Genomic DNA, 57,671 nt, shown 5'->3' with positions numbered 1-57,671 from the left:
CTATTTTAGGCGATAGGATGATAAATGAATGAAGTAGATTATTTAAAAAGTTTTTCTGTTAAAGAAATAGCTTTAAAAACTCACTTAGATGAAGCTAGAATTAAAGCAATAATTAATAAAGATTATGAGAATTTAAGTAGTGTTAATATTGCAATGAATATAAAGATTTTAGAGCGTGAATATAATATTGATTTTAGCGAATGGTTAAATGAATATAATGAATATAAAAACAATCATTTTAAGGACAAAAAAAATTCTTTAAAAGTAAAACCTAAAGTAATGGGTTATAACTCTGATAAGGAATCAAATAGTAATTTAGCTTATTTTATATATCTTAGTTTAGCTACTATTATTGTAATAGCTGGGGTTTTTTATTATTTTAATTATTATGATGAAAATTCTCAAGAAGTAGTAGAAAATACCACAACTCAAGAAAAACCAATAGAAGAATTGCAAGTAAATCAGCAAGAAAATTCTACACAAACCAAAACTCAAATAGAACCTATTAAAGAAGTAAAAGAAGAAATAAAACCAGCTACTCCTTTAGTAGAGAAAAAGCTTGAAGAAGTAAAAGAAGATAAAAAGCCTGAAAATTTAGAAGAGAGTAAAATCAATACAAAAGAAGAAACAATTCAAATTCCAGCACAAGTAGAGCTTATTCCTGAAATAAAACCACAAGAGATTAAAACTCAAGAAGTTAAAGTTCAAGAAGTAAAATCTAATGAAATTAAAGAAGAAAAAGCAGAGATTATAGAGCCTAAAGTAGAGATTAAAAAAGATAATAAATTATTATTAAGTCCAAATTCTAAGGTTTGGGTTAGTGTTAAGAATTTAAAAACAAAAGAAACTAAAAATTATATGATAGTAAAAAGTGCTAGTTTTACTCAAGACTCTTTAATTTTTGTTGGTAATAACTTATTCACCCTTGAATTAGATGGTTCTAAGATAGAATTACCTACCACAAATGATGCTAGATATATTTTATTTAAAGATGGAAAAGTTACTTTTTTAAGTCAAAAAGAATATACAAAATTAGATAAGGCAAAATAATGAAAAAATTAATATGTTTATTTGTATTAGCTAGTTTTTCTTATGCTAATTCATCTTATGAAATAGCTTCAAAATTAGTAAATGACGATAGCAAAGATGCAAAGCTTAGATTATTATTTCCTAGCGGGTCTTATATGCAAGGAAATATGCCAAATATTAAAGCAATTACTCAAGTTTTAAAAATGAATTCTTTATTAACTTATGCTTATTCAAACGCTACAAATATGCAAATTAAATTTAGCGCAAAGGCAAAAGCAGGGATATTTTTAAAGGCTATTACAAAAGCTTATGAGCAAATAGGAATTAATTATTATTTAGTTAGTGAATATGTAAAAAATAATGATGAAATTAGTGTTGCTTTTACGATTAATTCAAAATTTAGTATAGACCCAGGTGCTTTATACGAAGCTTTAAAAAAGACAGGGGTATATATAATAGATGCTAGAAGAAATCAGAATGAATTTAGTTATGAACTTGATTTTAGCAGAGCAAATATACAAGCTGATTTTGAATTAAATAAAGGCGATTTATTAGAGCTTACTAAACCACTTGATGCGTATTTTATAAAAGTGAATAATATTTCTAAGCTCGTAATTGATAGAAATTTAAATAATATTTGGTATCCAAAGATTGAATTTTTGGATAAGAATTTAAATCTTATTTCAACTTATAAAAGTGAAAATAATTTTAAAGAATTAAATGTAGCAGTTCCTAAAATGTGTGCTTATATGATAGTAGGAGATGCTTTTACGCTAGAAAATATTAGATTAGGATTAAATATAAAGGGAATGTAATGAAAATAGCTTTATTAGGGTATGGAACGGTTGCTAGTGGTGTAGCAAAATTAATCAAAACAAATTCTGAATTAATTCAAAAAAGACTAGGCAAAAAATTAGAAATTTCTTTAGTTTATACAAGAGAGCATAAGGCAAATTGTCCTTATACTCAAACAAGTAATTTTGAAGATATTTTAAATAGCGATTGTGATGTAGTGTGCGAATTAATGGGCGGGACTACATTTGCTTATGAGTGCATTAAAAAAGCTCTTGAAAAAGGAAAACATGTAATAACAGCTAATAAAGCTTTACTTGCTTATTATCGTTACGATATTGAAAATATGCTAAAGCCTAATCAATATTTTGGCTATGAAGCAAGTGTTGCTGGTGGTGTGCCTATTATTAAAATTATCAAAGAAGGTTTAAGTGCGAATAAATTTAATTGTATTAAAGGTATATTAAATGGCACTTCAAATTACATTCTTACAAAAATGCAAAATGAAGGCTTAAGTTATGAAATAGCTTTAAAACAAGCTCAAGAATTAGGCTATGCAGAAGCTGATCCTACATTAGATATTAACGGAATGGACGCAGCACATAAACTAACCATTTTAGCAAGTCTTGCTTATGGAGTTAATATAAAACCTGAAGATATTTTGGTTCAAGGAATTGATAAGATTAGCAATGATGATTTTTATTTTGCTAAAGAATTTGAATTTGGAATTAAGCTTTTAGCAATTGCAAAACAAAATAATGATAAGGTAGAAATTAGAGTTCATCCAACATTAATAGATAAAAATCATATCTTAGCTAGTGTAAATAATTCTATGAATGCTATTTTACTTAATGATAATGCTTTAGGAGAGAGTTTGTATTATGGAGCAGGTGCAGGAAGTCTTGAGACTGCTAGTGCTGTTTTAAGCGATTTAATGCAAATAGCTGATAATAAAACTCGTAAAATGCTAGGATATAATGAATTACCAGTGGTATCTTTAGTATCAACTTGCGATATAACTTCTAAATATTATTTAAGATTAAGTGTAGATGATAAGATAGGTGTTTTAAACAAAATTACAAGTTTAATGAGTAATAATGAAATTAGCATAGATAGTCTAATGCAACGCCCATCAAAAAATCAATCAAGAACGATTTTTATTACAACTCATCTTGCAAATGAAGCAAAAATCAATAAATTATTGCAAGAATTACAAGTTCAAGAATTTGTAAAAGATGAAATTAATTTAATAAGAATAGAAGAATAGTAATTCATTTAATAATTTGGAATATTATTTATAAAAGATAATTTTTATCCCATTTTAAAAAATGGATAAAAAAGCTTTAGGAAAAGGAAAGGTTATGAAAGAAATTTATTTAGACAATAACGCTACTACTATGATAGACCCAAGCGTTTTTGAATTAATGAAGCCGTATTTAGAAAATATATATGGCAATCCAAATTCACTTCATCGCTATGGTCAAGCTACTCATAAAGCATTAAATGATGCTTTAAATAAATTATATAGCGGATTAGGAGCGAGTGATTTAGATGATGTGATTATTACATCTTGTGCTACTGAAAGCATAAACTGGGTTTTAAAAGGAATTTATTTTGATGAGATTTTAAATAAAGATAAAAACGAAATCATTATAAGTGGAGTTGAACACCCAGCAGTTGGTGCAGCCTGTGCTTTTTTGGAAGCTAGATTAGGTGTTAAGGTTAAAACTTTACCTGTAAATAGCGAAGGCACTTGCAATGTTGATGATTTAAAAGCAATGATAAGCGATAAAACAGCACTTGTGAATGTTATGTGGGCAAATAATGAAACAGGAATGATTTTCCCTATTAAGGAATTAGCTCAAGTTGCACACGAGCACGGAGCTTTATTTCACACTGACGCAACCCAAGCAGTTGGTAAAATAAAAGTTGATTTTAGAAGTGCAGGAGTTGATTTTGCGTCATTTTCAGCACACAAATTCCACGGGCCAAAAGGCGTTGGTGGTCTTTATATAAAACAAGGTTTAAAACTTACTTCATTACTTCACGGCGGAGAGCATATGGGTGGTCGTAGAAGTGGGACATTAAATGTAGCTGGAATAGTTGGAATGGCAGAAGCGTTAAGACTTGCTAATTTAATGCTTGATTACGAAAACTCTCATATAAGAAGATTAAGAGATAAATTAGAAGATGAGATTTTAACAATTCCTGATGTTAGTGTAGTAGGAAGTAGGGCAAATAGAGTTCCTAATACTATTTTAGCAAGTATTAAGGGTGTTGAAGGTGAAGCGATGCTATGGGATTTAAATAAGGCTGGAATTGCAGCAAGTACAGGAAGTGCTTGTGCTTCTGAAACTCTTGAGAGTAATCCTATTATGGAAGCAATAGGAGCTGAAGCTGATTTAGCTCATACGGCTTTAAGATTAAGTCTTAGTCGTTTTAATACAGAAAGTGAAATTGATTACGCAGCAGAACAAATTAAAGCAGCAGCTAAGCGTTTAAGAGCAATTTCTAGCACTTACGCTTATTCTCCAAGCTGGCTTAAAAAGGATAAATAATGGCAAAAAATAATTTAATAAGTGGTTCAATTTGGGATGAATATTCACAAAAAGTTCAAGATTTAATGAATAATCCAATTCATATGGGTGAGCTTACAGAAGAAGACGCAAAAGCTACTAATACAAGATTAATAGTTGCTGATTTTGGAGCTGAAAGTTGTGGCGATGCTGTTAGGCTTTATTGGTTAGTAGATGAAGCTACTAATATTATTAAGGACGCAAAATTTAAAAGCTTTGGCTGTGGGACTGCAATTGCTAGTAGTGATACAATGGCAGGACTTTGTATAGGTAAAAGTGTTGATGAAGCTGTAAAAATTACAAATATAGATGTGGAATTTGCAATGCGTGATAATCCTGATACTCCTGCAGTTCCACCTCAAAAAATGCATTGCAGTGTAATGGCTTATGATGTTATAAAAGCTGCAGCAGCTCAATATAAAGGTATTAACCCTGAAGATTTTGAAGATGAGATTATAGTTTGTGAATGTGCTAGAGTAAGCCTAAAAACTATTAAAGAAGTAATAAAATTAAATGATTTAAAATCAGTTGAGCAAATTACTCAATATACTAAAGCAGGTGGCTTTTGCAAATCTTGTGTAAGACCTGGTGGCCATGAAAAAAGAGAGTATTATTTGGTTGATATATTGGCTGAAACTAGAGCTGAAATGGATAAAGAACGCTTGAAAAAAGCTAATTTAAGTGATAATTTTGATGATTTAACCGTTGTAAAACAAATTAAAGCAGTTGAAGAATTATTAGATACTGAAATTCGCCCAATGCTACATATGGATGGTGGAGATTTAGAAGTAATTGATATTCAAAAAAGTAGCGATGGAATGTGTGATTTATATATTAGATATCTAGGCGCATGTAGTGGCTGTTCTAGTGGAAGCACTGGGACATTATATGCTATTGAAAATATTCTTCAAGAAAATCTTAGTCCAAACATTAGAGTAATTCCAGTGTGATTACAAAATAGGAAATATTTTTATTTCCTATTTTAATTTTTCTTATTACATATCACTCATAATATTGCTAAAGAATTTAAAATCAAATATAGTGTGTGTTGCACGCAAAATATAGTGAATTTTTTAAAATTGCTTGATGATAAAAGTTACTTAAAGCTTTAGTTATAGGGTTTTAAATAACTTTTAAAAGTATAAAAACTAATATATAAATAACACATATAATTTTTATAAAACTTCATAAAACGCACGAAATTAAATTAGCATTGAAAGTAATTTAAGGTTTTAACTAAATAAACTTAAAAAAAATATTTTATAAAAACTTTTTATAACTCTAATACAACGAAGTTTTAAATTAATTTTTAAAAATAATCTTAATTAAAACCTATAGGTTAAATCTAATATCATATTTAATTATTAAACAAAAAAATATTAGATAAACCAAATTTATAAGAAAATAAATTAATTTTGTAATTTATTTTCACTTAATAATCTTGTTAATTCTCCTGCTTTTGCTGGGGTCATTTTTGCTAGTATTGATGATATTTTTTTAGCTTCAAGACTTAAAAATATTTTTATAACTTCTTTTTCATCCATTGTTTCTAAAATAGCCGCTGCTGCTGCATCTTTCATCTTAGCATAGGCATTTGATACTTTATTTATTTTATTTTCTGTAATTTCATTTTTTAATTGTCTAATTTCGGCTAAAATTTTTGCATTATTGTTTCTAATTTCATCTAATTTATCTTGTTCTTTTTTTATCTCTTCTAACATTGCTAAGTTTTTTTCTTCTTTTTCTTTTTGAATAGCTAAAAAGGCAGCTTTATAGCTTTCTAACGCTTGTTTTGCTTCGTCTAATTCTTCTATTTTTCTATCCATTTGTATTTGTTGGCTAGCAAAATAAGCGCTACAATCTTGTGCGTAAGTAAAAGAGATTAAACTCATAAGAATTAATAATTTTTTCAAGATTTTTCCTTTTTTAACATTGTTATTAAAATACCAATCATAATTAAAGCAAATCCAATTATTTGAACGATTAATAAGCTTGTCCCTAACCATAAATATCCAATAATTGCAGCAGCTAATGGTTCGTTTGATGATATTAGACTAGCTTTACTTGCTCCTATTTCTTGCAAACCAACCATAAAAAAACCAAAAGCCATAGTAGTTCCAACTACAATTACTCCTAACATAGCAAGTATTAATTCTAAATCAATTTGTACTTCAAATTCCCAAATCTTTTGATATACACAAAAAGCAATTCCTGCAATAAGCATAGCAAAACCTAAATTAGGTAAAGGAGAATAAATCATATTAATTTTTCTAGGAATAATTGCATAACAAACTGCTCCAATTGATGATAAAAAGCATACAATTAAAGCCTTAGTAGAGATTACAAATTTATTAAAATCACCATTAGTTGATAGCAAAAAAGCTCCACATAACACACAAATTAAAGCTAGAATTTCATATATGTTAGGAAATCTTTTTTGTTCAAAACATACGATTAGCACTATAAAAACAGGGGCTGTATATTGAATTACGGTAGCAATTGCAGCATTGCTTAATTCAATTCCGTAAAAGTATGTATATTGACACATAAAAATGCCAAAAAATGAAAATATTAATAATGTAAATAGGTGTTTTGTGTTTTTAAAAATTAAAAAATTAATTTTGATTTTTCTTATTAAACAAAATAAAAGCATTAATATTCCAGCAAATAATAATCTTAATGGCACTAAAAAATCAGCATTTAAGCCTTTTTTTAAGAATATAAATTCTCCACAAACACCACTAAATCCCCAGCAAATTCCACCTAAAAAAACTAAAATTACCCCATAATTTTTACTCATATTAATCCTTTAGGTAATTATAGTTTAAATGCTATTTTATTTGCTTAATTTTTTAGATTAATTAATTTATTTTACTAAACACTTAAAGTGATTATAAATTAAATAAATAGTATGGATTTTATAATAATAATTATTGGAATTTAAAATAATTTTTCAGTTTATTTTAAAATTAAATAATTAAAATAAAAATATAATTTTAATTTAAGGAGATAAAGATGAAAGTCTTAAAAAAAGTTTCAAGTTCATTGGTTTTAGCTACTATGCTAATGGGGGGGGGTAATTTATTTGCTTTAAGCGAAGGTAATGAATACATTACATTAAGCACTCCTATCCCAAATGCTCAAAATTCAGTTTATGAAGTATGGTCTTATAGATGCACGCATTGCTATTCACATCATAAAGCAAAAACTATGGAAAAAATCCAAGCTGCATTCCCTGATGTAAAAGTTGGATATTTATTAGTAAAAACTATGGGAGATTATGGCAAGCAAGCTGCTGAAGTTTTAGCTTATGCACAAAATGAAGATGAAAAAGCAGGAAGAAAAGTTGCTGACGCACATAGCTTACACCATAAAGTAAGTGATGCTTATTTTTCAGCTTATTTTAAGAAAAATCAAAGATGGGGAAATGGTGCTGAGCCAGATAAATTTTATGAAACAGGTCTAAAAGCTTTAGGAATTGATAAAGCAAAATTAGATGAGTTTTTAGCTACCCCTAAGGCTCAAGAAATCATTGCTTCTTATGAAATCGCTGACCCTATTTCAAAGAATTTCGGAACTCCAGGTTTTGTAGTTAATGGAAAATATGAAGTAAATATTTCAAAAATTGGCTCGCCTGAAGCTTTAGTTGAGGTTATTAAAGAATTACTTAGTATGTAAGGAGTTTTGCTATGAAGCTTCTTAATAAATTAACAAGCCTACAAGAAGGTAGGCTTTTATGGATATTAATGGTTGTTGTTACACTAGGTCTTACTTGTGTAGCACATTATTTCTTTCAAGATTATTTATATATGCAGCCTTGCGAACAATGCGTATATATTAGATATGCAATGATAGTAATGGCAATAGGTGGCATAATAGCAGCTATTTATCCACATCAACTAACTAGAATTATTGGATATACTTTAGGTTTTTATGGTTGTTTAATAGGTTTTGGATTTTGTATAACTTTAAATGAAATTCACGAAGCAGTGCATAATGCAAATGCTTTTGGTGGAGTGCAAGGTTGTAGAGAAATTCCAATATATCCTTTTGCATTGCCTTTACACGAATTAGCACCAGGTTGGTTTTTACCTACTGGAGAATGTGGTCTTGATAATCCTATCGTGCCTGAAGATGCTTATGCTACTTTAAGTTCTTTTCAACAATTTTTTGTAGGAACTGAAGCGGGCGATTTTGAAGATGGATTTTATTCACAAGGTTGGTATTTAATACCTAGTTTGCATTTTATGAATATGGCAATTGCATGTTTATTATGCTTTGTATGTTGTTTTGTTGCACTTTTAGCAATGTTTATAGGCTTTATATCAAAACCTTGCAAATGTGCAAAAATTGGTGCTATTATTGTAATAGCTGTTACTTTGATTTTATTTTTTAGTGGAAATGCTATTAAAGCAGCAAAAATTGCTTCAATGGCAGCTGGAATTTGAATATATTAATTTTTTAAAGGAGATTAAAATGAAAAAGGTATTGAGTTTATTTGCAGCAGCTGCAATTCTTTCAACAAGTGCTTATGCTATAGGTGGTGCTAGTGGTGCTAAGACTGATTATCACAAACAAGGCAAAATCGGTGAATTAGTAATGAACCCTTATAAAATCGCTCCCCTTACTGCAGTTATTAAAAATGGTGGTTATAAATTAAGCGATGTTAGCGTTGAAATTGTTCCTAAGGAAAACGGAGTTCCTTTAAAATATAATGTTGCTAATAAATTTTTATTAACTCACGGCGGAATTCCAGTTTTTGGACTATATCCTAATTATTACAATACGGTTAAGGTTAGCTATACAAAAGAAGCAAATGGCAAAAAAGAAAGAGTAGAAAACGAAGTTTATGAAATGTACGCTAGTGCTATTTATGTAGAAGCTAGTGGAATTAAATTCCAAAAAGCTGCATTATTTAGTGAAGCTAAAGTAAATAAAATTGACCCAGAATTTAAAGATAGACTTTATTTTGTAAATAATATTGAAGAAAAAAGTGGAGCAGGAACTAAAGTAGTATGGAATAACCCAACAGGTGGGGCATTAGAATGGAATTATTATCCGCAAAACTTTATCATTGATACAACAGGAGAAGTTAGATGGTATATGTTAGCTACTCCAATTTATGACCTTGATAGCTCAACTATGGCTGGTGTTATGATGGGCTTTAAACAAGATACTGATGGTGCTTTAGTTTGGGGATATGGTCAAAGATATGCAAAATACGACATAATGGGAAGAGAGATTTTCAATCGTCGCTTACCTGCAAACTATATTGATTATTCACACCAACTTGATGTTGCAGCTAATGGAAATTATTTTTTAAGAGTTGCTAGTGCAAATACACTTCGCCCTGATGGTAAAAATGTAAGAACGGTAAGAGATGTTATCGTAGAAATTGATAGAGATGGTAATGTGGTTGATGATTGGAGATTATACGAAATACTTGACCCATATAGAGATATAGCATTAAAAGTTCTTGACCAAGGTGCGGTATGTTTAAATATTGATGCAAATAAAGCAGGTCAAACTTTAAGTGCTGAAGAATTAGCAAAACTTGATAGTAGTGATAAGTTTGGAGATATTGTTGGGACTGGAGCAGGTCGCAACTGGGCTCATGTAAATAGCGTTAGTTATGACCCAAGTGATGATAGTATTATCATTTCATCTCGCCATCAAAATGCGGTTGTAAAAATTGGTCGTGATAAAAAAATCAAGTGGATTTTAGGTGCTCACAAAGGTTGGAAAGATGAGTTTAAAAAATACTTATTACAACCTGTAGATAATAAAGGTAAAAAAATTGAGTGTGATGATGAATATAGTAAATGCCCAGGATATGAAAATCCTGAAGGTGGATTTGACTTTACTTGGACTCAACACACAGCTTATAGAATTCATGAATTAAGTAAAAAAGGTGTTACTTATATAACCGTATTTGATAACGGAGATAGTCGTGGTATGGAACAACCTGCGTTTCCAACTGATAAATACTCTCGTGCAGTTGTTTATAAAATAGATGAGAAAAAAATGAGCGTTGAACAAGTTTGGGAATACGGCAAACAAAGAGGTCATGAATGGTATAGCCCTGTAACTTCTCTAACTCAATATAATGCAGATAAAAACTCAATTTTTGCATATTCAGCTACTGCTGGAGCTAATTTTGATTTAGCAAATGGAGCATTCACTTCAGCACCAAATCCATACATTATGGAATTTAAATATGGCTCAACCACTCCTAGCGTTGAAATCCAATTAAAAGATACAACAGGCTATCAAGCGTGGCCGTTTGATTTAGGCAAAGCACTTAGTAAATAAGTAAAAAAGAACTAGAATTATTTCTAGTTCTTTAAATTCTTAATAAAATGTATAACAATACTTAAGGCTTTTTTGCAATCTTCTTGCTCTCCTAAGCCGCAAGATTTTTTAAAATATTTAAACGCTTTAAATAAATTATTATGTTTTACATACAAAATAGCTATATTTTTACAAGAAATCGCATTATCCATATTACAAGCTTTTAAATGATTTTCAAAACCTAATTTTTCGTTTTTCATCTTATCATTATATAAATATAATTGCCCTAAATTAAAGCAAGAATTTTGGTCATTTAACTTGCAATAATGTTCAAATATTTTAGCGGTTCTATCTAAGTTAGTATTTGTATTTATATATACGAAGGCTAATTGCATACAAGCGTCTTTTATATTTGCTTTACAACCTTTAAATAAATATGGTTCTGCTTTAATATCATCTTTTAAAGTATTAGAATAAAATATACCTAAATTCCCACAAGAAATTCCATCATTGTTATTATACTCACAAGATAATTTATAATAATATTCAGCCTTTTGTAAGCTATCTGGATTGTTTTCTTCATTATAAATAGTTGCTAAATTATTACAAGCTTTATATGATTTTTCATTACAAGAGATTATGTATAGTTCTTTTGCTTTTTCTAAATCACATTCAACGCCTAAACATTTGTGATATTTTAAAGCTTCTTTATAATAATCTTGCGAAAAAGCAATCACGCTAATTAATGCGATTAATAATATTTTTTTCATTTTTTCTCCTTTTTTTCAAGTGTCTTATTTTATTATAATTAAATATCATTTAGCAATTTAGTATTATTGATAGTAATTTTTAATTTATTTAAAAATAAAAATAATAATTGTTATAAATTTCTTGCTAATATTTCAATACTTTAAAATATTATTTAAGGAGAAAAATTGAAAAAGTTAGCTTTAACAATTCTAGCAAGCAGTGTGCTTTTAGCAAATGGTGTGGTGAATGTCTATACTTCAAGGCATTATGATTCGGACAAAATAGTATTTGACGCATTTACAGCAAAAACAGGTATCAAGGTTAATTTAGTTCAGGATAAAATTGACCCACTTATTACTAAACTAGAGCAAGAAGGCAAAGATACTCAAGCTGATTTGTTTATGACAGTTGGAGCTGGGGATTTATACAAAGCAAAATCAAAAGGCTTATTACAACCTTATTCATCAAAAATAGTTGATGAAAAAGTTCCTGCAAAATTTAGTGATAAAGACAAAACTTGGGCAGGAGTAACCTATAGAGCTAGAGTATTTGTGTATGACCCAAAACAAATTAGTGAAAAAGACCTTAGCACTTATGAAGCATTAGCTGATGAGAAGTTTAAGGGCAAGGTTTTAACTCGCTCTTCAACAGCTTCGTATAATCGCCATTTAATAGCATTTATGATAGCAAAAGATGGGCTTAACCAAACTCAAGATTGGGCTAAAAAATTAGTTGCTAATTTTGCAAGAGAGCCAAAAGGCAATGATAGAGACCAAGCAAAAGCAATTGTAAGTGGCACAGGGGCAATTGCTATTATGAATAGCTATTATCTAGGTAGAATGTCAGTATCAAAAGACCCGATTGAACAAGAAGTATTCAAAAATCTTAAAATATTCTTCCCAAATCAAAACGATGGTGGAACGCATATAAATATAAGTGGAGCAGGTATTACAAAATATGCTAAAAATGTAAAAGAAGCAACCGCTTTAATGGAGTTTTTAGTAAGTAAAGAAGCTCAAGAGATTTTAGCTCAAACAAATTACGAATTTCCAGTAAATAGCGAAGCAAGTCCTGCTGATGTGGTTAAATCATGGGGTGAGTTTAAGGCAAGTGAAATTGATTTTAACGAAATAGCAAAAAATCTTGAAACCGCTCAAGTAGTAGCTGATAAGGCTTTATGGAAGTGAGAAGATTAAGCGATTTTTTAGCTTATTTGATATTATTTATAATATTAATTCCTATTTTTTATATTATATTTTTTATAACACAGCCGATTAAAGAAAATACGGCTGTGTTATTTGATAGCTACTTAGTAGAATATCTAAAAAATACAGGAATTATTGTGCTATTTACCCTTATTTTTTCTACGATTATTGGGGTATTTTTAGCTTATTTTGAGAGTTTTTATGAGTTTAGATTTAGGAAATTTTTTAAGTTTTGCTTGGTTTTACCTTTTGCAATTCCTAGCTATTTGTTTGCCTATGTTTATGCTGATTTTTTCTCTTATTTTTCTTGGTTTAATATATTTTTAAGAGATACATTTAATATTAAAATCCATTTTGATATGATGAATATTTATGGAGTTATTTTTGTATTTTCAATATCGTTTTTTCCTTATACTTACATACTTGCAAGGGGATTTTTAGCTAGATTTGCTTCTAGTTTAATTTATAGTGCAAGAAGTCTAGGTAAAAATGAATTTGAGATATTTTTTAAAGTCATTTTGCCTTTATCAAGACCTGTTATTGTAGCTGGTGCAAGTTTGTGTGCTATGGAGACACTTAATGCTTATGGAGCGCCGAATTATTATGGTCTGCATGTATTTAGTACAGGTATTTACAAAGCTTGGATTGGATATGGGGATTTAAATGCTGCTATTAAATTAGCTGTGATTTTATTATTAATAGTATTTTTTATCTTATTTATTGAGAAAATCACTCAAAGACCTTATGAATTAGGCTCAAAACAATACGCATTAACAAGGACAAAACTTAGCAAAAAAGCCGAAATAATTGTGCTTAGCTTGTTTTTTATAATTTTATTTATTAGCTTTATTTTGCCTGTTATTCACATTTTAATATGGTTTAAGAGAAGTTATTTTGATGTTGATTATGCTAATTTATTTGCTCTTAGTAAAAATAGCTTTTTTTTAAGTGTAGTTTCTAGTGTGATTATTTTGATAATTGCTTTATTTTTAGCAGCAAATCAACGCTTTAAAAACAATAAATCAAAATTAATAATAAGCTCTTTAGCAAATATGGGCTATAGTATTCCTGGTTCTGTTGTAGCTGTTTGTATGCTTGTTATGTTTATTTTTATAGATAGAAGTTTGGCTTCTTTTTATTCTTACTTAGGAATTAATAAGAGTTTATTTTTAACTTTAAGTCCTGTGATTTTGATATTTGCTTATGTTGTTAGATTTTTATCATTAGGTTTTAATTCAATTAATTCAGGGCTTAATAGACTGCCTAGCTCACTAACTAATGCAAGGCATAGCTTGGGGATAAATCCTTTTAAAGGCTTTTTTAAGGTTGAGTTTGTTTTGATAATCCCTAGTTTGCTTAGTTCATTTATATTGATTTTTATTGAAGTGATTAAAGAATTGCCTTTAGCAAGTTTGCTTGCTACGAGTGAATTTAAAACCCTTTCGTTTGAGATGGATAGATATGCAAGTGATGAGCAGCTTGCTATGGTTAGTGCTCCTGCACTTGTGGTTGTATTAACTTGCTTTATATTATTAGTTATATTTAATTTGATTAAGGAAAGAAAATGAATTATTTTGAGTTTAAAAATGTGAGTTTTGGATACGAAAAGCCACTTTTTACAAATCTTAGCTTTAGTTTAAAACAAGGAGAAAAATTAGCCATCCTAGGAGAAAGTGGCAGTGGTAAAAGCACAATTTTAAAGCTAATTGCAGGATTTAACGAGCTAAAACAAGGAGAAATCTTTTTAGATAATGAAAATATTAGCAAAATTCCAGCTTATAAAAGAAATATAGGATTTTTATTTCAAGATTATGCTTTATTTCCACATTTAAATGTATTAGAAAATGTTATGTTTGGTATAAAAGATAAAGATAAAAAACAAATTGCCTTAGATATTTTAAATTCTTTAGATATAAAAAATCTTTTTAATTCTTATCCTAAGACTTTAAGCGGTGGTCAGCAACAACGCGTCGCACTTGCAAGGTGTATTGCTCAAAAGCCTAAATTATTGCTTTTAGATGAGCCTTTTTGTGCATTAGATGCTAATTTACGCTCTAGTGTTAGGACATTTGTTTTGGATTTTTTGAACAATTTAAACTTAACTTGCATTATGGTAACTCACGATTTAGCTGATGTGAATGCTTTAAAATCTTCAGTTTTAACATTAAAATGTGTATAAACTACACACTTTTTGAATTTTTTTACAAAAAGTTATTAAAAATGTTAAAAATTATTTTAAAATGAGCTTTTTAAAATTAATCAAAGGATTATTATGAGAACGCAAAACAACTCATTTTCGCTTGTTATTTTAACAGCGTTATTTTTTATGATGGGCTTTTTAACCGTTTTAAACGATATTTTAATCCCACATCTTAAAGAACTTTTTGAATTAACTTATTTTCAATCATCTTTAGTTCAATTTTGCTTTTTTGGAGCGTATTTTATAACTTCTGCATTTTTTGGTAAGCTAATTCAAAAAATTGGCTATCAAAATGGTGTTGTAGGTGGATTTTTATTAGCCGCATTAGGTGCTATTTTATTCTATCCTGCAGCAGGAACTCATAGTTATGCTATATTTTTAGGTGCTTTATTTGTTTTAGCTAGTGGGGTAGTGTTACTTCAAGTTACAGGAAATCCTTTCGTTACTTTATTATCACCTAGTGGTAAAGAAGCAAGAAATTTAGCTTTAGTTCAAGCATTTAATTCACTTGGAACAACCGTTGGACCATTTTTTGGTAGCTTATTTATTTTAAGTTCAACTACAAATCTAAGCTTAGAAGAAAAAATAAGCTCAGTTCAATTACCTTATTTAGGAATTGCAGTTGCACTAATTGTTTTAGGAATTTTTGTGAAGTTTTTCATAAAATTACCTGATGTAAGAATTACAGCAGAAGAAATTAGCGAAAACGCACACGATACAAGAACAAGTGCTTGGCAATATAAACACTTGGTTTTAGGTGCTATTGGAATTTTTTGCTATGTTGGTGCTGAGGTTGCTATTGGCTCATTTTTAATTCTTTATTTAATGCCTATTTTAAATATCACTCAAGTAGAAGGTGCTAGTATGATAGCTTATTATTGGGGTGGAGCTATGGTAGGTCGCTTTATTGGAAGTTATATAATGAATTATATTAAACCTGCTTATTGTTTAGCATTCAATGCAGTTATTGATATGACGCTTTTATTGTGTGCTATTTTAATTGGTGGAGAATTGGGTGCTTACGCAGTTTTAGGTGTTGGATTTTTTAACTCTATTATGTTTCCAACTATTTTTTCACTTGCTACAAATGGACTTGGTCGCTGCACTTCTCAAGCTTCAGGAATTATTTGTATAGCAATCGTTGGTGGAGCTATTATCCCTCCTATTCAAGGAATACTTGCTGATATTGTTAATTTACATATATCTTTCATTATTCCTGCGATTTGCTATTTATATATTTTATTCTTTGCAGTTAAAGGCTATAAATGCAAATAAGAATTTGAATTCAGATTTTTCTGAATTCAAATCTTAAATCTTAACCATAAAAATCCAAGCACAGCAGAACAACAACTAGCACTTAAAACTGCTAATTTTGCACTATTAAAAATTGCTTCATTTCCTTCAAAAACTAATGTATTTATAAAAAAGCTCATTGTAAAGCCAATTCCTGTTAATATACTAGCTCCGTATAAAATCTTTTTGCTAGATGGTAAGGTTGCACCTAGTTTATTAGCAAGTAAGCAAAAACTAAATACTCCTAATTGCTTTCCAATAAATAAACCAAAAAATATTCCAAAAAATACACTATTTAAATTATCTAAATTAAACTCAAGCAATACCCCAGCATTAAATAAAGCAAATATAGGCAATATTGCATAATTTACATAAGGGGTTAAATCGTGCATAATTTGCTCTAAAAATTCTTTATTGTCTTTAGTATGTAAAGGGATAAAAAATGCGCAAAGCATTCCAGCTAAAGTAGTATGAACCCCACTTTCTAAAACACAAACCCAAATAAAAGCACCTACTATTAAATAAAACATTTTGTAAGTGCAATGGAAAATATTTAATATAAATAATAACCCAACACCAATAGAGCCTAAAACAAGAGAAATATATAAAAGGTCATTTGTATAAAATATCGCAATTATAATAATTGCAGCAATATCATCAAATATTGCAAGGCTTAATAAAAATACTCTTACACTATTTGGAACATAGTTTTTTAGCATTAATAAAATAGCAATAGCAAACGCTGTATCAGTTCCTGTTGGAATTGCAAATCCACTTAATCTATAAGTATCAAAAAAATTAAATATAGAATATATTAAAGCAGGAACCATAATTCCGCCTAAAGCACCAGCAAGCGGTAATAATCTTTTGCTATTTGTATTTAGTTCTCCGCATAGAATTTCTTTTTTTACTTCAAGTCCAATCCAAAAGAAAAATATAGCAACCAATCCATCATTTACCCATAAAAACAATGGTTTGCTTAAAGAATAATCTAAAAAGCTAATAGATGCTCTAGCTTCTAAACAAGCATTGTAAAATTCACTAAATGAAGAATTTTTTAAAAATATTGCTAAAAATGTCATAAATAATAATAAAAATGCAGGTAAAAGTTCGTTGTTTTTGATTTTTGATAACATTTCTCTCCTTTTAAATAAATTAAATAAAACATTCTTAGTAAAAAATGCTTGATTTAAAGAATTGTAAAGGTTTTAAAAGCGATATTTACTCTGATAATAATTAAAAAAAATAAATAAAAGTTTATAAAAAATAATAATTTTTATTATTTAATAATTTAAAAATAAAATTAAAATTCCTATTTTAAATTCTTGCATTTAAAATAGGATATTTGAATTATTTTGTTGTATCTGGAAGTTTTTCAATATAAAGGCTAGTTGAAGGGAAAGCAAAACTTAGACCATTTTTCTCAACTATTTTCATAATTTCCATTAATATTTTGCTTTTTTCGTCATAATATTGTTTAGCACTAACGCTTTTTATATAAAAGTATAGCTCTACATTGATACTACTTGCAGCAAAATCATCTAGCCAAACATAAATTGATGATTTAAAGCCTTCTAAATCATTGACAGAAATTAAATTTTGTTTGTAATAATTTTTGTTTTTGTGTTGAAATACATCATCGTTTTCGTTAGCTATTATATTATTACTTGTCAGCAATTCTTTTATATCGTTTATAAAATTTTGTATTTGCTCTGTGCTTGCGTCGTATGTCAAGCCAACGCTCATTCTTACTCTTCTACCATATTTTCTTTTTGAATAATTTTTTATATTTCCATTTAATATCGTAGAATTTGGGATAAATACTAAGCAGTTATCAAAAGTTCTTATGGTTGTTTTCCTAAGACCTGTTTCAACTATTGTTCCTTCTATTCCGTTAATTTCTACCCAATCACTTTGAGAAAATGAATTATCAAATAACATTAAAACAGAAGCAAAAAAGTTAGCGATAATATCTTTTGCAGCAAGTGCAACTGCTAAACCACCAATACCTAATGAAGCAATAATTGCTGAAATATCAAAACCTAATTTAGCAAGTATGATTAATATAGCTATGAAGACTATTATAAAATATAGTATTTTTAGCATAAGATTTATTATTTCTTTTTTACCGCTTCTTTTAGCAATTTTTGAAATAATTATTACTCCGTATCCATCTAAGATAGTTATTAATAACCAAGTAAATGCCATAGTATTAATAATGCCAAATAGCGTTAGTATAAGTGTCATAATTGGAGCAGGATAGAATGCTATTAGAAAACATAACCATAAACCATATATATAAAATAAAGCAATTAATGGTTTTGTTGATTTTTGTAATAATTGCAATGAATGATCATCATGGTTTTTCTTAAATACTCTTAAAATTATTGTAAAAATTATTTTAAGAACTAATTTTTTTAATAAAAATATAAATAGCATTATAAGAGTGCATATTATCACTTTGCCAGGGTTTATATATTTATTTACTTCTTCTGGAAAATATGAATTAAATTTGCTTAAAAATTTATTAGTATCTAGTTGCTTAAAAATATCATTAGTGGTAAATATATCTGTATTTAGTCTAAGATATGTTAAAAGTTCTGTATAAGAATTGATTTTAATTTTTACCTCTTGGTTATCACTTGTATAATTACTAATCGTTTTTATGCGTTCATCTATTAGATTTTTTAAATCTGTTTTATGCTCTTCTTTAGAATTTAGATAAGAAATAATTTCTAATAAACATTCATAAAAATTTTGTTCTACTGCTTGTAAAATTTTATCATTATTAGTTTTTTTAATATCTTTTAATATGTTTTTGTCTAAATTCTCTGGTGTAATTAGGGTTGGAAATACTGCTAGTATTTGATTTTTTTCATTTTTTAATTCTTTGATTTCAGAATTTATTTTGAGTTTATTTTGGCTGTTTTCATCTTTTTCATCAGCTAAAAATTTATTTAATTCTTCTATTTTTATGTTTTTAGTAGAAAAATTATCAATATTATTTAATAGCTCATTAGAATATAAAAAAACCCCAAATAATAGTATAAATAAAATTCTCATTTAATATCCTTTAATGGTTTAAAGTGTCCGTCATTAGGGCAGTATTCATAGATTTCTCCTGTTTCTATTAAAAAATACCAAGCTCTAATTTTTAATTTATTCTCATCAATTCTTTTTTGAACTTCAGGATAGCCTAATAAATTTTCATAGCTATTTAAAATATTTGCTTTTTCTATCATCCAAGACCTTAATGCGTATTGACCTTCGTAGTGGTTTAGTTCTAATGTAAAATCAACTTGTTGTTTAATATCATCAATTAAAGAAACCCATTTTTTTACGTTAGGTAAAAGTTCTGCTTTTTTACTAGGAATATCTTTACATCCACCGCAGTTGCTATGCCCACATATTATTACATTTTCAACATTTAACGCATATAAAGCATATTCAATAGCTGAAGTTGTTGCTAAATATTCATCTTTTACACGATATGGTGGGATAATATTTGCTATATTTCTTACAACAAATAATTCTCCTGGAACTGTTGAAGTTATTAGATTAGGAATTACTCTTGAATCAGCACAACCTATAAATAATGTATGTGGATTTTGCTCTTCTTTTAAATCTTTAAATAAGTCTTTATGTTCTAAAAACCCTTCTTGCATAAATTGCAATGCGCCTTTTATTAATTTATCCATTTTTTATCCTTGTTAAAAAGCGAAATTATATAAAAAAATTTCAATGAGATATTAACTAACTTAGTTATAATCAAGTGCATTTAATAATAACAAGGAGACAATTATGAGTTTATACGAAAGAACTCGTGCTAGTTCAGCAATTCGCTCAGATGCTGCTATTTTTGTAAGAGATACATATATGTATTTTGCACTTTCACTAGTTGCAGCTACTTTAGGAGCTTATTTAGGTGCTACTTATTTAGCTAGTTTTTTAGTTGGCAATATTTGGGCTAGTATAGGAACGCTTATAGTAGAAATTGCCTTAATTATGATATTAAATAGAAAAAGTGAGGTAACTAATGGTGCTATTGCTATGCTATTTGCATTTGCATTTATTAGTGGATTAAGCCTTACTGGAATTATTTATATTACTTTACAAAGTCAAGCAGGTGCTACAATTATTGCTCAAGCTTTATTCTTAACAACTTTAGCTTTTGCAGGTCTTAGTGTTTTTGCATTTACAACCAAAAGAGATTTTAGCGTTTTTGCTAAAGGATTTTTTATAGTTTTATTAATTATGATAGGTGCGTCTTTATTAAACTTATTTTTCCAAAGCCACCTTTTACATTTAATAGTTTCTTGCGTTGGAGCAATAGTATTTAGCTTCTTTATCATTTATGATACTCAAATGATAATTCGTGGAGCTTATCAAACACCAATTCAAGGTGCAATTGCTTTATACCTTGACTTTATTAATTTATTTATATCTTTATTAAATATCTTAAGAAGCATTAGAGACTAATTTTTAAGCCTTCAATTTTGAAGGCTTTAACTTATTTTAAATTTTATAACATATAATACAAACTTTATTTTTAAACGAAAGAAGTAATATGAACACAATTTTTATCGCAATTCAATTTATTTTAGTAGTTATTATTTGTGCTTGCGTTCTTATGCAAAAAAGCTCAAGTATAGGCTTAGGTGCTTATAGTGGTTCTAATGAGAGCTTATTTGGAGCTAAAGGTCCTGCTGGTTTTTTAGCAAAATTTACTTTTATTATAGGAGTTTTGCTAGTAGCTAATACTATTTATTTAAGCTATAGTTATAACACTAAAACTGGTGAAAGTCTAGTAAATAAACTAGAAAATGCTAGCAAACAACTTAATGACACTAATCAGCCTAAAGCATTACCAGAATCAATTAAATAAAAGGAATACTAATGTTAAATGATATTTATTCAAAACAAAAAGAACAAAACGAAAAAGCTCATAATTCTTTAAAAAAAGATTTTATGACTTTAAGAACAGGTAAAGTAAATATTTCTATATTAGATAATGTTTTTGTAGATTATTATGGAACTCCAACTCCATTAAATCAAGTTGCAACCGTGTTGGCAACTGATGCAACGACAATTACTATTAGTCCTTGGGAAAAATCTATGATTAAGGCTATAGATACTGCTATAAAAGCAGCAAATATCGGTGTAAATCCTAATGCTGATGCTGATGGAGTTAAATTATTTTTCCCACCAATGACTAAAGAACAAAGAGAAGAAAATGCTAAAGCTGCAAAAGCAATGGGAGAAAAATGCAAAGTAGCTATTAGAAATATCAGAAAAGACGCTAATGATGCTGTAAAAAAATTAGAAAAAGATAAAGCAGTAAGCGAAGATGAAGCTAAAAAAGCTTACGATGAAGTTCAAAAATTAACAGATGCGGCAATAGCTAAGACTGATGAATTAGTTAAAGAAAAAGAAATACAATTACTTAAAGTTTAAAAATGGCAAAGGCTAAGGTAAGTTTAGCTAGCCTTTATGATAAATTAAAAGCTGGCATTGTTGATATGTTTATGATAATGATGCCAATACAATACTTCACTACCTATATCTTAGTAGGTAGTGCTAGTGAGTATAGACAAAATCAATCTTTTATATTATTTGCAACCATTACTTATCTTTTAGTTTTATTTTTACTTTTATTTTTTAAAGGTCAGAGTTTAGGGTATAAATATTTAGGTTTGCATTTAAGAAATAAAAATGGTAAAAAAGCAAGTTTATTTCAAGTTTTTATTAGATTGGTATTGTTTGTGCTTACATTTTCTTTATTATTTGGTATTTTATTTCCATTTTTTAGAAAAGATAGGCAATATATACACGATTTATTTTCAAACACAATAGTCCTTAAGGAGAACAAATGATGGATAGAAAAAGAATTTATAATCCACAAAGTAATGAAGATTTAACATCAAGAAGAGTATTTGGTGGAAATCCACAAGGTATATTAAATTTTACAAAAGCAAAATATGAGTGGGCTTTAAAATTATGGGATTTAATGGAAGCTAATACTTGGTTTCCTAGAGAAGTTGATACTACAAAAGATGCACTTGATTATAAATGTAATTTAACTTCAAGTGAAAAAAGAATGTATGATTTAGTATGGAGCCAACTAATTTCTATGGATAGTTTTCAAACCAATAACCTTGCTGATAATATCAACCCTTATATAACAGCTCCAGAGATTAATGCAGTATTAGCAAGACAAGCTTACGAAGAAGCAAATCATTCAAAAAGTTATGCGGTAATGGTTGAAGCTATTTGTGATGACACTGATTTAATATATGAAATGGAAAAGCACGACGCTACTTTAAGAAAGAAAAATGATTTTATTTCAAGTTTATATGAAGAACTTGCAGGAGATGTAACTGATGAAAAGTTACTATATGCAATGGTTGCGAATCAAATTCTAGAAGGAATTTATTTTTATAGCGGCTTTACTGCAATTTATGCACTAGCTCGTGCAGGTAAAATGCTAGGTTCTGCTCAAATGGTTAGATTTATTCAAAGAGATGAAATCACTCACTTATTGTTGTTTCAAAATATGATTAATTCAGTTAGAAAAGAAAGACCTGATTTATTTAATGAAAAAACAATTGCTAAAATTTATGAAATGTTTGAAAGAGCTGCAGAACTTGAAATTGAATGGGGTAAATACATTACTCAAAATCAAATTATGGGCTTTACTGACGATATAATTACTGAATATATTCATTATTTAGTAGATTTAAGACTTAGCTCAATCGGACTTGATAAAAAATATAATGCAAAACATCCTATTAAATGGGTTGATGACTTTTCTAAATTTAACGACCAAAAGAGTAACTTTTTTGAAAGTAAAGTTACAAATTATAGTAAAGGAAGCTTGAGTTTTGATGATTTTTAAGGATATTTACGAACAGCAAAAATGTGCTAGACTTGCTGAAAATATTGCAAATGAAGTTAATATTAGCAATGAGATTAAACAAGCATTTGCTAATACACCAAGAGAAATTTTTATGCCTATGAGTAATTTTGCTTATGAGCTTCACGCAATGCCGCTTAGCTCAAATCAATGGATTAGCTCACCAATAACAGTAGCAAAGATGACAGCAGCACTAGAGCCTGTTGGTGCTGATAGTGTGCTTGAGATTGGTTGTGGTAGCGGGTATCAAGCTGCACTTTTGAGTAATCTTATTAGAAGAGTTTTTTCTCTTGAGAGAATAAAGGAATTATCAAATAAAGCAATAAAAAATCTTGATACAATCAAGGCAAATGTATATGTTCGCCACGCTGATGGAAATAATGGGCTTAAAAATTATGCACCTTATGAGAGAATTTTACTATCTGCATATACAAATAAAGTTCCTGATGTATTATTTACTCAACTTGAAGTTGGTGGAATTTTAGTAGCTCCTGTTGGAAATGAAAATAAACAATATATTACTAAATATATTAAGCATAAAGATAGAATAGAAGAAATCATTCTTGATTCTTGCACTTTTGTTCCTATGTTAAGTGGTGTTGAATAGTAATTTAACATCACTTTTTAATCTTTATTTTTACTCAAAATATTTTTAATCTACATTTATTTGTATAATTAGCTTAATAAGGTAAAAATTATCCTTTGTAAAGAAAAATTAATTTTAAAAATATATAATCGAAACTTTATTTAAAAATTAAGGACAAATTGAGTCAATGAATAAGGTTTTCTTATCATTTGTTGTTAGTGGTAGCTTACTAGCATCAAATTATAAGCTAGTTCCATTGAGTGCTGATGGAGTAGCTTTATCTAGCTCAAATTTAGCAAAGAGTTTTAGTGCCGATGCGGCTTTTATAAATCCAGCAAATATGGGATTTTTAGGACAAAATCCACAATTGCATTTTAGTTCAAATTTTTACAATGCTGCTGGCTCAAGATTTACAAATGAATTGGTAAATGGTTTAGATGGCGAACCATATTATAACGCCACTGATGCACACGGAAAAGAGTTTTCGTTCTTTATACCAACACTTGCATTTGTTTATCCTATTAACGAGCAACATTTTGTTGGATTTGCAGGTTATACTGATTTTGCTGCTGTTTATGGATGGAATAGTGATTATGCAAAAGCACTTGCTAATAATATGGATATTCGTGGTGGAACTGCAGCTATTTCCTATGCTTATAAGCCTATTGATGAATTAAGTTTGGGTGCAAGTTTAACATTAAATCATACTAGAATTAAATTTAATATTTTAAAAGATAATGCAAAAAATCCTAGATATATTCCAGCAGATATTAGTAGTGTAAATAGAGTTTGGGTTGATGAAAAAGGTAATGCACATCCTTATTCTTGGGTATATGAAGGAGATGCTAGGGTAGATAATGGTTATAAATTTGGATACAAATTATCTTTAACTTATGTTCCTAAATATTTTGATGATAAATTAAGATTTTCATTACTTTATAATTCTTCTTATAAAAATAAGTTTGAAGGTAATATTGATTTTAAAATGTCAAAGTTTGGAATGTTTGATTTTGCAAATAATTTATCTCCAAAAAATCAAGAACAATTTAATTCTATGCAAATGTCTATTCAAGAGTTAGCAGCTATGAGTATTGGATTGGCTGGTCTTATGAGTGAAGTATATAAAATAGACCCTAACACTGGTTCTATAGTTGGAACTTTACCTACTCAAGATAGTAAAGTTGGTTATAATGGTTATGTGAGTGCTAATTTCTTATATCCTGCTAATGCTAATTTTGGTATTGCCTATGAATATGGTAAACACGAGTTTATGTTTAATATGGGAAGAACATTTTGGAGTAAAGCAAAAACATTGGATTTAAAAATAAATTCACCAGAAATTCCACAATCATTAAAGCTCGCAACAATGCAATTTATGCAAAAGTGTGCAGCATCTGGTAATGATTGTAATACTATTGAAGGTTTTCAAAAAGTTGCTATGAGTATAAGTGCTACTTTAGACCCTAAAGATAAGCAAGCTATTGAAGAGTATTTTTTATCATCATTTTTACAAAGTAGTTTAGAACAAGGTTGGAGAGATACAACATTACTTAGCTTTGGTTATAGATATAACTATGATAAAGAATTATCGCTTATGCTAGGTTTTTCTACAGAAGATAGTCCAGTAAGACGCGAAAAAATAAGCTTTTTAGCAAAAGATAGTAGAATGTATATGTATTCTTTAGGACTTGAATATAGATTAAACAAAAACTTAAAAGTAACAGGAGCGGGAGCATATCAACACTATGCTGATGTTAAAGTAAATAATGTTACTGATAATATTTTGATACAGACTAAAGGTAAGTTTTCAAATCAATCAAATCAGATTGTAAATGTTGGTATCAATTATGAGTTTTAATTAAAGGATGTAAATGCAAAATTATTATGAATACTTAGAACATTATTCTAATTTAAGTAGAGTTGCTATTTTTGATGCAAATGGAAAAATAAGCTTTAAAGAGTTAAAAACTCATGTAGATAAAATGATAGCTTTTTTGCAAAATCAAGGCGTTAAAAGTGGTGATAATGTAGCTTTTATTATGAGTAATTGTAAAGAATTTATGATTTTATATTTTGCAATAGCATCTTTAAAAGCAGTCGCAGTTCCTATTAATACTATGCTAAAATGTGAAGAATATGAGTATATTATTAAAGACTGCGATGCAAAATTATTAATAGTTTCAAAAGATATTAAAGAAGCTGCTGAATTAGCTAATGAATTTAAAGATATTTTAATATACCATTCTTTTGATGATAATTTAAAAGATGGATATTTAGCGAGTTATTTAGATTATGCACCTGTTTATAATTTTAAGTGTGAAGCTAGTATTGATGATAGCGTTCATATAATATACACTTCAGGAACAACAGGTCTTCCTAAAGGAGTTTTATTAAGCTATAAAAATATTTTATCAAATATCAAATCAGCTCAACACGATTTTAAAATAAAATCATCAGATAGAGCCATAGCGTATTTGCCTATGTTTCATAGTTTTACTTTAACAGCAGTTTGTTTATTACCTTTACTTTCGGGTTGCTCGCTTGTAATTGAGCGTTCTGTTTTACCTTTTTCAAATGTTATAAAACAAATTCTATTAAAAAGAGTTACGATATTATTTTCAGTTCCTGTGATACTAAATGCTTTATTAAAGGCAAAGTTACCTTGGTATTTTATGTGGTTTCATAAAATTAGAATTATAGTATCAGGCTCTAGTGCCTTAAGTGAAGGAACTCTTAAAGCCTATAAGGAAAAATTTAAAAGAACCGCAGTTTTAGAAGGCTATGGATTAAGCGAATGTTCTCCAGTAGTTGCGGTAAATCGCCTAGATAAGCAAAAGGTTAATTCAGTAGGTTTGCCATTACACGGGTATCAAGTAAAAGTAGTAGATGATGATTTAAAAGAATTACCTATCGGAGAAGTAGGGGAGTTAATCGTAAAGGGTGATTGTGTAATGCAAGGCTATTACAATAAACCTGAATTAACCAATGAAGTAATAGAAGGCGAGTGGCTTAAAACAGGTGATATTGCAAGACTTGATGAAGATGGATTTATTTATATAGTAGATAGGAAAAAAGACATAATAATTGCAAAGGGGATTAATATATATCCAAGAGAAATTGAAGATATTATTATGCAATTAGATGAAATTGATTCTTGTGCTGTTATAGGTGTTAAGGATAGTGAGTTAGATGAAAGCGTTGTTGCTTATGTTTGTTTAAAAGAAGGTGCTAAACTAAGTGCTCAAGAAATTCAAAAGTATCTTAAAAAGTATTTAGCAAATTATAAAGTTCCTAAAACAATTGTGTTTAAATGCGAATTACCAAAAAATGCTGCTGGAAAAGTATTGAAAAAAGAATTAAAAAAAGAGTTAGAAATTGGAAAAAATTAAAGAGTTTTTAAGTAATAATTACGAAGAGAGTTTTTTATATTTAAAGTTATTAAATCAAGGTCTATCTAAAGAAGCGTGCATTATATTAAGAACAATGCTAAACAAAACTATAAAATCTCGTTTTGGGATAAAGTTTCATAGCATTGTAGAAGATGCGTTTAATGCTAATACTACCGCTCAAATGGTTTCGTATTTACCAAATTTCGTTGAGCTATATGAGAAAAAATTTATTCAAGAAGCAAGCGGAAAGCAGTTTAATTATAAAGATAATGCAGGGCTTATTTTATTTCAATCAATAGCACTTACAAGATATGCTCATGTATTTTTTAACCTTGCTAATGAATTTGATGGAGCAAGATTAATTAGTGATAATGAATTAGAAGAATATAAACATAAGCCTTATACTGATTTAAGCGTTTATTTAAATGATTGCTTTGATATGATTGATGCTAGGATTAAATTAGAGTTTTTAACTTCGGATTTAAGACTTGATTTGATTAATACAAGGCTTAAAAATAGCCCAAAATTTCATAATCCTTTTAATGAAATTATGAAAGATTATGATTTGAGTGCCGAAGAAACTCTTATATTAATGGCTTTATTAAAAGAAGAATTAACAGGCTCTAAAAAACCACTTCATTATGAAGAATTATTAAGCATAATTAATCCTTATCAATTAGAAAAGATTAGAAATTATGAATTATTAAGTGATGATTCTAAATTGCTTAGCAATGAATTAATTGAATATGTTGGTAATGATAATAGATTTATTATAAGTGATAATGCTTTAAAATATTTTTTCCCAAATAAAGGCGAAAATATTAAAGCTATTGTAGAAGAATTAAATTTCTTTGAATATTTAGAAATAAATGAAATAGATTTAATAGTTAGTAAAGATATTAGCGATTTAGCAACAAGTCTTAAAAAACGCTCAACCAAAAGTGTGGCAAAAAGATTGAAAGATTGGGGCATAGTAAAAGATGATATTTTAAGAGCTAATATAATTTTTTATGGACCTCCAGGCACGGGTAAGACTATGAGTGCTAGTTATTTAGCAAAAACTTTAAAAAGAGAAATTATCACACTAGATTGCTCTAAAGTATTAGATAAGTATGTAGGAGAGAGTGAGAAAAATGTTCGTGCTATTTTTGATAATTATAAAATAATTAGCAAAAGCGTTAAAACTCCGCCTATTTTATTATTAAACGAGGCTGATCAATTCTTAAGCACTAGAAGTGTAGCAAGTCACGGAAGTGAATTAATGCATAATCAAATGCAAAATATTTTCTTAGAACAACTAGAAAAATTTGATGGCATTGTAATAGCTACAACTAACTTTTTAGATAGTTTAGACCCAGCATTTTCAAGGAGATTTGAGTATAAAATCAAATTCTCAAATCCAACAGAAATAGAGCGTGAGAAGATTTGGAAATTACACTTACCAAAAAATGCAGAATTTGAATCAGGATTTAAAGTAGAAGATTTAAAAAGTTATGAATTAAGTGGAGCACAGATTAAAATGGTTGTTAAAAATACTGCTATAAAAGTTGCTCAAGGCGATGGAATTTTTAGATTAGATGATTTTAAAGAAAGTATTCAAAAAGAACTAAATAGCGATTTTTCTAAAGAAATTAAAATGGGCTTTAATTAATCAATAGCCCTTATAATAAAATAAACTACGAAAGGAAAATCCAGTGAATATTATTAAAAAAGCTCTAACATTTGAAGATGTATTATTGGTTCCGCAATATTCAGAAGTTTTACCAAAAGAAGTTGATATTAGCACAAAGCTTACTAAAAATATTAATTTAAATATGCCTTTAATTTCGGCTGCTATGGATACGGTTACAGAGCACAAGGCTGCAATAATGATGGCAAGGCTTGGTGGAATTGGAATAATTCATAAAAATATGGATATTGAAAGCCAAGTAAGAGAAATAATCAGGGTTAAAAAAAGTGAAAGTGGTATTATATATGACCCTGTTTATGTTAATACTAAAGCAAAGGTAAGTGATGCTTTAGCTATTATGAATGAATATAGTATTTCAGGTGTTCCTGTTGTAGATAATGATAAAAAATTATTAGGAATTTTAACTAATCGTGATTTGAGATTTGAGACTGATTTTTCAAAAATAGTTGATGAAGTAATGACAAAAATGCCTTTAATTACTGCTAAAAAAGGCTGCACCTTAGATGAAGCTGAAGTAATTTTTAGTAAAAATAAAATAGAAAAATTACCTTTAGTAGATGAGAGTAATACTCTTTGTGGTCTTATTACTATAAAGGATTTAAAAAAGCGTAAAGAATATCCAAATGCAAATAAGGATAAATTAGGAAGATTAGTAGTAGGTGCTGCTATTGGAGTAGGGCAACTTGATAGGGCTAGAGCTTTAGTAAATGCAGGTGTTGATGTCTTGGTTATGGATAGTGCTCACGGACATAGTAAAGGCATAATTGATACTTTAAAAGAAATCAAAAAAGAATTAAATATAGATGTAATAGTAGGCAATATCGCTAATCCTAAGGCGGTTAGGGATTTAGCATTAGCAGGAGCAGATGCTATAAAGGTTGGTATTGGACCAGGTAGTATTTGCACTACTCGTATAGTAAGTGGAGTTGGAGTTCCACAAATTACTGCTATTAGTGATTGTGCTGAAGTTGCTAAAGAGTTTAATGTGCCTATAATTGCTGATGGTGGTATAAAGTATTCAGGAGATATCGCAAAGGCTCTTGCAGCAGGTGCAAGTAGTGTAATGATAGGCTCGCTTTTAGCAGGGACTGATGAAAGTCCAGGAGAATTTATCACATATCAAGGAAGACAATATAAATCGTATCGCGGTATGGGTAGCTTAGGGGCTATGGCAAAGGGTAGTTCTGATAGATATTTTCAAGAAGGAACAGCAAAAGAAAAGCTAGTGCCAGAAGGAATTGAAGGAAGAGTTCCACATACTGGAAGTATTAAAAATGTAGTGTTTCAATTACTTGGTGGTCTTAGAAGCTCAATGGGTTATAACGGAGCTATAAATATAAAGGATTTTCAAGAAAAAGCCGAGTTTGTAGAAATTACTAGTGCAGGGCTTAAAGAAAGCCATGTTCATGATGTAACAATCACTGCAGAAGCACCAAATTATAAGGTAAATCAATGAAAAAAACTTACGAACAAATCTGTGAAATTTTAGATGAAAAATTAAAAATAATTGAAGATGAGCAAACGCCTTTATTTGATTTAGTAGATGCGTATAAAGATGGTATGAAACTAATAAACGAAGCTAGAGAATTATTAGATAAGGCTAGTAAAGATATTGAAGAATTTGAACAAACTAAACAAAATAATTCTTTAAGTATTGATACAGAAAGATTGCCATTTTGAAAATAGCAGCACTTCAACTAAGCACTCAAGCTTTAAGTAATGCAAGGCTTGATTATTATTTAAGAATTTGCGAGCAAAAAGATGTTAGATTAGTAGCGTTAGGCGAGTATGTTTTAAATAATTTTTTTACTGAATTAAAGCAAATGCCAGTTGATTTAGTAAAAGAGCAAAGCAAAGTAAAACTAGAAGCCTTAAAAGAATATAGTGCTAAATATAATTTATGTATAGTTGCTCCTATAATTCTTAGCACTAATAAAGGTTTTAATAAAACTTGCTTAGTAGCAAATAAAGGTAAAATCAAATATATAAATCAGCAAGTTTTTATGCCGTATTCACATTGGAATGAAAAGGATTTTTTTATAAATTCAACAAAAGCTATTAAATTGCATACTTTTAAATGTGATAATTTTAAAATAGGCGTTTTATTTGGCTATGAAATACATTTTGATGAGTTTTTTAAAAAAGCAAATGAATTAGATTTATTGATAATTCCTACGGCAAATACTTATAATTCAAATTCTAGATGGTGCGAACTTATTAAAATGAGAGCATTTTTAAATAATACTAATATTTTAAGAGTAAATCGTATCGGTGTTAGCGAAGTAGATGAATTAGAGTGGAATTTTTATGGTAATAGTTTTTTATGCAATGCTTATGGAGATATAGTTCAAGAATTAAGCGACGCTGAAGAAGTATTAATTTCTGAAATTAGCAAACCTAGTGAAGCTGCTAAATTTTGGCAATTTAAGGAAGTAAGAAATGAAATCAACAAGCGACTTTTATGAAAGACAAACTTTATTATTAAAAGATAGGCAAAAGAATTTAGAAAACAAAGAAATCATAATAATAGGTGCAGGCGGTCTTGGCTCAAGTATAGCATACGCACTTGCTAGTAGTGGTATAAAGAGTATTAGTGTAGTTGATTTTGATATAGTTAGCTTTAGCAATATTCAAAGGCAAATTATGTTTAATTTTAACGATGAAGGTAAAGCTAAGGTTGATTGTTTTAATAAATTAAAAGAGCGTTCATTTTGTGATATAAAAACTTATAAAATGAGTGCGGCAGAATTTTTTGCTACTAAACCTAGTGCTGATTTGATTATGGATGCGACTGATAATTTATCAGTTAGAGCTGAAATTGATAATTACGCTAAAGCTAATAATATTCCTTGGATTTTTGCTAGTGTTGAAGAGTTTTTCATAAGTGCTAGTATTGTAAAAAATAAAAAAATAGCATTCAAAAATGAAATAAAAAGGATAAAACCTCAAGCAACTCCATTTGTTATGTTTAGTGCTACTTTTGCAAGTATTTTGGCATTAAAATATCTAGCAGGTTATGAAGTAAAACTTGATTATTTATATTATTTTGATTTTTCAAAAGATATTTTAAATCTTAATAAGTTTAATTTATGAACCATCAAGAAAAATCATTTTTTTTATTAATATTTGCTGTAGTTATCTGGGGAGCATCGTTTTTGCCTACTAAGTGGGTATTAAACTACATAAATAGCTATGAATTATTATTTTATAGATTTTTATTAGCTTCTATTGTGTTTTTTTTCTTGGTGAAAAATGATATTTTAAAGCATTACAAAAATACTTATTTATACGGATTAATCACTGGTTTTTGTATGGCGTTTGCCTTTATTTTTCAAACCCAAGCACTAAGCTTTACTCAAAGCTCTAATGTGGCTTTTCTAACTGGTTTAGAAGGAATTATTGCTCCATTTTTATGCTTTTTTATAAGCAAAGCAAAGCTTAGTTTTAAGATATTTTTCCTAGCTTTACTTGCTTGTTTTGGTATGTTTTTATTTAGTGATGCGAATTTTGATAATTTTGGAAAAGGCGAATATTTAGCGATAATTTGTGCTGTGTTTTTTGCACTTTTAGTGGCTTTAAATGATAAATTTTTAAAATCAAATGATTTAAATACCTTTATATTTTTTCAATTTGTAGGTAGCACGATAATGTATTTATTATCGGCTTTAATTTTTGCTGATTTAAGTTTAACTCCTATTTTAAATTCTAAGGTTTTTATACTTATTTTAGTATCAGCATTGATATTTACAATATTTTGTTTTTTTGCTCAAAATTACGCTCAAAAGCACCTTCATCCAAGTAAAGTCGCATTGATTTTACTACTTGAGCCAATTTCGGCTGGAATTTTAGGAAGTTTTTATGGAGAAGTATTTACAATTTTACAATTATTAGGAGCAGGGTTAATTTTGATTGCTCTAGCATTTTCTTAAAGGATTTTTATGAAAAAAATATTTTTTATCGGTATTGGTGGCATTGGTCTTAGTGCGTTGGCTAGATTTTTAAATGAGCGTGGAATTAGTGTTTTAGGAAGCGATGTCTATGAGAGTGAATTAGTAAAAGAATTAAGAGCAGAAGGAATTGCGGTTTTTATAGGTCATAGTGCATCAAATTTAAGCAACGATATTGATTTGGTAGTGCATTCAGCAGTAATTCGTGAAAACAATCCTGAAATAAAAAAAGCAAAAGAACTAGGCATAAGAGTTCTATCAAGAAAAGAAGCCTTGCCACTTATTTTAGAAAACAAAATGCTTTTTGCAGTTGCAGGTGCACACGGCAAAAGTACTACAAGTAGTATCCTAGCAAATATTTTGCAAAGCTCTTTTATAATCGGTGCAGTGGATAAAAGAGCTGGTAAAAATATGGTGTATAAAACTAGTGAAAAATTAGTTTTTGAAGCTGATGAGAGTGATAGTTCGTTTTTAAATTTAAATCCTGCTTTAAGTATAGTAACTAATGCTGAACCTGAACATTTAGAGCATTATAATCACGATTTAAACGCTTTTTATAAAGCTTATACAGACTTTTTAAAACAAAGCAAAATTAGAGTAATTAATGCTGAAGATGAGTTTTTAGCTACAATTGATTTAGATTGTGAAAGGCTAGTGCCTAGCGAAGATATTAAAAACTTAGAATTTGAAGTTAAGGATTATTTGCCTTTTATATCTTTTGATTTAAGAGATTTTGGTCGTTTTAGCGTGCAAGGTCATAGCGAATGTATAGCTATTGATACTGCTTTAGCAATACTTGCTGCTAGGTGTGTTGGGCTAAGCCTAAGTGAGATTAAGCAAAATTTAAAAGATTTTTGTGGTATTAAAAAGCGTTTTGATGTTTTATATGCTAGTAAGGATTTTGTAATAATTGATGATTACGCTCATCATCCAACCGAAGTAAGAGAGACTAAAAAAGGCATATTTTCTTATGCAAAAGCACTAAATTTAGATGATACTATAGCGATTTGGCAACCGCATAAATACACAAGATTGCTTGATAATTTAGAAGGTTTTAAAACTTGTTTTGAAGGTTTTTCAAAGCTATTTATTTTGCCTGTTTATAGTGCTAATGAAGATGAAATTAAAATTGATTTAGCTAAGCATTTTCCTAATGCTTGTTTCATAGACGATATAAAAAGAGTTGATAATTCTTTAAAATTATTTAGTAATTTAGGAGAAATTACTTTAGATAAAGGCGTAGTGGTTGGATTTAACGCAGGTGATTTGACCTATAAATTAAGGGGCTTAAAATGATTAGATTTGCAATATTTTTAATATTGTTTTTTGCATTAATTGGTGTTTGCATTTATTATAAAAATCATTTTAATTCTAAGCTTTATGTGGCTGTTATTTCATTAATAGTTGTTACTTTTATAGTTGGTTTTATATACACTAGCCTAGATAATTCAAGTGGAGCTTTAAAGCAAGAGATTTTAAATATTTATAATTCAGGTAAGGATTTAGATTGTCAAGGTATAAAAATCAATATCAAAACTCACGGATTTAACAACGGAACTTCAGTATTTATAGATAATACTAACAATCAAAAAATAGATATGTTTATTTGTAAATAATTTTAAGAATTTAATTAAAGCCTAAATAATAAAGGCTTTAATTATTTTAACTATCTTTAAAATATATTTTAGCAGCAAAGCTTACTGCTAAAATTATCATTGAACTTATTAATAAAATTGAAACCAACATTTTTTACCCCTTTAAAAATATCTATAAAGCACAGCATTAATTCCACTTGGCATATCGCTTGTGCTTTCTAATTCTTCAATTTCTTCATATTTTTTACGAGCTTTTTGCTGCTCTTGATGATTTGAACCTTCTTTTTTATCTCCAAAATTCATAGCAAGACCCGTAAAGCCCATATTTACAAGGCTATTTTTAAATTCTTGCTGATTTGCTATGAAAAGATTTAGAGTATTTGCATTGTTTGAATTAAGATTTATATGTAAGTTATTACCCCTTGCAATCATAGTGACATTAACTTCTCCTAATTCTTTAGGATTTAAATTAATGCTAACTTTATGGCTTGGAGCTTTGAATTTTTCTATTTCTTCCTTAAAATCTCTTGTAAAATTATCAATTACTAATTTAGTTTGTTCTTTACTAAGTTCTTTATTAGGATTTAAAAAATCAACTTTAAGATTTTGTGGTAGATTTAGCTTTTCTTTATTATCTTGAGTTTGGCTTGAGTTTTCATCTAAATTATCTTGTAAATTTTCTTCTACTATATTTACTTCAGGTAGAATTTTATTTTCATTTTCTTTTGTTTCTTGGGTTTGAATTTGAGTTTTATTTGCTTGAATTTGTATATCTTTTATATCATTTTTAATTATGTTCGGAGTAATTTTTGGACTTTGTGTTTCTATATCTTTTGAAACGATTTTAAATGCTTCTTCTTTTATATCTTTAGTTTGTTTTTTATCATCATTTGTAATTTTGCTTAATAACTCATTTAAAGCCCCAGTTTTTAGAGTTTTTTCAGCGTTTATAATAGGTTCGTTTGTATTATTAGATACAATTTTTTCACTTTTTACTGATAATAAACTTTCTAAATTTGGTTTTTTAATTTCAGTATTTTTTAAATTCTCTTCAATTTTTGTATTTTTGTTTAATGCGTGTGAGAAGAAATTTTGCTCATATAATTTAGGATATGGTTTAGCAAAAATTTGCTCGTTATATTCATTATTTTTAATTTTTTCATAAGTTATATTGCTAAGCCCTAATTTATGCTCTTTTGCAAGTTCTACTAATGAATGAACGCTATTTGTATTTGCAAAACTTTCTAAACTAGCTTTATTATTAACAATATTTTTTAAGTTAAAAAAATCATTTAATTTTACATTTTTTTTATCTTGCTTTAATATGTCTAAAAAATCTAAAATCTGAACGAAATTCAAATCATCTAAAAGTTCTTTTCCATATTCAACATCTTCCATAGAAGTCTTAATATCTTGCATAATTTCAGCATCACTTATTTGCAATCTTTTAGGTAAAAATTCATTCATTTCTTTTGCATTTTGCACTATTTTTGATACTTTATCTTGTAGAGTTTTTGGATTTTGTAAAAGACTTGCTAATAAATTTGGCTCTTGTTTGCTTGTTTTTTCGTTTAATAAAGTTGAAGCTAGATTTATATTACTAAATTGTTTTACATCTTTATTTTTTATTTCATTTTTTGCTTTAAATACATTTTGCATTACCAATAAATTTTTAGTATCTTTTACATCGGTTTGATTAAATAATAAATCAGCAAAACCTTCTCCGCCAGACTTTTTAGAGCCTTTACCTTTTTTAGAATTTAGATTTTTTACATCTTGTAAAATTAATAAATCTTTCATAATAATCCTTGTTTAAAACTTGATGAGATTTAGCAAAATTCGTTCCAAGTTTTTGTGATTTCATATTTAAAAATTAACCTAAATTAATTAAACTTTTACTTTAAAATCAAGGAGAAAACATTGAGTATTAGAAATATAGCAGTAATCGCACACGTTGATCATGGTAAGACTACAATGGTTGATCAGTTATTAAAACAATCAGGAACATTTAGCGAAAGAGACCAAGTTGATGAACGCGTTATGGATAGTAATGATATTGAAAAAGAGCGTGGAATTACAATTCTTTCAAAAAACACAGCAATTAATTATAAAGGCACAAAAATTAACATAATTGATACTCCAGGCCACGCAGATTTTGGTGGAGAAGTTGAGCGTGTTTTAAAGATGATTGATGGGGTTTTATTAATCGTTGATGCTCAAGAAGGTGTTATGCCACAAACTAAATTCGTTGTTAAAAAAGCATTAGCATTAGGTCTTAGACCAATAGTTGTGGTAAATAAAATAGATAAAGCTGCAGCTGAACCTGATAGAGTAATTAATGAAGTATTTGACCTTTTTGCTGCACTTGATGCAACTGATGAGCAATTAGATTTCCCTGTAATTTATGCAATTGGAAAAGAAGGTATTGCAAAAAATGAATTAGATGATGATAGTAAGGATATGCAACCTTTATTTGACAAGATAATTGAGCATGTTCCAGCACCAAGTGGTAGTAATGAAAATCCTTTACAATTACAAGTATTTACATTAGGTTATGATAACTTCGTTGGTAAAATTGGAATTGCTAGAATTTTTAATGGAACAATTTCAAAAAATCAAAATGTAATGTTAGCTAAGGCCGATGGGACAAAACACACAGGAAGAATTTCAAAACTAATTGGATTTTTAGGTTTAGAAAAAATGGATATTGATAATGCTAGCACAGGAGATATCGTAGCAATTGCAGGTTTTGATGCTTTAGATGTTGGAGATAGCGTAGTTGATCCTAGCAATCCTATGCCACTTGACCCACTGCATATAGAAGAACCTACTTTAAGCGTTGTATTTAGCGTAAATGATGGACCTTTAGCAGGAACTGAAGGAAAGCATGTTACAAGTAATAAAATTGCTGAAAGATTAGAAAGCGAAATGAAGACAAATATCGCTATGAAATATGAAAATATTGGCGAAGGTAAGTTTAAAGTAAGTGGTCGTGGTGAATTACAAATTACGATTTTAGCTGAAAATATGAGAAGAGAAGGTTTTGAGTTTTGTCTTGGACGCCCTGAAGTTATCGTAAAAATTGAAAATGGAGTTAAAACAGAGCCTTTTGAAAATCTAGTTATTGATGTTCCTGATGAGTTTAGTGGAACGGTTATTGAAAAGCTTGGAAGAAGAAGAGCTGAGATGAAAAGTATGGTTCCAACAGGAGATGGACAAACTAGACTTGAGTTTGAAATTCCTGCTCGTGGGCTAATTGGATTTAGAAGTCAGTTTTTAACAGATACAAAAGGTGAAGGTATAATGAATCATAGTTTTATGGAATTTAGACCTTTTGTTGGTAGTGTTGAAAAACGCCAAAATGGAGCATTAGTGAGTATGGAAAATGGTGTTGCATTAGCTTATTCATTATGGAATCTTCAAGATAGGGGTGTTTTATTTATAGACCCTCAAGCAAAAACTTATGTTGGTATGATTATAGGCGAGCATAGCCGTCCGAATGACCTTGATGTAAATCCTATAAAAGGTAAAAACCTAACCAATGTTCGTGCTAGTGGTAGTGATGATGCTATTAAATTAGTTCCACCTAGAAAACCTACTTTAGAGCGTGCTATGGAGTGGATTGAAGAAGATGAATTAGTAGAAGTAACTCCAATTAATATTCGTATTAGAAAGCGTTATTTAGACCCAACTCTAAGACGCCGTATGGAAAAATCTAAATCTTAATTTTTATTCTTTCTATTCTAAATCTTTTAAAGAATTTAGAATAGAAAATTAAAATGTTTGAAAATAAAGCTTTTAAGACTTCTGTTAAGCAAAAACAATTAAAATTAAAAGATTATGAAAAAAGCAAAACCTATTAGAATGTGTATTATTTGCAAGATTAGAAAAAATCAAACTGATTTAAAGCGTTTTCAAGTGTCTTTAAATGAAGTTTTATTTCAATTTAATAGCGGTAGAAGTATGTATTTATGTGATGAATGCCTTAAAAAAGATGATAGTGATTTTTTAAAGTCTTTGCAAAAAGTTATAAAAATTAATATAGATAAAAAAGAACTTGCTAGTAAATTAAAAGAAAGGTTTTTAAATGGCGAATATAAAAATTAGTGAAATAGCAGCGGAATTAGGTTATCAAAATAAAGAAACTTTAGAAAAAATTAATGAATTAGGATTTGATTATAAATCACCTCAAAAAGCTGTAAGTGAAGATGTAGCAGCAGCAATATATGAGTATTTAAAAAATGGAACAATTCAACAAATTTTAAAAGATGAAGTTGCAAAATCAAGTAAAAGTGCCAAAAAATCTAGTACAAAATCAACTACTTCTAAAACAACAAAAAGTAAAACTGAAAAAGCTGAAAAAAGTACAAAGACTGAAAAGATTGAAAAAACAAAAAAAACTGAAAGCAAACAAAAAGAAATTCTTAAAGAAGAAACCAAAGAAGATAAACAAGAAACTAAAGAAGAAAAAATAGTAGAAGAAAAAATCACTAAGGTAGAAGTTAAAGAAGAAATGAAAAGCAAAGAAATAGCAAAAGAAGAATTAGTGCAAGAAGAACCTGTAAGTCTTGCAAGAAGTGGGCTTGAAAAACGCCGTGGCTTAGTAATTATTAAGAAGAAAAATGCAGCAAAGGAAGAAGTTAAAGAAGAGGTTAAGCCTAAAGCTCAATCAAAAGAGCCCGTATCGTTTGCTTCAATATTTAGCACAGATGAAAGCTTAAAAAAGAAAAAAGCTAAAAAAATAGTTCCAGCAGCAAGAAAAGAAAGTTCATCTAAGATGGATTTTGATACTAATTTTGCAGAGATTAATGATGATGAAGATGATGTTGTGGTTATGCCTGATTTTTCATTTAATGAAAGAAAAGAAGATATTGAAAAGCCTGCAAAGGCACAAACTTCATTAAGAAGTGCATTTAATAACCAAATCAATCAATTTACGAATACTTCAATAGCAAGGTCTCGCCGTAAAAAATCAAAAGCATATAAAAAAGAACAAAGTAGCGAAGAAATTACAAGTATTAAAATTCCTAAAGAAATAAGACTTTATGAATTAGCAGAGAAGTTAGGTAAAAAAGATAGTGAATTAATTTCAAAATTATTTATGCAAGGAATGATGACTACTAAAAATGATTTCTTAGATGAAGAAACTATTGAGATTTTAGGACTTGAGTTTGGAATTGAAATAAGCTTTTTTGATGAGACTGCACAATTTGATTATGTTGCTGATTATGAAGAAAATCAAGAAGAATTAAAAGATATTAAAGTTCCTGTTGTAACAATTATGGGTCATGTTGATCATGGTAAGACAAGTTTGCTTGATTATATTAGAAATAGTCGTGTAGCAAGTGGCGAAGCAGGTGGAATTACTCAGCACGTTGGTGCTTATATGGTTAATAAAAATGGTAAAAATATAACCTTTATTGATACTCCAGGTCACGAAGCATTTTCAGCTATGAGAGCTAGAGGTGCAAGTGTTACTGATATAGTAATTATCGTTGTAGCTGCTGATGATGGTGTAAAACCACAAACAAAAGAAGCAATTTCGCATGCAAAAGCAGCGGGTGTTCCAATCATCATCGCTGTTAATAAAATAGATAAAGAAGCAGCAAATCCTGATAGAGTTAAAACTCAATTAGCAGAGCTTGATATTATGCCAACTGAGTGGGGTGGAAGTCATGAATTCGTTCATATTAGTGCTTTAAAGGGAACTGGAATTGAAGATTTACTTGAAATTATCTTATTACAAGCTGAAATTTTAGAGCTTAAAGCAAATAAGAATACAGCTGCAAAAGCAAATATAGTTGAAAGTTCTTTACAAAAAGGTCGTGGTGTAGTAACTACTGTGATTATGGAAAATGGAACGCTAAGAGTAGGAGATACCGTTGTAGCAGGCATTGCTTATGGTAGGGTAAAAAGCATTACAGATAGCAAAGGTAACGCATTAAAAGAGATTTTACCAGGCGAGTGCGGTGTAATTATGGGTCTTAATGAAATTCCTGATGCAGGTGAGACATTAATTAGTGTTGCGACTGATAAAGAAGCAAGAGATTACGCACAAAAACGCCACGAATATTTAAGACAAAAAGAATTAAGCAAATCAACAAAAGTAAGCCTTGATGAATTAAGTGCAAAAATTAAAGAAGGGAATTTAAAATCATTACCTGTTATTTTAAAAGCCGATGTAGGTGGAACATTAGAAGCTATTAGAGGAAGTCTTGAAAAGCTTTCAAATGATGAGGTAAAAGTTGATATTGTTTTAGGTGGTGTTGGTGGAATATCTCAAGGAGATATTGCTTTAGCACAAGCTAGCGGTGGTGTTATAGTTGGCTTTAATGTTCGTCCAACAGGGGATATTAAGGAAAAAGCAAAAGAAGCTAAGGTTGAGATTAAAACATATAATGTAATTTACAATCTAATTGATGAAATTAAGGCTATTTTAGGTGGTTTAATGAGTCCTATTATTAGCGAAGAGCAACTAGGACAAGCTGAAATTAGACAAGTAATCAATGTGCCAAAAGTAGGACAAATAGCAGGATGTATGGTAACTGATGGAAGTATAGTAAGAGGGGCTAAAATCCGTGTTATTCGTGAAGGTGTTGTAGTGTTTGAAGGAGAGATTAGTTCACTTAAACGCTTTAAAGACGACGCTAGAGAAGTTAGCAAAGGTTATGAATGTGGTGTTGGTATCGTTGGATTTAACGATATGAGAGAAGGCGATTTTATAGAAAGTTATAAAGAAGTTCAAAGTAAGGCTAGTTTATAATGAATGATAAAGCACAAATAAAACGCCTAAGAACACAAAGTTTGTTAAAGGAATTAGTAGGAGAAGCTTTAGCAAACTTAGATGATCCTTTATTAAGCGGTCTATTAGTAAATGATGTAGATTGCAAAAAGGGTCGTTATGATGCTTTTATATATTTAGATAAAATGTCGCTTACAAAAGATGAACAAAATTTAGTTCTTTCTAAGCTAAAAAGAGTTAGTAAAGTATTGCAAGCTCATTGCTTAGGAGCGCTTGGTATGTATAGATGTCCAAATTTTCATTTTAGGTTTGACGATAGTTTAGATAAAATTAATAGAATAGAAGAATTATTTAAGCAAATTAATAAGGAAAAGAAATAAATGGAGCTAGAGAATTTAGCTAAACAGCTTAATTTAGTGATTTATGATACTGAATTAGCAAAAGAAGGCAATAACTTTATTTATAGAATTTTCATCTTAAAAGATGGAGAAAATAAATCAGTTAGCCTTGATGATTGCGAGCAATTTAGTAGATTGATTTCTCCTATACTTGATTTAAATCCACCTACAGATGAAAAATACTTTTTAGAAGTAAGCTCTCCTGGACTTGAAAGAAAGCTTACTAAAATAGAGCATTTCAAACTTAGTATAGGTGAGATATTAAAAATCAAAACTAAAGAAAAAGAAGAAATTATCTTAAAATTACTTAGTGCTGATGATGAAAAAATTACTTTAGAAGATGGCACAATTTTAAACTACGCAGATATTAAATCTACAAAAACTTATATCTATTGGTAAGGCAAAGCCTTACCTATATACTCTTACTCAAATTAATAATCATTAACAAAATCAAAATTAGAAATAAAAAAAACAAAGAAATTTAAAGGAATTTAATGAAAACTATTACAAAAAAAGATACAAAAACCTTAGCATTAAGTGCATTAGGTGGGACATTAGAATTTTATGATTTTATTATATTTGCATTATTTACTCCGTATTTTACACATCATTTTTTTCCAAAAGAGCTTGATGAGAGTATAAAATTATTAAATACTTATGGAGCTTTTGCTGCAGGGTATTTAGCTCGTCCATTAGGTGGAGTTATAATGGCACATTTTGGCGATAAGTTTGGTAGGAAAAATATGTTTTTATTAAGCATTATTTTAATGGTAATTCCTACATTTATTTTTGCGATTATGCCTACTTATGAGCAAATTGGCTATTTTGCTATTGCTATTTTATTAGCTATTAGATTAGTTCAAGGCGTTGCTATTGGAGGAGAGTTACCTGGTGCTTGGGCTTTTATATATGAGCATAGTCCTGATAATAAAAAGGCATTATTTTTAGGAGTTTTAACTAGTGGGGTTTGTGGTGGTATTACTTTAGGAGCTTTAAGTGCGTTATTGCTTCAACTAAATTTCACAGAAGATGAAATAAAAGATTATGCGTATAGAATTCCTTTCTTAATCGGTGGTATTTTTGGTCTAATTAGCATTTATCTTAGAAGATTTTTGCAAGAAACTCCTATTTTTAAGCAACTTCAAGCTGAAAAGCAATTAAGCGATTTTCCTATAAAATCAGTCATTAAAGATTATAAAATGGAAATAATTTTATCAATGTTTTTAACTATTGTTCTTACTGCTTGTGTTTTAGTATTTTTAATAATGATGCCTAATTTTATGAAAGGTATTTTAAATATTAATCCTGCTTTAAATACTAGCTTACAAATTATTGCTAGTGTTAGTATGATGATTGGACTTGTTGTTTGCGGGGCATTGGCTGATAGATTTAAAGCTAGTTTAGTTTGCAAAATTTTTGCTATTTTATTAGTTTTTACTAGCACTATGTATTTTTATTCTTTATATGTTTTAAAGGATTTTACTTTAACTTGTATATTTTATTTTGCTTCGGCGTTTTTTGGTGGTATTGTTAATTTTACATCATTATTTATGTGTAGGCTTTATAAGGCTAGTATTAGATATACAGGCATAGGATTTTCTTATAATTTAGCTTATGCAATAGCAGGATTTTTAACTCCAATTATCGTAGTTCAATCACACGGAAAATTTGATATTGGTAGTGGATATTACATTATTTTCATATGTTTAATTGCTTTTTTAAATTCTGTATTTTTTGACAAAATTATGAAAAATAAAAAATAAAGAATTTGATTTTAAGATAAACTCTAAAAATTTTTAGAAGTTTATCTTATTTTGGAATAAGTTTTGCTTTTATCAAAATATAAAATATTTAAGGAAAGTTATGCAAAACGGATTTTATCAAGCTACAGGAGCAATGGTTACTCAACTAAATCGCTTAAATGTTATCTCTAATAATTTAGCTAATGTAAATACAGCAGGTTATAAAAGAGATAATGTAGTAATTGCTGATTTTAAAAGGCTTTATGATGAAGAAATGCAAAATATGCCAATTGATAATCATACAAAACAAGCTGCAAAATATATAAATCAAACCATAAATAGAGTTCCTAATATTGATATAGAATACACAGATTTTAGCGTAGGTGCAATCCGTCCGACCAACAATCCTTTAGATATTGCAATCAAAAGAAGTGATTGTTTTTTTATGGTTCGCTCATCAGATGGTAGTGTGAAATTTAGCAAAAATGGAGCATTTAGCCTAGATGAAGATGGCTTTATAGTTACAAAAAATGGAGATAGATTATTAAGCTCAAATTATTTTGAAGACCCTGCAAATGATGGCATTCAAGTAGGAGATAATCAAAGATTAACTATTGATTCAGATGGAAATGTCTATTTAGATGGTGAAGTAGCAAATAGGATTTTTGTAGCTAGGATGGATGATACAAGGGATTTAGAAAAGATAGGAGATAATCTTTATAAACTAGATGATTTAACTAAAATGCAAGATTTTGAGGGTTCAAATGCACTTGCGAGTGGGTTTTTAGAAATGAGTAATGTAAATGCCGTTAATGAAATGGTAGGTCTTATAGAAACTCATCGTTTAGTTGAAATGTATCAAAAAGTAATGACTAGCCATATGGATGAGCTAAATAGCGACGCAATAAATAAATTAGCAAATGTTAAATAGGAGTAAAAATGCTTAGGTCTTTATATACAGCAGCAACAGGAATGATAGCACAGCAAACACAAATTGATACAACATCTCATAATATTGCCAATGTAAATACTATGGGATACAAAAAAAATAGAGCAGAATTTGCTGATTTAATGTATCAAGTAATGGAATACGCAGGCACTAGCACAAGCACAACAACTCAAAGTCCAACAGGTATTGAAGTAGGTCTTGGAGTTCGCCCAACAGCAATTACAAAGCAATTTACACAAGGATATTTCAAAGAAACAGGCAATCAATTAGATATGGTAATAGCCGGTAATGGTTTTTTCCAAGTTCAGCTACCTGATGGCACTACGGCATATACAAGAAATGGTGCTTTTAAGCTAGATAGCGAAGGAACTATCGTAAATAGTGATGGATATAGATTAATCCCTGAAATTACAATTCCTGAAGATGCAGTTGCTATTGGGATAGGAACTGATGGGGTTGTAAGTGTAATTCAAGCGGGTAATCCTGAAGCAGTGCAACTAGGTCAAATTGAATTAGCAAACTTCATAAATCCTAGTGGCTTACACGCATTAGGGGATAATAATTTCCTTGAAACTAGTGCTAGTGGAGCAGTTGTAGTTGGCACTGGCGGGACTAATGGTTTTGGTCAAATTAAGCAAAACTTCGTAGAGATGAGTAACGTGCAATTAGTAGAAGAAATGACTGATTTAATCACAGGTCAAAGAGCTTATGAAGCAAACTCTAAAGCAATCACTACAAGTGATGAAATGCTATCAATCGTAAATGGACTTAAAAGATAAATAATATAGATTGAAATTCTTATAATTTTATAAGAATTTCAAATACGAATTACTTAAAAGTAACCTCTAATGCTTGTTTAATATCAGCTATTAAATCATCAGCATTTTCAATACCAACAGAAAGCCTTACAAGACCTTCGCTAACTCCAGCTTTTATTAATTCAGCTTCATTTAATTGTCTATGAGTATGACTTGCAGGGTGTAAAATACAGCTTCTTGCATCAGCTACATGAGTTGCTATCATTATTAATTTTAAGCTATCTAAAAACTTAACTGCCTTAGCTTTATTTGCTTTTAATGTAAAGCTAATAACCCCACAAACCCCATTAGGCATATATTCTAAAGCTAGATTATAATAAGGACTGCTTTTTAGCATAGGGCAATTTACGCTTTCAATATATTCATTATTTTCTAAAAATTCTGCAATTTTTTTCGCATTTTCGCAGTGTTTTGCCATTCTTAAAGGTAGGCTTTCAATATGAGTTGATAGCATATATGCACTAGTTGCAGGTAAGCAAGCACCTATATCTCTCATTAATTGAACAATCATTTTTACAATATACGCTAATTTGCCAAATTTTTGCGTATAGATTAATCCGTGATATGACTCATCAGGGGTATTAAAATCTGCAAATTTTTTAGGATACTTACTCCAATCAAAATTACCACTATCAAGCACAATCCCAGCAATCACACTTGAATGCCCATCAAGATATTTAGTGGCTGAATGAATAACAATATCAGCTCCGTGTTTTATAGGCTGGCAATTAATAGGAGTTGCAAAAGTATTATCAATTACTAATGGAATTTCATTTTCGTGAGCAATATTTGCAAATCTTTTAATATCAAGCACTACTAAAGCAGGATTTGATACGCTTTCAGCGTAAATTAATTTTGTGTTTTCTTTAATAGCTGCTCTTATTTCATCATCTGTGCTATTTGCGCTAATAAAGGTGCAATCAATTCCAAATTTTTTAAGCGTTACGCCTATTAGATTTATACTTCCACCATAAATCTCATTTACGCAAACTAAATGATCTCCTGCTTTACAAATATTTGTAATTGCGAAAAATATAGCCGCTTGTCCGCTAGAAGTTAGCACTCCAGCAATTGCTCCTTCTAATTTAGCAATTTTACTAGCTACATAATCATTTGTAGGATTTGCTACTCTTGAGTAAAAATATCCACTTTCTTCTAAGTCAAATAATTTTCCCATAAATTCACAAGAATCGTATTTGTAAGTAGTTGATTGAATGATTGGCACTTGCCTACTTTCGCCATTTTTTGGTTCATAACCTGCGTGAATACATAAAGTATCTTGTTTTAACATTTTCTCTCCTTTAAAAAAATATTAGTTTAACTTTATTTTAAGTCTTTAGCAAGTAAAAAATGGCAAAATTAGTTAAAAAAGGAGAAAAAATGCCTGTTAATATAAAAACTAACCTTCCAGCAAAAGCTTTACTAGAAAATGAAAATATTTTCGTAATGGATGAAGCAAGAGCAAATTCTCAAGATATTCGTCCATTAGAGCTTGTGATTTTAAACCTTATGCCAATAAAAGAAGAAACTGAATTAGAATTACTTAGAATGCTTTCTAATACGCCTTTGCAAGTGAAAATCACGCTTTTAAGAATAGCAAGTCACGAGAGCAAAAACACTTGTCAAAGCCACTTAAACGAGCATTATTTGGTATTTGATGAGATAAAGCATAAAAAATTTGATGGAATGATAATAACAGGAGCTCCGCTAGAACAATATGAATTTAGCGAAATAACTTATTATGATGAATTAGTTAGTATTTTAGAATGGAGCAAAAGCAATGTTTTTAGCACTCTTCATATATGCTATGGTGCGATGTTTGGGCTAAATTATCATTACAATATTGCAAAAATTCCTTTAAAAAAGAAATTAAGCGGAGTGTTTTATCACGATGTAATTGATAGTAAAGATGAGATTTTAAGGGGAATTGATGATGTGTTTTTAGCTCCACATTCAAGGCATTCAGGAATTGATGAATTAGCCTTAGCAAATCATAAATCTTTAGTGATTTTAGCTAAAAGCGATTTAGCAGGAAGCTATTTGATAAGAAGTTCTGATAGAAGACAAGTGTTTGTCCTAGGTCATCCTGAATACTCTCGCACTACTTTAGATAATGAGTATAAAAGAGATATTAAAAACGGCTTAGATGTTGATATTCCTTATAATTATTATAAAGATGATAATCCAAACAATCCCCCAAAACTTACTTGGAGAGCTCACGCAAATTGTGTTTATATCAACTGGCTAAATTATTATGTATATCAAACTACACCTTTTGAATTAGACAAACTTAATTCAATTAATTAATTTAAATTCCCATTATTTAATTGGGAATTTAAAACTATAAAAATTAATCTACTCTACTTAAGCATAAGCTAAACTAATAAATGTAATAATGAAAACTCATTTTATTTTAAGGAGTTCTTATGCAAAAGCATAATGATTTAGACCTTTCTACTTATGGGGGGGGGCAGAAGTGATTATTTCTTAATTATCATTTCTATAATTGCAGTTGGGCTTGTAATTTTAGCATTGCTATTAAATCCAGAAAGCTCACTTAAGGTTGCAAATTCTTTATTTGCTAAACTAACTTCTACTTTCGGTTCATTTATTCAGCTTTTTGAGTTTATTTGTGTTTTAATTATTTCCTACATAGCTTTTTCAAAATATGGCTTAATTAGACTTGGAGTTAAACAAAATCCGTATTCAAATATTGCTTGGATTTTTATGTTTATTTGTGCGGGGCTTGGTTCGGCTACTATGTATTGGGCTTTTATGGAATGGGCTTATTATTACACAGGACCTGGTCTTAATATTGCAGCTAATTCGCCAGAAGCTTTAAGATATTCAACATCATTTGTGTATTTTCATTGGGGCATTACTCCTTGGGCAGTTTATGCACTAACTTCAATTGCTATGTGTTGGCATTTTTATGTGAAAAAACACCCTGATTTAAAATTATCAGCACTTTTAGCAAATATTTTAGGAATTAAGAAAAACGCTATTTTAGATAAGATAATTGATGTGATATTTTTGTTTTCTACTTTTGGTGGTTTAGTGCTTACAACTACCGTTTCAGTAGTTACAATTAGTAGCGGTTTAGCAGGTATTTTTGGTATTGAAAATGGCTTTTTTATAAAATTTATTATTTTAGCCATAGTTACTGCAATGTTTTCAATCTCAAGTTTTGCAGGACTTAGCTCGGGTATGCAAAAATTAGCAAAAATATCTTGTATTTTGTGTTTTGTATTTGCTGTGCTTGTTTTATTGCTTGGAAATAGTATTTTTATAATTGATAATATGATTAATAGTATAGGATTATTTTTAAGCAATTATGTTCATATGAGTTTATTTAATGACGCTACTGGCACAAGTAGTTTTAATCAAGACTGGACTGTTTTTTATTGGCTTTATTGGATTACTTATACACCTGCTGTTAGTATATTTGTAACGAAAATTTCTGAAGGTAGAACTATAAGACAAGTTGTATTTGGACTTGTTTTAGGTGGTTGTGTGGGAACTTGGTTTTTCTTTGGTTGTCTTACAGGTTTTGCTATTGATACTTTTATTCAAGGAATAGTTGATGTTCCAAAATTTTTAAGCACAGGTGCAGGAGAAGCAGGTGTTTTAGCAATCATTCAACAACTTCCTTTAGGAAATGCTTTTGCTTTATTTTATTTTGTATTAATGTTAGTTTTTTTAGCATCTCATATGGATGCAACTGCTTTTACAATTTCAGCAGTAAGCACAAAAATTAATAGTGAAAATCCATCAAAATATTTAAAAGTTTTTTGGTGCATAATGTTAGGGCTTATACCACTTGCAATGCTTTATATAAAAGCTGATTTAAACACACTTAAAATGGCAGTTGTTTTAACAGCAGCACCTTTTTTAATAATTTTAGGACTTGCTGCCTATGGACTTATAAAATGGATAAAGGAGTATAAATGAAAATTACTAAAGTTGAGCCTATTTGGCTAAGAGTTAAAAAATTTAATGAGCCTTGCGAATGGGGAGAAGATGCGTTTATTTTAAAAATCCACACTGATACAGGGCTTTTTGGAGTAGGAGAGAGCGATAGCGCTCCTGCTGTGCTTAAAGCTATGTTTATTCAGCCTAGCACTCACGGAAGTTGTATGAGTTTAAGTGAGGTTTTACTAGGGCAAGACCCAAGAAATATAAGTAAAATTATGGATGATTTATTTGAAGCAAGTGCTTATTATGGTAGGCGTGGGGCTTTAATTCACGCACTTAGTGCTATTGATATAGCTTTGCATGATTTAGTTGGTAAGATTTATGGAGTTAGCGTTGCAACGCTTTTAGGTGGAGCAAGACGCGATTATCTAAACGCTTATGCAACTTTTATTCCTGATAGAAATATTGAAATAACAGCAAAAAGAGCTTTAGAGCTTAAAAATGAAGGTTTTAAATTACTTAAATTTGGCGGAGATGGCTTTGGTGCTAAAGCTCAGTTTGATATAGATACAACAAGAGCTATTAGAAAAGCTATTGGAGATGATATTAAGCTTAGCATTGATTTAGTAGGTCTTTGGAAAAACTACGGCTATGCAAAAGAAAGATTTAAAGATTTTGTTGAGTTTAATTTAGAATGGATTGAAGAGCCAGTGCCAAGCGAGAATATGGATTGCTATGCAAGATTAAGTGAGAATTTACCTTGTAAAATAACTGGTGGAGAAGCTCTTGCTACTGAATATGAATTTGATGAGTTTTGCAAAAAATCTCGTGTAGCTATCGTGCAACCTGATTTAACTAGATGCGGTGGATTTATAACTATGAAAAAAATTGAAAATATTGCTATTAATAATGGTTGCGAATTAGTCCCACATGGCTTTAGCACGCAGATTTTACTTCACGCAACAGCTCAATTTTTAGCATCTTCTAAAACTTGTAATTTGATAGAATATTCAAAAAGCACAAGCTCATTATTTAATATTTGTAATCCTTTACCTTGTGAAGATGGAGTGGTAAAAATAAGTGATTGTGTAGGTTTAGGTATTACATTAAATGAAGAAATTATTAAAAAATACGAAATAAAATTCTAGCCTTTTGGCTAGATTTTTTTAACTCCGCTTTCATTCATATAATTTATGAAATCTTGTCTTAATTCTTCTTCTTTTTGTTTTATTTTTGCTAGTTCTAATTCTTGCTCTTTTTTCTTTTCATTTTCTTTTATATCTGTTTTGATTTGCTTTAATGAGTCTAAAAAGTCCATTTTTTCTCCTTTTGATTTTTGTATTATATTATTTAAATAATGTAATAAATAACTTTTAAAAATACAAATTCAATATGTTTTATTTAATAAATTTTTGCATAATGCTAAGTCGTAAAGAGTTAAAAAGAGATAATTTTATTAAATCAAAGGAGATAATTTGAAAACCATAATCGCATTAGATTTTGACACCTTAGAGCAAAGCCGTGAATTTGTATCAAAACTATCAGCAAAAAATCTTGAAAACTATGCAAAAGAGCATAATTTAAAATTAATTATGCCTTATTTAAAAGTCGGTATGTGGCAATACTACACAGCTGGAAATGACTTTTTAAAAGAGCTAAAAGACTTAGGTTTTAATATATTTTTAGATTTAAAATTAATTGATATCCCAAATACTATTTATAATGCTACTAAGACACTTTTAAAAAATGATATTGATATTTTAAGCCTTCATTCTTTTGCAGGCGAGCAAGCTTTAAAGGCTGCTGTTAATGCTAAAAATGAATTAGGTAGCAAGTGTGAGTTATTCGGAATTTCTGTATTAACTTCGTTTGAAGAAGAAGAATTTAAAAATGATTTAGGCTTTAATGGAAGTATTAATGATTGCGTAAAACAACGCTGTTTAATCAGCAAAAAAGCAGGTCTTGATGGTATAGTAAGTAGTGCTTATGAAGCAAAATTTGCTAAATATTTAGGACTTAAGGCTCTTACGCCTGGCATTAGATTTTTAGGCAATGATGCAAATGACCAAGCAAGGGTTGCTACGCCAAAATTTGCTATAGAAAACAATATTGATTATATTGTAGCTGGTAGAATGATTACAAAGAGTTCTAATCCTATTAGAGCTTATTTTCAATGTATAAAAGGAGAAGAAAATGAATAAAGAAGTTGCAAGTGAAGTTGTAAAAATATTAAAAGATTGTGAAGCAATATTTATTAATACTAAAGAGTTTTTCACATATTCAAGTGGTATTAAAAGCCCTATATATTGTGATAATCGTGTGTTAATTAGCTATCCAAAAGAGCGTAAAATCATAGCAAATCATTTAGCGAATTTGATTAAAGAAAAAGTAGGAGATGTTGATTACATAGCAGCAACTGCTACTGGAGCTATTGCTCACGGAGCTTGGGTGGCTGATATATTAAACAAACCATTAGTATATATATTATCAAAAAACAAAACCCACGGAAGAGCAAAGATGATTGAAGGAAGCTTTAAGCACGGAAGCACTTGCGTTGTGCTAGAAGATTTAATCTCAAGTGGCGGTTCAAGTATTGCTGCTGTTGGTGCTGCTAGGTCTCACGGATTAGATGTAAAAGGTGTGTTTTCAATATTTAGCTATGAATTAAATCAAGCTAAGAAAAATTATGAGAGTATTGATTGCCCTGCTTATTCGCTTAGTGGATTTTCTGCATTTAGTGGATTTTTAAGCGATGAAGAAGTAAAAGTTCTAAACGAATGGCGTGACGCTCAAGAATAAAATAATTTTAATTTCAAATTCCGATTTTGGAATTTGAATATCTTCAGACCTTCTTTACTTTACAAAAAATAATTTTTATAATATTTACTTAATAATTAAAATTAAGGAGAAATAATGGCTTTTAAGAACGCAGTAGTTACAAAAGAACTTGATGAAAAATACAAAATGACAGATATTTTTTGCAATTATACAGATAGCTTATACTATAAACAAAATCATATGTTGCCTGATGAGAAAAGAATAGTAATAGATGAAGAATTAGATTGTTTTATAATACAAGCTTATAATTTTTTAGACCCTGAATTAGAGCGTGCAAGACTTAGTAAAGGCTTGTGGGTTTTATATTATAAAGGTAATTTGATTGAAGTTATACTTGATTATGATTTTGATATAACAATAGATGGTGTTTTATACGATAAAGTTTGGAGTATTTTTGATATTAAAAACAATGAATTATTAAGTGAAAAAGAAGTTATAAATCTTCTTAAAGAAATATTAGATGTTTATAATCTTTCTGGTGCTTGGGAAACAATTGACGGCTATAAAGTTTATGTAAGAGATGAAATAATAAAAGAATAAATATTTTAAATCCTAATTCAAATTCTTTAAAAATTGTGGAATTTGAAGTAGGAATTTGGTTTAAAAAAAGGTAAGCAAATGGCTTTTAAAAATGCAATTATTGGCGATAATTAGATAAAAAATACTCACTTTCTTATATTTACGGAGAACATACTGATGATTGGTGTGGCAGACAATGTCATAAATTTCCTTATGATTGGTATATTGTAATAGATGAAGAATTAGACTGTTGGTTTATGAATTGTATGTATTTTGATGACCCAGAACTAGACCATGCAAAACTTAATAAATCTTTGTGGATTTTATATTATAAAGGCGAGCATATAAGGATAATTTTAGATTATGATATTAGTCAAGAGATTGATAATGTAGTTTATGACAAAGTCTATAAAATACTTTCTATAAGAGATAATAAAACATTAAATGAAAAAGAAATAATAGCTTTATTAAAAGAAATATTAGTTGTTTATAAATGGGACGGAAGCTTAGATGAAAAAGAAGAATGCACAATTTATGTAAGAGAAGGAATATTTGAAGAGCTTTTGTAGTGTAAAGATTATATTTTAAAGCTAATTCCTATTTTAAATTCCGCGAATTTTTAAAGGAATTTGAAATAGGAATTTAAAAGTATTTTTAACTAGAAAATAATAAATATTGATTTTTGTTCAAATATTGAAATCTTTTATTTTCAAATAAAAAAATATAAATATTTATTCTCATTTAATCACAATAAATAATTTAATATTGTCAATGGGGGGGGGTAATCCACATTATTTTATTTCAAAAATAAAACTCGCAAAATTTAATGATAAAGATTTAACAAATAGTTATGTTTTTTATTTAATAACAGACAAAAACCTTTATTAGAAGTTTAAAAAATATTGAAAATAAAAGATTTCAAGTTAAAGGTAAGGAATGAGAAAAAATATTGCAGTTATTTTAGCAGGTGGTAGTGGGAGTAGGTTTGGCCTTGATTATCCTAAGCAATTTGTAAAATTAGCAGGTAAAACAATTATAGAGCATACAATAGAAATTTTTGAAAAGCATAAGCAAATTGATGAGATTTGTATTGTATGTAAAAAAGAATATATTAACAAAATTGAAGAATTAAGTATCAAAAATCAATTTAAAAAAATTAAAAAAATCATAGCAGGTGGAAAAGAGAGAAAAGACTCATCATATAATGCAATTGTATCTTATAGTGATTTAGATGTTAATTTGATTTTTCATGACGCTGTAAGGCCATTTTGTTCTAGTGAAATTATAACAAATGTTATAAAGGCTTTGAAAAATTATAATGCAATAGATGTAGCTATTAGCGCATCAGATACTATTATACAAACACAAAATGAGTTTATAAAATCAATCCCAAATCGAAGCGATTTAATGCAAGGACAAACACCGCAAGCTTTTAGATTGCAAACTATAAAACAAGCTCATGAATTAGCAAATATTGATAAAGATTTTATCTTTACTGATGATTGCGGAATAATAAAGAAGTTTTTGCCTGATGAAAAAATATTAGTAGTAAAAGGCGATGTTAAAAATATCAAAATCACTTATCAACAAGACTTACTCTTTGCTGATAAGATATTTCAATTAAATACCCAAAATATTAGTAGTGAAAATAGTTGTCTTGAAAAGTTAGAAGATAAAGTTATTATGATTTTTGGTGGCTCATCAGGTATTGGCAAAGAAATATCAACGCTTGCTAAATCTTATAAAGCTAATGTAAAAGTATTTTCAAGAAGTACAACAAATACAAATATCGCAAACATTAATGATGTTAAAAAAGCATTTTTAGATACTTATAATGAATTTGGAAAAATTGATTATGTTGTTAATTCAGCAGCTATTTTGATTAAATCTGCCTTAAATCATACCGATTTTGAAGATGTTAAAACGATAATTGATACTAATTATTTAGGTGCTATTAATATTTGTAAGATTGCTTATGAATATTTATATAAAACTAAAGGCTCTATTCTTAATTTTACATCAAGCTCTTATACAAGAGGTAGGTCAAATTATGCCTTATATTCAAGCTCAAAAGCTGCTATTGTAAATCTTACTCAAGCTTTAAGTGAAGAATATATTTTAGATAATATTAAAATAAATTGCATAAACCCACAAAGAACACTAACTCCTATGAGAATAAGAGCTTTTGGCAAGGAAGACCCTGCTACTTTATTAGATGCAAAACATGTAGCAAAAATTTCTTTAGATACTTTAATAAGCGAACTAACCGGCCTAATTGTTGATATTGGGGTAAAAAATGCTTAAAAGATTATTTAAAAAATTAAAAAAAATTGAACAAAAAGAAATAGTAAATAATTATAAAGAACCTAGTATCTTTAAAGATTTTGAATTTGCTGTTTTTTCTGGAGAAGTAGGGGAGAATGCCTTTTCTCATATTAATATTTGGTATAAAGAATTTGAAAAATCAAATATGAATTTTTTAATCCTTTTAAGCAATGAAGAAGCTTTTGTAATGCTTAAAGCATCGTATCCTTTGGCTAATTTTATTTTACTTGATAATAAAAGTAAAATAGATGATTTTTTCACTCGTTATACTACACTTAAGGCGATTTTTTATATTTCTAATACTGGCAATATTGCTAATTTTTTATATCAAACTCATTTAAAGCATATTTTTATAGGGCACGGAGATAGTGATAAAAGCTCAAGTGCTCATAAATTTTTTAGAGTTTATGATGAGATTTGGGTAGCTGGTGATGCTCATATTGATAGGATTAAAAATGCTAGATTTAATCTAAACGGCTTAGAGTTTAAAAAAGTAGGACAACCTGCAATGTTAGAAATACTAGAGAAAAAAGTCATTATAAAAGATAAGAAACTTTTATATCTTCCTACTTGGGAAGGGTATTTGCTAGAGCAAGATTATTCTTCTTTAGCACATATTCAAGATATTATTTCTTGTATAGATTTTAAAATATCAATAAAATTACACCCTTTAACGGGTAATAAAAATAAAAATTATCAAAACATAGAAGAAAAGATACAAAATGCTAATGTAATAGATAGAAAAATCAAATTAAGTGATGTTATAAATGATTACAATTATTTTATTTGCGATATTTCATCAGTTATTACAAGTGTTTTAGCGCTTGATTGCCCTATATTTTTATACATGCCAAAAGATAAAGTTATCAAAATAGCAAAATCAAATATGCATTATTGTGAGTATTGCTATGTATTTTCTAATTTAGAAGAATTTAAAATCGTATTTAGAAGAGTTGTAAATGGCGATGATTATTTAAAGACTAATAGGCAAAAAGCAATTGAGTATATTCTAAATATCAAAGATACTTTAAACAATACTTTTATAAAAGAACTTCATAATTTAAGGGGTATAAAATGATACTTTTAGCAACTTGTGAAAATGAAAAATTAGGCTTTAATCATATAAATTATTTTTTAAATGATTTTAAATCAACAAAAATAGATTTTGCTATTTTAGTAAGAAATGAAAAATTACTCAAAAAGCTCAATTCTTTAAATTTAGAAACTAAAATTTTTTATACCAAAAGTGCTGAAAATATAGAAGAATTGTTTAATGGTTTAAAAAATTTAAAGGCTATTTTTTATATGAGTAATAGCTCTAAAAACATTCATTTATTAAGATATAACGAATACAAGCATATTTTCATAGGTTCAAAATATTCTAAAAGAGATTCAAAAGTTACTAATATGTTAAAAGCTTATGATGAATTATGGCTTCAATCTCGTGCAGAGTATAATAAACTAGCAGTTAATTTACCTTTAGATAAAATGCAAATTTCTTTAGTTGGTAAAATAGGTGCAAAAGAGTATTTAAGTAAAAAAACTAAAGATAAAAGCTTGTATATTTTCTCTAGCTTTGATGATGTGCAAATGAAAGTATTAAGATATGCACTAAAATCAAATGATACGATAGTTATTAAAGATAATGAAAATAATTATTTTACTTTTGCTGAATTACAAGATTATTTAAAATCAAACAACTTAGAATGTAAATTAGATACAAGTATTCAAGCGCAATATATAAAAGAAGCTAACAAAATTATTTGCGATGAAGCTAGTTTTAATGAAGATTTTTTGATAAATAACGCTCAAGTCATTGTTTATTACAAGAATAATGATAATAAATTAAATGATTTGTTAAAACATTTGCAATTTTATAAAACATATGATGAATTTTTAAGCATTGATAATAATGATAAGGTTGCTTTAGGTAATTTCGTAGAGTATTACTTAGGAAAAAGCTTTTTGCTAAATGATATTTTTTGTAATAAATTAAAAAAGATTTAGGAATTATTATGAATGTAGTATTACTTTCAGGTTCAAACGGAGTTAGGAAAAATAGTTTAAATGATGGAATTATTGATGCATTAGCTAAGTACGATAAGGCTAATAAAACAAAATCAAATTTTTATAATTATTCTTTAGGTGCAAGCACTTCAAATCAAAGATTATATGAACTATATAAAAATTATGAGATTATAAAAAATTGTGATTTAATTATTCTTGATTGTTTTTTAAATGATGCTGAGCATGGAGCAGATATGCCACTTGATTACTGCCATCGTGATATTGCTATGTTTTATGAAAATATTAGTAAATTAAAAATAAAAATTATTAATTTATTTATCGTTTTAGCAAGAGATTTTGAGCATGTTAAGATTGCTTATAATATGCATAAATATTATTCAAATCTTTACAATATAAGCACTTATGATATGCACGAAGACTTTATAAAATATGATTTAATGAGATTTTGTAAAGCAACAGATCCACTTCATCCAATGCGTGCAATTTTGTATGAAATAGGCAAAAATATAATTAAAAATTATGATAATTTTAAAGTTCCAATCGAGCAAAATACAAAAATTACAAATTTTAAGTGTGTTTTAGCAAAGGACTTAGCTAATAAAAATCAATTAATTAAGTATAAAAATTCATTTTTTGAAGAAGAATGTATAAGAATAGATAAATCTAATTTTATTAGTTTAAGTGCTTTTAAGGGTTGGTATTTGCTAGGAATTCAAATATGGAATTATGATTTTAAAAAAGAAAGTGAAATCTCGTATGTAAAAGTAAAGAATAAAACTCAAGAAATCATCCGTGGTCAATGGTCGCAAAATGCTTATAAGACTTTTTACAATACTTTTTTAATTGATGAAAATAGTGGGATTTTTATAGAAGATGAAAAATCAGAAAATCAAACAGATTCACAAATAAGAAAAGCAAAAAAAGAAGGCTGCAAGCGTGTATTTTATAGCGATATCATAGGTATATTTTTATGCGATAATTTTATTTTAGAAGATTTAAAAAAACTAAAAAAGCAGTTTAGTAAAGAGCAAAAAGAATTAATGTTTAAGATAGATTTATTGCCAAATATTAATTTTATTCAAAATCTTTTAAGCGAATATTCATCGTTTTATGAAAATAAATTATTAGCTTTAAATAATAA

At 28.7% G+C, this 57,671-nt stretch carries 57 protein-coding genes (1 of these 57 running past the window's edge); 48 read left to right on the top strand and 9 right to left on the bottom strand.

From position 1 onward, the window contains the following. From KJQ97_RS02075 to KJQ97_RS02050, 6 genes are all read left to right on the top strand, one after another. Nucleotides 1-32, top strand: the 3' end of a protein-coding gene (locus KJQ97_RS02075) for a TrmH family RNA methyltransferase (RefSeq protein ID WP_214116899.1). It extends 655 nt beyond the left edge of the window; the window shows 32 of its 687 coding nt (coding positions 656-687); its start codon lies beyond the left edge, outside the window; it ends in the stop codon at nucleotides 30-32. Further along, entirely contained in the window at nucleotides 25-1,050 is a 1,026-nt protein-coding gene (locus KJQ97_RS02070; RefSeq protein ID WP_214119802.1) for an MICOS complex subunit MIC60, read from the top strand. The genes KJQ97_RS02075 and KJQ97_RS02070 overlap by 8 nt, the downstream gene beginning before the upstream one ends. Continuing rightward, the gene (locus KJQ97_RS02065; protein ID WP_214119801.1) at nucleotides 1,050-1,844 is read left to right on the top strand and encodes a hypothetical protein; all 795 of its coding nucleotides are present in this window, start codon (nucleotides 1,050-1,052) and stop codon (nucleotides 1,842-1,844) included. The genes KJQ97_RS02070 and KJQ97_RS02065 overlap by 1 nt, the downstream gene beginning before the upstream one ends. Next, nucleotides 1,844-3,088: a homoserine dehydrogenase gene (locus tag KJQ97_RS02060; protein ID WP_214116893.1), complete on the top strand. Its 1,245-nt coding sequence runs from the start codon at nucleotides 1,844-1,846 to the stop codon at nucleotides 3,086-3,088. Before KJQ97_RS02065 ends, KJQ97_RS02060 begins: the two co-directional genes overlap by 1 nt. Before the next feature lie 94 nt (nucleotides 3,089-3,182). Then, nucleotides 3,183-4,379, top strand: coding sequence for a NifS family cysteine desulfurase (locus KJQ97_RS02055; protein ID WP_214116891.1), 1,197 nt, complete (start codon nucleotides 3,183-3,185; stop codon nucleotides 4,377-4,379). Further along, on the top strand, nucleotides 4,379-5,347 hold the full coding sequence (locus KJQ97_RS02050; protein ID WP_214116889.1) for an iron-sulfur cluster assembly scaffold protein: 969 nt from the start codon (nucleotides 4,379-4,381) through the stop codon (nucleotides 5,345-5,347). The genes KJQ97_RS02055 and KJQ97_RS02050 overlap by 1 nt, the downstream gene beginning before the upstream one ends. 459 nt (nucleotides 5,348-5,806) lie before the next feature. Here the strand turns inward: KJQ97_RS02050 and KJQ97_RS02045 are convergent, their stop codons facing one another. Together KJQ97_RS02045 and KJQ97_RS02040 are read right to left on the bottom strand one after the other, a co-directional pair. Next, entirely contained in the window at nucleotides 5,807-6,310 is a 504-nt protein-coding gene (locus KJQ97_RS02045) for a MotE family protein (RefSeq protein ID WP_214116887.1), read from the bottom strand. Continuing rightward, on the bottom strand, nucleotides 6,307-7,197 hold the full coding sequence (locus KJQ97_RS02040; RefSeq protein WP_214119800.1) for a DMT family transporter: 891 nt from the start codon (nucleotides 7,195-7,197) through the stop codon (nucleotides 6,307-6,309). The genes KJQ97_RS02045 and KJQ97_RS02040 overlap by 4 nt, the downstream gene beginning before the upstream one ends. A 215-nt stretch (nucleotides 7,198-7,412) precedes the next feature. Between KJQ97_RS02040 and KJQ97_RS02035 the strand changes: the two genes are divergently transcribed. The 3 genes from KJQ97_RS02035 to KJQ97_RS02025 are packed head-to-tail and all read left to right on the top strand — an operon-like array spanning nucleotide 7,413 to nucleotide 10,709. Continuing rightward, nucleotides 7,413-8,075 carry a thiol:disulfide interchange protein DsbA/DsbL gene (locus tag KJQ97_RS02035; protein ID WP_214116882.1) on the top strand — a complete coding sequence of 221 codons (663 nt, stop codon included), beginning with the start codon at nucleotides 7,413-7,415 and terminating at the stop codon, nucleotides 8,073-8,075. Nucleotides 8,076-8,086: 11 nt separating this feature from the next. Further along, complete coding sequence (dsbI, locus tag KJQ97_RS02030; protein WP_214119799.1) at nucleotides 8,087-8,845, top strand: protein-disulfide oxidoreductase DsbI; 759 nt, start codon at nucleotides 8,087-8,089, stop codon at nucleotides 8,843-8,845. Between the two features lie 28 nt (nucleotides 8,846-8,873). Beyond that, on the top strand, nucleotides 8,874-10,709 hold the full coding sequence (locus KJQ97_RS02025; protein WP_214119798.1) for an aryl-sulfate sulfotransferase: 1,836 nt from the start codon (nucleotides 8,874-8,876) through the stop codon (nucleotides 10,707-10,709). Between the two features lie 23 nt (nucleotides 10,710-10,732). Here KJQ97_RS02025 and KJQ97_RS02020 read toward each other — a convergent pair whose 3' ends face one another. Then, nucleotides 10,733-11,458 carry a tetratricopeptide repeat protein gene (locus KJQ97_RS02020; protein ID WP_214119797.1) on the bottom strand — a complete coding sequence of 242 codons (726 nt, stop codon included), beginning with the start codon at nucleotides 11,456-11,458 and terminating at the stop codon, nucleotides 10,733-10,735. A gap of 165 nt (nucleotides 11,459-11,623) precedes the next feature. Here KJQ97_RS02020 and KJQ97_RS02015 point away from each other — a divergent pair, with 165 nt between their 5' ends. The 4 genes from KJQ97_RS02015 (at nucleotide 11,624) to KJQ97_RS02000 (ending at nucleotide 16,118) form a co-directional block, all read left to right on the top strand. Next, the gene (locus tag KJQ97_RS02015) at nucleotides 11,624-12,625 is read left to right on the top strand and encodes a Fe(3+) ABC transporter substrate-binding protein (RefSeq protein ID WP_214119796.1); all 1,002 of its coding nucleotides are present in this window, start codon (nucleotides 11,624-11,626) and stop codon (nucleotides 12,623-12,625) included. Beyond that, on the top strand, nucleotides 12,622-14,211 hold the full coding sequence (locus KJQ97_RS02010; protein WP_350028216.1) for an ABC transporter permease: 1,590 nt from the start codon (nucleotides 12,622-12,624) through the stop codon (nucleotides 14,209-14,211). The genes KJQ97_RS02015 and KJQ97_RS02010 overlap by 4 nt, the downstream gene beginning before the upstream one ends. Continuing rightward, on the top strand, nucleotides 14,208-14,822 hold the full coding sequence (locus tag KJQ97_RS02005; protein WP_214119794.1) for an ABC transporter ATP-binding protein: 615 nt from the start codon (nucleotides 14,208-14,210) through the stop codon (nucleotides 14,820-14,822). The genes KJQ97_RS02010 and KJQ97_RS02005 overlap by 4 nt, the downstream gene beginning before the upstream one ends. 93 nt (nucleotides 14,823-14,915) lie before the next feature. After that, on the top strand, nucleotides 14,916-16,118 hold the full coding sequence (locus tag KJQ97_RS02000; RefSeq protein WP_214119793.1) for a sugar MFS transporter: 1,203 nt from the start codon (nucleotides 14,916-14,918) through the stop codon (nucleotides 16,116-16,118). A gap of 26 nt (nucleotides 16,119-16,144) precedes the next feature. Here KJQ97_RS02000 and nhaA read toward each other — a convergent pair whose 3' ends face one another. From nhaA to KJQ97_RS01985, 3 genes are all read right to left on the bottom strand, one after another. Beyond that, nucleotides 16,145-17,272, bottom strand: a complete 1,128-nt coding sequence (gene nhaA / locus KJQ97_RS01995) for a Na+/H+ antiporter NhaA (protein WP_214116864.1) — start codon at nucleotides 17,270-17,272, stop codon at nucleotides 16,145-16,147. Between the two features lie 214 nt (nucleotides 17,273-17,486). Next, the gene (locus KJQ97_RS01990) at nucleotides 17,487-19,199 is read right to left on the bottom strand and encodes a mechanosensitive ion channel family protein (RefSeq protein WP_214119792.1); all 1,713 of its coding nucleotides are present in this window, start codon (nucleotides 19,197-19,199) and stop codon (nucleotides 17,487-17,489) included. Further along, nucleotides 19,196-19,834 carry a carbonic anhydrase gene (locus KJQ97_RS01985; protein ID WP_214116860.1) on the bottom strand — a complete coding sequence of 213 codons (639 nt, stop codon included), beginning with the start codon at nucleotides 19,832-19,834 and terminating at the stop codon, nucleotides 19,196-19,198. Before KJQ97_RS01985 ends, KJQ97_RS01990 begins: the two co-directional genes overlap by 4 nt. A gap of 103 nt (nucleotides 19,835-19,937) precedes the next feature. On the opposite strand from KJQ97_RS01985, the gene KJQ97_RS01980 reads away from it, so the two are divergent. The 16 genes from KJQ97_RS01980 (at nucleotide 19,938) to KJQ97_RS01905 (ending at nucleotide 34,277) form a co-directional block, all read left to right on the top strand. Continuing rightward, a complete protein-coding gene (locus KJQ97_RS01980) occupies nucleotides 19,938-20,615 on the top strand; it encodes a Bax inhibitor-1/YccA family protein (protein WP_214116858.1) in 678 nt (225 codons plus the stop codon). Between the two features lie 88 nt (nucleotides 20,616-20,703). Further along, nucleotides 20,704-21,021 (top strand): preprotein translocase subunit SecG, encoded by a 318-nt coding sequence (gene secG / locus KJQ97_RS01975; protein WP_214116856.1) that lies wholly within the window; start codon nucleotides 20,704-20,706, stop codon nucleotides 21,019-21,021. Between the two features lie 11 nt (nucleotides 21,022-21,032). Next, the gene (gene frr / locus KJQ97_RS01970) at nucleotides 21,033-21,590 is read left to right on the top strand and encodes a ribosome recycling factor (protein WP_214119791.1); all 558 of its coding nucleotides are present in this window, start codon (nucleotides 21,033-21,035) and stop codon (nucleotides 21,588-21,590) included. 2 nt (nucleotides 21,591-21,592) lie between these two features. Continuing rightward, a complete protein-coding gene (locus KJQ97_RS01965) occupies nucleotides 21,593-22,009 on the top strand; it encodes an RDD family protein (RefSeq protein ID WP_214116851.1) in 417 nt (138 codons plus the stop codon). Next, nucleotides 22,009-23,031, top strand: coding sequence for a ribonucleotide-diphosphate reductase subunit beta (locus KJQ97_RS01960; RefSeq protein ID WP_214117055.1), 1,023 nt, complete (start codon nucleotides 22,009-22,011; stop codon nucleotides 23,029-23,031). Before KJQ97_RS01965 ends, KJQ97_RS01960 begins: the two co-directional genes overlap by 1 nt. Next, entirely contained in the window at nucleotides 23,021-23,656 is a 636-nt protein-coding gene (locus KJQ97_RS01955; RefSeq protein WP_214116849.1) for a protein-L-isoaspartate(D-aspartate) O-methyltransferase, read from the top strand. Before KJQ97_RS01960 ends, KJQ97_RS01955 begins: the two co-directional genes overlap by 11 nt. A gap of 166 nt (nucleotides 23,657-23,822) precedes the next feature. After that, nucleotides 23,823-25,493, top strand: coding sequence for an OmpP1/FadL family transporter (locus tag KJQ97_RS01950; protein WP_214119790.1), 1,671 nt, complete (start codon nucleotides 23,823-23,825; stop codon nucleotides 25,491-25,493). A gap of 13 nt (nucleotides 25,494-25,506) precedes the next feature. Then, nucleotides 25,507-27,024 (top strand): long-chain-fatty-acid--CoA ligase, encoded by a 1,518-nt coding sequence (locus KJQ97_RS01945; RefSeq protein WP_214119789.1) that lies wholly within the window; start codon nucleotides 25,507-25,509, stop codon nucleotides 27,022-27,024. Beyond that, a complete protein-coding gene (locus KJQ97_RS01940; protein ID WP_214116843.1) occupies nucleotides 27,011-28,675 on the top strand; it encodes an AAA family ATPase in 1,665 nt (554 codons plus the stop codon). The genes KJQ97_RS01945 and KJQ97_RS01940 overlap by 14 nt, the downstream gene beginning before the upstream one ends. Before the next feature lie 43 nt (nucleotides 28,676-28,718). Further along, the gene (guaB, locus tag KJQ97_RS01935; protein ID WP_214119788.1) at nucleotides 28,719-30,170 is read left to right on the top strand and encodes an IMP dehydrogenase; all 1,452 of its coding nucleotides are present in this window, start codon (nucleotides 28,719-28,721) and stop codon (nucleotides 30,168-30,170) included. Continuing rightward, the gene (locus KJQ97_RS01930; RefSeq protein WP_214116840.1) at nucleotides 30,167-30,394 is read left to right on the top strand and encodes an exodeoxyribonuclease VII small subunit; all 228 of its coding nucleotides are present in this window, start codon (nucleotides 30,167-30,169) and stop codon (nucleotides 30,392-30,394) included. Before guaB ends, KJQ97_RS01930 begins: the two co-directional genes overlap by 4 nt. Further along, nucleotides 30,388-31,179 carry a carbon-nitrogen hydrolase family protein gene (locus KJQ97_RS01925; protein ID WP_214119803.1) on the top strand — a complete coding sequence of 264 codons (792 nt, stop codon included), beginning with the start codon at nucleotides 30,388-30,390 and terminating at the stop codon, nucleotides 31,177-31,179. The genes KJQ97_RS01930 and KJQ97_RS01925 overlap by 7 nt, the downstream gene beginning before the upstream one ends. Next, on the top strand, nucleotides 31,154-31,807 hold the full coding sequence (locus tag KJQ97_RS01920; RefSeq protein ID WP_214119787.1) for a HesA/MoeB/ThiF family protein: 654 nt from the start codon (nucleotides 31,154-31,156) through the stop codon (nucleotides 31,805-31,807). The genes KJQ97_RS01925 and KJQ97_RS01920 overlap by 26 nt, the downstream gene beginning before the upstream one ends. After that, the gene (locus tag KJQ97_RS01915) at nucleotides 31,804-32,643 is read left to right on the top strand and encodes a DMT family transporter (protein WP_214119786.1); all 840 of its coding nucleotides are present in this window, start codon (nucleotides 31,804-31,806) and stop codon (nucleotides 32,641-32,643) included. Before KJQ97_RS01920 ends, KJQ97_RS01915 begins: the two co-directional genes overlap by 4 nt. A gap of 9 nt (nucleotides 32,644-32,652) precedes the next feature. Then, nucleotides 32,653-33,957 carry a UDP-N-acetylmuramate--L-alanine ligase gene (gene murC, locus KJQ97_RS01910; protein ID WP_214119785.1) on the top strand — a complete coding sequence of 435 codons (1,305 nt, stop codon included), beginning with the start codon at nucleotides 32,653-32,655 and terminating at the stop codon, nucleotides 33,955-33,957. Next, nucleotides 33,954-34,277: a hypothetical protein gene (locus tag KJQ97_RS01905; RefSeq protein ID WP_214116831.1), complete on the top strand. Its 324-nt coding sequence runs from the start codon at nucleotides 33,954-33,956 to the stop codon at nucleotides 34,275-34,277. The genes murC and KJQ97_RS01905 overlap by 4 nt, the downstream gene beginning before the upstream one ends. 141 nt (nucleotides 34,278-34,418) lie before the next feature. Here the strand turns inward: KJQ97_RS01905 and fliK are convergent, their stop codons facing one another. Further along, entirely contained in the window at nucleotides 34,419-36,056 is a 1,638-nt protein-coding gene (gene fliK / locus KJQ97_RS01900; protein ID WP_214119784.1) for a flagellar hook-length control protein FliK, read from the bottom strand. A gap of 120 nt (nucleotides 36,057-36,176) precedes the next feature. Between fliK and typA the strand changes: the two genes are divergently transcribed. The 8 genes from typA to flgG all read left to right on the top strand — a co-directional run bounded on the left by typA (nucleotide 36,177) and on the right by flgG (nucleotide 44,866). Beyond that, the gene (typA, locus tag KJQ97_RS01895; RefSeq protein WP_214119783.1) at nucleotides 36,177-37,982 is read left to right on the top strand and encodes a translational GTPase TypA; all 1,806 of its coding nucleotides are present in this window, start codon (nucleotides 36,177-36,179) and stop codon (nucleotides 37,980-37,982) included. Between the two features lie 114 nt (nucleotides 37,983-38,096). Next, nucleotides 38,097-38,363 carry a DUF448 domain-containing protein gene (locus KJQ97_RS01890; protein WP_214116825.1) on the top strand — a complete coding sequence of 89 codons (267 nt, stop codon included), beginning with the start codon at nucleotides 38,097-38,099 and terminating at the stop codon, nucleotides 38,361-38,363. Continuing rightward, nucleotides 38,344-41,019, top strand: coding sequence for a translation initiation factor IF-2 (gene infB / locus KJQ97_RS01885; protein WP_214119782.1), 2,676 nt, complete (start codon nucleotides 38,344-38,346; stop codon nucleotides 41,017-41,019). Before KJQ97_RS01890 ends, infB begins: the two co-directional genes overlap by 20 nt. Beyond that, nucleotides 41,019-41,378, top strand: coding sequence for a 30S ribosome-binding factor RbfA (gene rbfA, locus KJQ97_RS01880; RefSeq protein WP_214116821.1), 360 nt, complete (start codon nucleotides 41,019-41,021; stop codon nucleotides 41,376-41,378). The genes infB and rbfA overlap by 1 nt, the downstream gene beginning before the upstream one ends. Beyond that, a complete protein-coding gene (locus tag KJQ97_RS01875; RefSeq protein WP_214119781.1) occupies nucleotides 41,379-41,795 on the top strand; it encodes an LSm family protein in 417 nt (138 codons plus the stop codon). 95 nt (nucleotides 41,796-41,890) lie between these two features. Beyond that, on the top strand, nucleotides 41,891-43,159 hold the full coding sequence (locus KJQ97_RS01870) for an MFS transporter (protein WP_214119780.1): 1,269 nt from the start codon (nucleotides 41,891-41,893) through the stop codon (nucleotides 43,157-43,159). Between the two features lie 100 nt (nucleotides 43,160-43,259). Next, complete coding sequence (locus tag KJQ97_RS01865; RefSeq protein WP_214116815.1) at nucleotides 43,260-44,069, top strand: flagellar hook-basal body protein; 810 nt, start codon at nucleotides 43,260-43,262, stop codon at nucleotides 44,067-44,069. 8 nt (nucleotides 44,070-44,077) lie between these two features. Further along, nucleotides 44,078-44,866, top strand: coding sequence for a flagellar basal-body rod protein FlgG (gene flgG, locus KJQ97_RS01860; protein ID WP_214116814.1), 789 nt, complete (start codon nucleotides 44,078-44,080; stop codon nucleotides 44,864-44,866). A 49-nt stretch (nucleotides 44,867-44,915) separates the two neighbouring features. Here flgG and KJQ97_RS01855 read toward each other — a convergent pair whose 3' ends face one another. Then, nucleotides 44,916-46,196, bottom strand: a complete 1,281-nt coding sequence (locus KJQ97_RS01855; protein ID WP_214119779.1) for an O-acetylhomoserine aminocarboxypropyltransferase/cysteine synthase family protein — start codon at nucleotides 46,194-46,196, stop codon at nucleotides 44,916-44,918. A gap of 89 nt (nucleotides 46,197-46,285) precedes the next feature. Between KJQ97_RS01855 and KJQ97_RS01850 the strand changes: the two genes are divergently transcribed. From KJQ97_RS01850 to KJQ97_RS01840, 3 genes are all read left to right on the top strand, one after another. Continuing rightward, nucleotides 46,286-47,212, top strand: coding sequence for a homoserine O-succinyltransferase (locus tag KJQ97_RS01850; RefSeq protein ID WP_214119778.1), 927 nt, complete (start codon nucleotides 46,286-46,288; stop codon nucleotides 47,210-47,212). Nucleotides 47,213-47,365: 153 nt separating this feature from the next. Continuing rightward, a complete protein-coding gene (locus tag KJQ97_RS01845; protein WP_214119777.1) occupies nucleotides 47,366-48,856 on the top strand; it encodes a BCCT family transporter in 1,491 nt (496 codons plus the stop codon). Beyond that, entirely contained in the window at nucleotides 48,853-49,968 is a 1,116-nt protein-coding gene (locus KJQ97_RS01840; RefSeq protein ID WP_214119776.1) for a mandelate racemase/muconate lactonizing enzyme family protein, read from the top strand. The genes KJQ97_RS01845 and KJQ97_RS01840 overlap by 4 nt, the downstream gene beginning before the upstream one ends. An 8-nt stretch (nucleotides 49,969-49,976) precedes the next feature. On the opposite strand, the gene KJQ97_RS01835 is transcribed toward KJQ97_RS01840, so the two are convergent. Further along, complete coding sequence (locus KJQ97_RS01835) at nucleotides 49,977-50,138, bottom strand: hypothetical protein (RefSeq protein WP_214116808.1); 162 nt, start codon at nucleotides 50,136-50,138, stop codon at nucleotides 49,977-49,979. 157 nt (nucleotides 50,139-50,295) lie between these two features. On the opposite strand from KJQ97_RS01835, the gene pyrF reads away from it, so the two are divergent. From pyrF to KJQ97_RS01795, 8 genes are all read left to right on the top strand, one after another. Then, complete coding sequence (pyrF, locus tag KJQ97_RS01830; RefSeq protein WP_214119775.1) at nucleotides 50,296-51,021, top strand: orotidine-5'-phosphate decarboxylase; 726 nt, start codon at nucleotides 50,296-50,298, stop codon at nucleotides 51,019-51,021. Beyond that, nucleotides 51,014-51,619: an orotate phosphoribosyltransferase gene (gene pyrE / locus KJQ97_RS01825; protein ID WP_214119774.1), complete on the top strand. Its 606-nt coding sequence runs from the start codon at nucleotides 51,014-51,016 to the stop codon at nucleotides 51,617-51,619. Before pyrF ends, pyrE begins: the two co-directional genes overlap by 8 nt. Before the next feature lie 114 nt (nucleotides 51,620-51,733). Further along, a complete protein-coding gene (locus KJQ97_RS01820; protein WP_214119773.1) occupies nucleotides 51,734-52,198 on the top strand; it encodes a hypothetical protein in 465 nt (154 codons plus the stop codon). A 245-nt stretch (nucleotides 52,199-52,443) separates the two neighbouring features. Further along, entirely contained in the window at nucleotides 52,444-52,746 is a 303-nt protein-coding gene (locus KJQ97_RS01815; RefSeq protein ID WP_214119772.1) for a hypothetical protein, read from the top strand. Nucleotides 52,747-53,113: 367 nt separating this feature from the next. Further along, the gene (ispD, locus tag KJQ97_RS01810) at nucleotides 53,114-54,481 is read left to right on the top strand and encodes a 2-C-methyl-D-erythritol 4-phosphate cytidylyltransferase (protein WP_214119771.1); all 1,368 of its coding nucleotides are present in this window, start codon (nucleotides 53,114-53,116) and stop codon (nucleotides 54,479-54,481) included. After that, nucleotides 54,474-55,580, top strand: coding sequence for a CDP-glycerol glycerophosphotransferase family protein (locus tag KJQ97_RS01805; RefSeq protein WP_214119770.1), 1,107 nt, complete (start codon nucleotides 54,474-54,476; stop codon nucleotides 55,578-55,580). The genes ispD and KJQ97_RS01805 overlap by 8 nt, the downstream gene beginning before the upstream one ends. Then, a complete protein-coding gene (locus KJQ97_RS01800) occupies nucleotides 55,577-56,509 on the top strand; it encodes a hypothetical protein (protein WP_214119769.1) in 933 nt (310 codons plus the stop codon). The genes KJQ97_RS01805 and KJQ97_RS01800 overlap by 4 nt, the downstream gene beginning before the upstream one ends. 8 nt (nucleotides 56,510-56,517) lie before the next feature. Continuing rightward, on the top strand, nucleotides 56,518-57,671 hold a 1,154-nt coding region (locus KJQ97_RS01795; protein ID WP_214119768.1), incomplete at its 3' end, for a hypothetical protein.

The sequence above is a fragment of the Campylobacter sp. 2018MI01 genome, assembly GCF_018501205.1.
Lineage (GTDB): Bacteria > Campylobacterota > Campylobacteria > Campylobacterales > Campylobacteraceae > Campylobacter_E.
This window is presented reverse-complemented; position numbering and strand designations above follow the sequence as displayed.

Coding starts and splice junctions, on each gene's coding strand:
- rbfA (WP_214116821.1), top strand. CDS start 41,019: ATGAATGATAAAGCACAAATAAAACGCCTAAGAACACAAAGTTTGTTA.
- flgG (WP_214116814.1), top strand. CDS start 44,078: ATGCTTAGGTCTTTATATACAGCAGCAACAGGAATGATAGCACAGCAA.
- KJQ97_RS01865 (WP_214116815.1), top strand. CDS start 43,260: ATGCAAAACGGATTTTATCAAGCTACAGGAGCAATGGTTACTCAACTA.
- KJQ97_RS01985 (WP_214116860.1), bottom strand. CDS start 19,834: ATGGATAAATTAATAAAAGGCGCATTGCAATTTATGCAAGAAGGGTTT.
- KJQ97_RS01915 (WP_214119786.1), top strand. CDS start 31,804: ATGAACCATCAAGAAAAATCATTTTTTTTATTAATATTTGCTGTAGTT.
- KJQ97_RS01815 (WP_214119772.1), top strand. CDS start 52,444: ATGTATTTTGATGACCCAGAACTAGACCATGCAAAACTTAATAAATCT.
- KJQ97_RS02035 (WP_214116882.1), top strand. CDS start 7,413: ATGAAAGTCTTAAAAAAAGTTTCAAGTTCATTGGTTTTAGCTACTATG.
- KJQ97_RS01905 (WP_214116831.1), top strand. CDS start 33,954: ATGATTAGATTTGCAATATTTTTAATATTGTTTTTTGCATTAATTGGT.
- KJQ97_RS01960 (WP_214117055.1), top strand. CDS start 22,009: ATGGATAGAAAAAGAATTTATAATCCACAAAGTAATGAAGATTTAACA.
- frr (WP_214119791.1), top strand. CDS start 21,033: ATGTTAAATGATATTTATTCAAAACAAAAAGAACAAAACGAAAAAGCT.
- ispD (WP_214119771.1), top strand. CDS start 53,114: ATGAGAAAAAATATTGCAGTTATTTTAGCAGGTGGTAGTGGGAGTAGG.
- KJQ97_RS01990 (WP_214119792.1), bottom strand. CDS start 19,199: ATGAGAATTTTATTTATACTATTATTTGGGGTTTTTTTATATTCTAAT.
- KJQ97_RS01840 (WP_214119776.1), top strand. CDS start 48,853: ATGAAAATTACTAAAGTTGAGCCTATTTGGCTAAGAGTTAAAAAATTT.
- secG (WP_214116856.1), top strand. CDS start 20,704: ATGAACACAATTTTTATCGCAATTCAATTTATTTTAGTAGTTATTATT.
- dsbI (WP_214119799.1), top strand. CDS start 8,087: ATGAAGCTTCTTAATAAATTAACAAGCCTACAAGAAGGTAGGCTTTTA.
- KJQ97_RS02050 (WP_214116889.1), top strand. CDS start 4,379: ATGGCAAAAAATAATTTAATAAGTGGTTCAATTTGGGATGAATATTCA.
- KJQ97_RS01855 (WP_214119779.1), bottom strand. CDS start 46,196: ATGTTAAAACAAGATACTTTATGTATTCACGCAGGTTATGAACCAAAA.
- KJQ97_RS01875 (WP_214119781.1), top strand. CDS start 41,379: ATGGAGCTAGAGAATTTAGCTAAACAGCTTAATTTAGTGATTTATGAT.
- KJQ97_RS01955 (WP_214116849.1), top strand. CDS start 23,021: ATGATTTTTAAGGATATTTACGAACAGCAAAAATGTGCTAGACTTGCT.
- KJQ97_RS01820 (WP_214119773.1), top strand. CDS start 51,734: ATGGCTTTTAAGAACGCAGTAGTTACAAAAGAACTTGATGAAAAATAC.
- KJQ97_RS01965 (WP_214116851.1), top strand. CDS start 21,593: ATGGCAAAGGCTAAGGTAAGTTTAGCTAGCCTTTATGATAAATTAAAA.
- infB (WP_214119782.1), top strand. CDS start 38,344: ATGGCGAATATAAAAATTAGTGAAATAGCAGCGGAATTAGGTTATCAA.
- murC (WP_214119785.1), top strand. CDS start 32,653: ATGAAAAAAATATTTTTTATCGGTATTGGTGGCATTGGTCTTAGTGCG.
- KJQ97_RS02020 (WP_214119797.1), bottom strand. CDS start 11,458: ATGAAAAAAATATTATTAATCGCATTAATTAGCGTGATTGCTTTTTCG.
- KJQ97_RS02055 (WP_214116891.1), top strand. CDS start 3,183: ATGAAAGAAATTTATTTAGACAATAACGCTACTACTATGATAGACCCA.
- nhaA (WP_214116864.1), bottom strand. CDS start 17,272: ATGTTATCAAAAATCAAAAACAACGAACTTTTACCTGCATTTTTATTA.
- KJQ97_RS01805 (WP_214119770.1), top strand. CDS start 54,474: ATGCTTAAAAGATTATTTAAAAAATTAAAAAAAATTGAACAAAAAGAA.
- KJQ97_RS01890 (WP_214116825.1), top strand. CDS start 38,097: ATGAAAAAAGCAAAACCTATTAGAATGTGTATTATTTGCAAGATTAGA.
- pyrE (WP_214119774.1), top strand. CDS start 51,014: ATGAATAAAGAAGTTGCAAGTGAAGTTGTAAAAATATTAAAAGATTGT.
- KJQ97_RS01870 (WP_214119780.1), top strand. CDS start 41,891: ATGAAAACTATTACAAAAAAAGATACAAAAACCTTAGCATTAAGTGCA.
- KJQ97_RS02000 (WP_214119793.1), top strand. CDS start 14,916: ATGAGAACGCAAAACAACTCATTTTCGCTTGTTATTTTAACAGCGTTA.
- KJQ97_RS02060 (WP_214116893.1), top strand. CDS start 1,844: ATGAAAATAGCTTTATTAGGGTATGGAACGGTTGCTAGTGGTGTAGCA.
- KJQ97_RS01945 (WP_214119789.1), top strand. CDS start 25,507: ATGCAAAATTATTATGAATACTTAGAACATTATTCTAATTTAAGTAGA.
- KJQ97_RS02040 (WP_214119800.1), bottom strand. CDS start 7,197: ATGAGTAAAAATTATGGGGTAATTTTAGTTTTTTTAGGTGGAATTTGC.
- KJQ97_RS01980 (WP_214116858.1), top strand. CDS start 19,938: ATGAGTTTATACGAAAGAACTCGTGCTAGTTCAGCAATTCGCTCAGAT.
- KJQ97_RS01950 (WP_214119790.1), top strand. CDS start 23,823: ATGAATAAGGTTTTCTTATCATTTGTTGTTAGTGGTAGCTTACTAGCA.
- KJQ97_RS01845 (WP_214119777.1), top strand. CDS start 47,366: ATGGGGGGGGGCAGAAGTGATTATTTCTTAATTATCATTTCTATAATT.
- KJQ97_RS01850 (WP_214119778.1), top strand. CDS start 46,286: ATGCCTGTTAATATAAAAACTAACCTTCCAGCAAAAGCTTTACTAGAA.
- fliK (WP_214119784.1), bottom strand. CDS start 36,056: ATGAAAGATTTATTAATTTTACAAGATGTAAAAAATCTAAATTCTAAA.
- KJQ97_RS02065 (WP_214119801.1), top strand. CDS start 1,050: ATGAAAAAATTAATATGTTTATTTGTATTAGCTAGTTTTTCTTATGCT.
- KJQ97_RS02025 (WP_214119798.1), top strand. CDS start 8,874: ATGAAAAAGGTATTGAGTTTATTTGCAGCAGCTGCAATTCTTTCAACA.
- KJQ97_RS02070 (WP_214119802.1), top strand. CDS start 25: ATGAATGAAGTAGATTATTTAAAAAGTTTTTCTGTTAAAGAAATAGCT.
- KJQ97_RS01800 (WP_214119769.1), top strand. CDS start 55,577: ATGATACTTTTAGCAACTTGTGAAAATGAAAAATTAGGCTTTAATCAT.
- KJQ97_RS01920 (WP_214119787.1), top strand. CDS start 31,154: ATGAAATCAACAAGCGACTTTTATGAAAGACAAACTTTATTATTAAAA.
- KJQ97_RS01835 (WP_214116808.1), bottom strand. CDS start 50,138: ATGGACTTTTTAGACTCATTAAAGCAAATCAAAACAGATATAAAAGAA.
- KJQ97_RS01930 (WP_214116840.1), top strand. CDS start 30,167: ATGAAAAAAACTTACGAACAAATCTGTGAAATTTTAGATGAAAAATTA.
- KJQ97_RS02005 (WP_214119794.1), top strand. CDS start 14,208: ATGAATTATTTTGAGTTTAAAAATGTGAGTTTTGGATACGAAAAGCCA.